The organism is Sulfitobacter sp. S223 (assembly GCF_025143825.1).
Lineage (GTDB): Bacteria > Pseudomonadota > Alphaproteobacteria > Rhodobacterales > Rhodobacteraceae > Sulfitobacter.
Genome location: NZ_CP083560.1, coordinates 1,423,076 through 1,479,091, shown reverse-complemented (window position 1 = coordinate 1,479,091; position 56,016 = coordinate 1,423,076). Strand labels below are relative to the sequence as shown.

The 56,016-nt window shown below is 56.8% G+C and carries 61 protein-coding genes (2 of these 61 only partly in view); 12 read left to right on the top strand and 49 right to left on the bottom strand.

What is annotated here, in order from left to right:
- The 3 genes in view from tatC to tatA are tightly spaced (at most 6 nt apart) and all read right to left on the bottom strand, a layout consistent with a single transcriptional unit that may run on beyond the window.
- Positions 1 to 694: the 5' portion of a twin-arginine translocase subunit TatC gene (tatC, locus tag K3757_RS07120; RefSeq protein ID WP_260000550.1), read on the bottom strand. The gene continues 239 nt to the left of window position 1, outside the view; the window shows 694 of its 933 coding nt (coding positions 1–694); the start codon lies at positions 692 to 694; its stop codon lies beyond the left edge, outside the window.
- Complete coding sequence (tatB, locus tag K3757_RS07115) at positions 691 to 1,158, bottom strand: Sec-independent protein translocase protein TatB (protein WP_260000547.1); 468 nt, start codon at positions 1,156 to 1,158, stop codon at positions 691 to 693. The genes tatC and tatB overlap by 4 nt, the downstream gene beginning before the upstream one ends.
- Positions 1,159 to 1,164: 6 nt before the next feature.
- A complete protein-coding gene (tatA, locus tag K3757_RS07110) occupies positions 1,165 to 1,386 on the bottom strand; it encodes a twin-arginine translocase TatA/TatE family subunit (protein ID WP_260000545.1) in 222 nt (73 codons plus the stop codon).
- A gap of 174 nt (positions 1,387 to 1,560) precedes the next feature.
- On the opposite strand from tatA, the gene K3757_RS07105 reads away from it, so the two are divergent.
- Entirely contained in the window at positions 1,561 to 2,226 is a 666-nt protein-coding gene (locus K3757_RS07105; protein ID WP_260000543.1) for a YafY family protein, read from the top strand.
- On the opposite strand, the gene K3757_RS07100 is transcribed toward K3757_RS07105, so the two are convergent.
- The 6 genes from K3757_RS07100 to K3757_RS07075 form a co-directional block, all read right to left on the bottom strand.
- Positions 2,223 to 2,579, bottom strand: a complete 357-nt coding sequence (locus K3757_RS07100; RefSeq protein ID WP_260000541.1) for a Lin0512 family protein — start codon at positions 2,577 to 2,579, stop codon at positions 2,223 to 2,225. The two genes, K3757_RS07105 and K3757_RS07100, sit on opposite strands and share 4 nt — an antisense overlap.
- The gene (locus K3757_RS07095; protein ID WP_260000539.1) at positions 2,576 to 2,923 is read right to left on the bottom strand and encodes a Lin0512 family protein; all 348 of its coding nucleotides are present in this window, start codon (positions 2,921 to 2,923) and stop codon (positions 2,576 to 2,578) included. Before K3757_RS07095 ends, K3757_RS07100 begins: the two co-directional genes overlap by 4 nt.
- Before the next feature lie 13 nt (positions 2,924 to 2,936).
- On the bottom strand, positions 2,937 to 4,022 hold the full coding sequence (locus K3757_RS07090) for an ABC transporter ATP-binding protein (RefSeq protein WP_260000537.1): 1,086 nt from the start codon (positions 4,020 to 4,022) through the stop codon (positions 2,937 to 2,939).
- A 38-nt stretch (positions 4,023 to 4,060) separates the two neighbouring features.
- Positions 4,061 to 5,416, bottom strand: a complete 1,356-nt coding sequence (locus K3757_RS07085; RefSeq protein ID WP_260000535.1) for a sodium:proline symporter — start codon at positions 5,414 to 5,416, stop codon at positions 4,061 to 4,063.
- A 99-nt stretch (positions 5,417 to 5,515) separates the two neighbouring features.
- Complete coding sequence (locus K3757_RS07080) at positions 5,516 to 6,619, bottom strand: hypothetical protein (RefSeq protein WP_311201752.1); 1,104 nt, start codon at positions 6,617 to 6,619, stop codon at positions 5,516 to 5,518.
- A gap of 17 nt (positions 6,620 to 6,636) precedes the next feature.
- A complete protein-coding gene (locus K3757_RS07075) occupies positions 6,637 to 7,416 on the bottom strand; it encodes an SDR family oxidoreductase (RefSeq protein ID WP_260000531.1) in 780 nt (259 codons plus the stop codon).
- Between the two features lie 138 nt (positions 7,417 to 7,554).
- On the opposite strand from K3757_RS07075, the gene K3757_RS07070 reads away from it, so the two are divergent.
- From K3757_RS07070 to K3757_RS07055, 4 genes are all read left to right on the top strand, one after another.
- Positions 7,555 to 8,565, top strand: coding sequence for a Hint domain-containing protein (locus K3757_RS07070; RefSeq protein WP_260000529.1), 1,011 nt, complete (start codon positions 7,555 to 7,557; stop codon positions 8,563 to 8,565).
- A gap of 101 nt (positions 8,566 to 8,666) precedes the next feature.
- Complete coding sequence (locus tag K3757_RS07065) at positions 8,667 to 10,286, top strand: peptide chain release factor 3 (protein ID WP_260000527.1); 1,620 nt, start codon at positions 8,667 to 8,669, stop codon at positions 10,284 to 10,286.
- Position 10,287: 1 nt separating this feature from the next.
- Entirely contained in the window at positions 10,288 to 11,238 is a 951-nt protein-coding gene (locus K3757_RS07060) for a glycosyltransferase family 2 protein (RefSeq protein ID WP_260000525.1), read from the top strand.
- A gap of 124 nt (positions 11,239 to 11,362) precedes the next feature.
- Entirely contained in the window at positions 11,363 to 12,904 is a 1,542-nt protein-coding gene (locus K3757_RS07055; protein WP_260000523.1) for a DEAD/DEAH box helicase, read from the top strand.
- Positions 12,905 to 12,983: 79 nt separating this feature from the next.
- Here K3757_RS07055 and K3757_RS07050 read toward each other — a convergent pair whose 3' ends face one another.
- From K3757_RS07050 to K3757_RS06870, 37 genes are all read right to left on the bottom strand, one after another.
- A complete protein-coding gene (locus tag K3757_RS07050) occupies positions 12,984 to 14,651 on the bottom strand; it encodes a ribonuclease J (RefSeq protein WP_260000521.1) in 1,668 nt (555 codons plus the stop codon).
- Positions 14,648 to 15,427: a type III pantothenate kinase gene (locus K3757_RS07045; protein ID WP_260000519.1), complete on the bottom strand. Its 780-nt coding sequence runs from the start codon at positions 15,425 to 15,427 to the stop codon at positions 14,648 to 14,650. Before K3757_RS07045 ends, K3757_RS07050 begins: the two co-directional genes overlap by 4 nt.
- Before the next feature lie 18 nt (positions 15,428 to 15,445).
- Positions 15,446 to 16,180, bottom strand: coding sequence for a biotin--[acetyl-CoA-carboxylase] ligase (locus K3757_RS07040; protein WP_260000517.1), 735 nt, complete (start codon positions 16,178 to 16,180; stop codon positions 15,446 to 15,448).
- A 15-nt stretch (positions 16,181 to 16,195) separates the two neighbouring features.
- Complete coding sequence (gene nuoN, locus K3757_RS07035) at positions 16,196 to 17,635, bottom strand: NADH-quinone oxidoreductase subunit NuoN (RefSeq protein WP_260000515.1); 1,440 nt, start codon at positions 17,633 to 17,635, stop codon at positions 16,196 to 16,198.
- Between the two features lie 10 nt (positions 17,636 to 17,645).
- Positions 17,646 to 19,208 carry an NADH-quinone oxidoreductase subunit M gene (locus K3757_RS07030; protein ID WP_260000512.1) on the bottom strand — a complete coding sequence of 521 codons (1,563 nt, stop codon included), beginning with the start codon at positions 19,206 to 19,208 and terminating at the stop codon, positions 17,646 to 17,648.
- Entirely contained in the window at positions 19,208 to 21,322 is a 2,115-nt protein-coding gene (gene nuoL / locus K3757_RS07025) for an NADH-quinone oxidoreductase subunit L (protein WP_260000510.1), read from the bottom strand. Before nuoL ends, K3757_RS07030 begins: the two co-directional genes overlap by 1 nt.
- A 4-nt stretch (positions 21,323 to 21,326) precedes the next feature.
- On the bottom strand, positions 21,327 to 21,632 hold the full coding sequence (gene nuoK, locus K3757_RS07020; RefSeq protein WP_187428658.1) for an NADH-quinone oxidoreductase subunit NuoK: 306 nt from the start codon (positions 21,630 to 21,632) through the stop codon (positions 21,327 to 21,329).
- 210 nt (positions 21,633 to 21,842) lie between these two features.
- Positions 21,843 to 22,445, bottom strand: a complete 603-nt coding sequence (locus K3757_RS07015) for an NADH-quinone oxidoreductase subunit J (protein ID WP_260000505.1) — start codon at positions 22,443 to 22,445, stop codon at positions 21,843 to 21,845.
- On the bottom strand, positions 22,442 to 22,864 hold the full coding sequence (locus K3757_RS07010) for a carboxymuconolactone decarboxylase family protein (RefSeq protein WP_260000503.1): 423 nt from the start codon (positions 22,862 to 22,864) through the stop codon (positions 22,442 to 22,444). The genes K3757_RS07015 and K3757_RS07010 overlap by 4 nt, the downstream gene beginning before the upstream one ends.
- Positions 22,861 to 23,349, bottom strand: coding sequence for an NADH-quinone oxidoreductase subunit NuoI (nuoI, locus tag K3757_RS07005; protein WP_260000501.1), 489 nt, complete (start codon positions 23,347 to 23,349; stop codon positions 22,861 to 22,863). Before nuoI ends, K3757_RS07010 begins: the two co-directional genes overlap by 4 nt.
- 1 nt (position 23,350) lies before the next feature.
- Positions 23,351 to 24,391 (bottom strand): NADH-quinone oxidoreductase subunit NuoH, encoded by a 1,041-nt coding sequence (gene nuoH, locus K3757_RS07000; RefSeq protein WP_260000499.1) that lies wholly within the window; start codon positions 24,389 to 24,391, stop codon positions 23,351 to 23,353.
- A gap of 6 nt (positions 24,392 to 24,397) precedes the next feature.
- Positions 24,398 to 24,772, bottom strand: coding sequence for a hypothetical protein (locus tag K3757_RS06995; protein WP_260000497.1), 375 nt, complete (start codon positions 24,770 to 24,772; stop codon positions 24,398 to 24,400).
- 5 nt (positions 24,773 to 24,777) lie between these two features.
- Positions 24,778 to 26,793 (bottom strand): NADH-quinone oxidoreductase subunit NuoG, encoded by a 2,016-nt coding sequence (nuoG, locus tag K3757_RS06990; RefSeq protein WP_260000495.1) that lies wholly within the window; start codon positions 26,791 to 26,793, stop codon positions 24,778 to 24,780.
- A gap of 4 nt (positions 26,794 to 26,797) precedes the next feature.
- Positions 26,798 to 27,199, bottom strand: a complete 402-nt coding sequence (locus K3757_RS06985; protein WP_260000493.1) for a DUF5333 domain-containing protein — start codon at positions 27,197 to 27,199, stop codon at positions 26,798 to 26,800.
- Between the two features lie 112 nt (positions 27,200 to 27,311).
- The gene (locus K3757_RS06980; protein ID WP_260000491.1) at positions 27,312 to 27,644 is read right to left on the bottom strand and encodes a hypothetical protein; all 333 of its coding nucleotides are present in this window, start codon (positions 27,642 to 27,644) and stop codon (positions 27,312 to 27,314) included.
- A 90-nt stretch (positions 27,645 to 27,734) separates the two neighbouring features.
- On the bottom strand, positions 27,735 to 27,974 hold the full coding sequence (locus tag K3757_RS06975) for a hypothetical protein (protein ID WP_260000489.1): 240 nt from the start codon (positions 27,972 to 27,974) through the stop codon (positions 27,735 to 27,737).
- Positions 27,975 to 27,984: 10 nt separating this feature from the next.
- Positions 27,985 to 28,443 (bottom strand): DUF3291 domain-containing protein, encoded by a 459-nt coding sequence (locus K3757_RS06970; RefSeq protein WP_260001206.1) that lies wholly within the window; start codon positions 28,441 to 28,443, stop codon positions 27,985 to 27,987.
- Between the two features lie 147 nt (positions 28,444 to 28,590).
- The gene (locus K3757_RS06965; RefSeq protein WP_260000487.1) at positions 28,591 to 28,998 is read right to left on the bottom strand and encodes an MAPEG family protein; all 408 of its coding nucleotides are present in this window, start codon (positions 28,996 to 28,998) and stop codon (positions 28,591 to 28,593) included.
- 4 nt (positions 28,999 to 29,002) lie between these two features.
- Positions 29,003 to 30,295 carry an NADH-quinone oxidoreductase subunit NuoF gene (nuoF, locus tag K3757_RS06960; protein WP_260000485.1) on the bottom strand — a complete coding sequence of 431 codons (1,293 nt, stop codon included), beginning with the start codon at positions 30,293 to 30,295 and terminating at the stop codon, positions 29,003 to 29,005.
- Positions 30,296 to 30,300: 5 nt separating this feature from the next.
- The gene (locus tag K3757_RS06955; protein WP_260000483.1) at positions 30,301 to 30,525 is read right to left on the bottom strand and encodes a DUF5337 domain-containing protein; all 225 of its coding nucleotides are present in this window, start codon (positions 30,523 to 30,525) and stop codon (positions 30,301 to 30,303) included.
- Between the two features lie 15 nt (positions 30,526 to 30,540).
- A complete protein-coding gene (locus K3757_RS06950) occupies positions 30,541 to 31,533 on the bottom strand; it encodes an endonuclease (RefSeq protein WP_260000481.1) in 993 nt (330 codons plus the stop codon).
- A 37-nt stretch (positions 31,534 to 31,570) separates the two neighbouring features.
- The gene (locus K3757_RS06945; protein ID WP_260000479.1) at positions 31,571 to 32,830 is read right to left on the bottom strand and encodes an NADH-quinone oxidoreductase subunit E; all 1,260 of its coding nucleotides are present in this window, start codon (positions 32,828 to 32,830) and stop codon (positions 31,571 to 31,573) included.
- Positions 32,830 to 33,138 carry a hypothetical protein gene (locus K3757_RS06940; protein ID WP_260000477.1) on the bottom strand — a complete coding sequence of 103 codons (309 nt, stop codon included), beginning with the start codon at positions 33,136 to 33,138 and terminating at the stop codon, positions 32,830 to 32,832. Before K3757_RS06940 ends, K3757_RS06945 begins: the two co-directional genes overlap by 1 nt.
- Positions 33,139 to 33,146: 8 nt before the next feature.
- Positions 33,147 to 34,373 carry an NADH-quinone oxidoreductase subunit D gene (locus tag K3757_RS06935; protein ID WP_260000475.1) on the bottom strand — a complete coding sequence of 409 codons (1,227 nt, stop codon included), beginning with the start codon at positions 34,371 to 34,373 and terminating at the stop codon, positions 33,147 to 33,149.
- The gene (locus K3757_RS06930; protein WP_260000474.1) at positions 34,370 to 34,975 is read right to left on the bottom strand and encodes an NADH-quinone oxidoreductase subunit C; all 606 of its coding nucleotides are present in this window, start codon (positions 34,973 to 34,975) and stop codon (positions 34,370 to 34,372) included. The genes K3757_RS06935 and K3757_RS06930 overlap by 4 nt, the downstream gene beginning before the upstream one ends.
- Positions 34,972 to 35,511, bottom strand: a complete 540-nt coding sequence (locus tag K3757_RS06925) for an NADH-quinone oxidoreductase subunit B family protein (protein ID WP_184564067.1) — start codon at positions 35,509 to 35,511, stop codon at positions 34,972 to 34,974. The genes K3757_RS06930 and K3757_RS06925 overlap by 4 nt, the downstream gene beginning before the upstream one ends.
- Positions 35,502 to 35,867, bottom strand: a complete 366-nt coding sequence (locus K3757_RS06920; RefSeq protein ID WP_260000469.1) for an NADH-quinone oxidoreductase subunit A — start codon at positions 35,865 to 35,867, stop codon at positions 35,502 to 35,504. The genes K3757_RS06925 and K3757_RS06920 overlap by 10 nt, the downstream gene beginning before the upstream one ends.
- 158 nt (positions 35,868 to 36,025) lie before the next feature.
- The gene (locus K3757_RS06915) at positions 36,026 to 37,096 is read right to left on the bottom strand and encodes a glycosyltransferase family 2 protein (RefSeq protein WP_260000467.1); all 1,071 of its coding nucleotides are present in this window, start codon (positions 37,094 to 37,096) and stop codon (positions 36,026 to 36,028) included.
- A 138-nt stretch (positions 37,097 to 37,234) separates the two neighbouring features.
- Complete coding sequence (locus K3757_RS06910; RefSeq protein WP_260000465.1) at positions 37,235 to 38,017, bottom strand: crotonase/enoyl-CoA hydratase family protein; 783 nt, start codon at positions 38,015 to 38,017, stop codon at positions 37,235 to 37,237.
- Positions 38,018 to 38,051: 34 nt separating this feature from the next.
- Positions 38,052 to 38,906: a hydroxymethylglutaryl-CoA lyase gene (locus K3757_RS06905; protein ID WP_260000463.1), complete on the bottom strand. Its 855-nt coding sequence runs from the start codon at positions 38,904 to 38,906 to the stop codon at positions 38,052 to 38,054.
- Between the two features lie 27 nt (positions 38,907 to 38,933).
- Complete coding sequence (locus K3757_RS06900; protein WP_260000461.1) at positions 38,934 to 39,593, bottom strand: glutathione S-transferase family protein; 660 nt, start codon at positions 39,591 to 39,593, stop codon at positions 38,934 to 38,936.
- Positions 39,590 to 41,533, bottom strand: coding sequence for an acetyl/propionyl/methylcrotonyl-CoA carboxylase subunit alpha (locus K3757_RS06895; protein WP_260000459.1), 1,944 nt, complete (start codon positions 41,531 to 41,533; stop codon positions 39,590 to 39,592). The genes K3757_RS06900 and K3757_RS06895 overlap by 4 nt, the downstream gene beginning before the upstream one ends.
- The gene (locus tag K3757_RS06890) at positions 41,533 to 41,949 is read right to left on the bottom strand and encodes an ASCH domain-containing protein (protein ID WP_260000457.1); all 417 of its coding nucleotides are present in this window, start codon (positions 41,947 to 41,949) and stop codon (positions 41,533 to 41,535) included. Before K3757_RS06890 ends, K3757_RS06895 begins: the two co-directional genes overlap by 1 nt.
- Before the next feature lie 11 nt (positions 41,950 to 41,960).
- Positions 41,961 to 43,565, bottom strand: coding sequence for a carboxyl transferase domain-containing protein (locus K3757_RS06885; protein ID WP_260000455.1), 1,605 nt, complete (start codon positions 43,563 to 43,565; stop codon positions 41,961 to 41,963).
- Positions 43,562 to 43,882, bottom strand: a complete 321-nt coding sequence (locus K3757_RS06880) for a hypothetical protein (RefSeq protein ID WP_260000453.1) — start codon at positions 43,880 to 43,882, stop codon at positions 43,562 to 43,564. Before K3757_RS06880 ends, K3757_RS06885 begins: the two co-directional genes overlap by 4 nt.
- 119 nt (positions 43,883 to 44,001) lie before the next feature.
- A complete protein-coding gene (locus K3757_RS06875; protein ID WP_260000451.1) occupies positions 44,002 to 45,522 on the bottom strand; it encodes an AMP-binding protein in 1,521 nt (506 codons plus the stop codon).
- Positions 45,519 to 46,682, bottom strand: coding sequence for an acyl-CoA dehydrogenase family protein (locus K3757_RS06870; protein ID WP_260000449.1), 1,164 nt, complete (start codon positions 46,680 to 46,682; stop codon positions 45,519 to 45,521). The genes K3757_RS06875 and K3757_RS06870 overlap by 4 nt, the downstream gene beginning before the upstream one ends.
- Before the next feature lie 142 nt (positions 46,683 to 46,824).
- Here K3757_RS06870 and K3757_RS06865 point away from each other — a divergent pair, with 142 nt between their 5' ends.
- On the top strand, positions 46,825 to 47,292 hold the full coding sequence (locus K3757_RS06865; protein WP_260000447.1) for a pyridoxamine 5'-phosphate oxidase family protein: 468 nt from the start codon (positions 46,825 to 46,827) through the stop codon (positions 47,290 to 47,292).
- An 81-nt stretch (positions 47,293 to 47,373) separates the two neighbouring features.
- On the opposite strand, the gene K3757_RS06860 is transcribed toward K3757_RS06865, so the two are convergent.
- Positions 47,374 to 48,570, bottom strand: a complete 1,197-nt coding sequence (locus K3757_RS06860; RefSeq protein WP_260000445.1) for a DegT/DnrJ/EryC1/StrS aminotransferase family protein — start codon at positions 48,568 to 48,570, stop codon at positions 47,374 to 47,376.
- Between the two features lie 3 nt (positions 48,571 to 48,573).
- Complete coding sequence (locus K3757_RS06855) at positions 48,574 to 49,245, bottom strand: HAD-IA family hydrolase (protein WP_260000443.1); 672 nt, start codon at positions 49,243 to 49,245, stop codon at positions 48,574 to 48,576.
- 144 nt (positions 49,246 to 49,389) lie between these two features.
- On the opposite strand from K3757_RS06855, the gene glmU reads away from it, so the two are divergent.
- The 4 genes from glmU to K3757_RS06835 are packed head-to-tail and all read left to right on the top strand — an operon-like array spanning position 49,390 to position 53,791.
- The gene (gene glmU, locus K3757_RS06850; protein ID WP_260000441.1) at positions 49,390 to 50,742 is read left to right on the top strand and encodes a bifunctional UDP-N-acetylglucosamine diphosphorylase/glucosamine-1-phosphate N-acetyltransferase GlmU; all 1,353 of its coding nucleotides are present in this window, start codon (positions 49,390 to 49,392) and stop codon (positions 50,740 to 50,742) included.
- Position 50,743: 1 nt separating this feature from the next.
- Positions 50,744 to 52,564 (top strand): glutamine--fructose-6-phosphate transaminase (isomerizing), encoded by a 1,821-nt coding sequence (gene glmS / locus K3757_RS06845; protein ID WP_260000439.1) that lies wholly within the window; start codon positions 50,744 to 50,746, stop codon positions 52,562 to 52,564.
- Complete coding sequence (locus K3757_RS06840; RefSeq protein ID WP_260000437.1) at positions 52,564 to 53,121, top strand: pyridoxamine 5'-phosphate oxidase family protein; 558 nt, start codon at positions 52,564 to 52,566, stop codon at positions 53,119 to 53,121. The genes glmS and K3757_RS06840 overlap by 1 nt, the downstream gene beginning before the upstream one ends.
- A complete protein-coding gene (locus K3757_RS06835; RefSeq protein ID WP_260000435.1) occupies positions 53,114 to 53,791 on the top strand; it encodes a DNA alkylation repair protein in 678 nt (225 codons plus the stop codon). Before K3757_RS06840 ends, K3757_RS06835 begins: the two co-directional genes overlap by 8 nt.
- A gap of 69 nt (positions 53,792 to 53,860) precedes the next feature.
- Here K3757_RS06835 and K3757_RS06830 read toward each other — a convergent pair whose 3' ends face one another.
- Positions 53,861 to 54,454 (bottom strand): hypothetical protein, encoded by a 594-nt coding sequence (locus K3757_RS06830; protein WP_260000433.1) that lies wholly within the window; start codon positions 54,452 to 54,454, stop codon positions 53,861 to 53,863.
- Between the two features lie 57 nt (positions 54,455 to 54,511).
- Here K3757_RS06830 and moaA point away from each other — a divergent pair, with 57 nt between their 5' ends.
- Both moaA and K3757_RS06820 read left to right on the top strand, forming a co-directional pair.
- Positions 54,512 to 55,519, top strand: coding sequence for a GTP 3',8-cyclase MoaA (moaA, locus tag K3757_RS06825; RefSeq protein WP_260000431.1), 1,008 nt, complete (start codon positions 54,512 to 54,514; stop codon positions 55,517 to 55,519).
- Positions 55,520 to 55,536: 17 nt separating this feature from the next.
- Positions 55,537 to 56,016: the 5' end (the start) of a 3-deoxy-D-manno-octulosonic acid transferase gene (locus K3757_RS06820; protein ID WP_311201751.1), read on the top strand. Its footprint extends 786 nt past the window's final position; only the first 480 of its 1,266 coding nucleotides appear in the window; it begins with the start codon at positions 55,537 to 55,539; its stop codon lies beyond the right edge, outside the window.

Here is a 56,016-nt window from a genome sequence, read left to right as displayed (position 1 = left end):
CCAGCAACAAGATGCCAACAACCGCGTATTTGCGCACGTTGCCCAGACCTTCGGCTGTCACCAATCCCGCTTTGCCCATCAAGGTCAGCAGCACAGGAAGCTGAAAGCACAACCCGAAGGCCACGATCATTTTCAACGTGATATCAAGGCTTTCGTTTACCTTGCCGTTAAAAACAATATCGATGCCAGAGGTGTTCACCTCCCCCGTCACGATCAGCGCAGAGATGTAGGAGGCTGCGTCCGAGAAGCCCAAGAAGAACTGCATCGCAAGCGGTACAACCACATAATGCGCAAAAGCAGCCCCGATCAGGAACAGTACCGGTGAGGCCACTAGAAATGGCAAAAATGCATTCTTCTCGTTTTTATACAATCCCGGCGCCACGAAGCGCCAAAGCTGGTTCGCAATCACCGGAAAGCTGATCGCAAGCCCGCCCACCATCGAGATGCGGATGAGCGTAAAGAAGTATTCCTGCGGCGCAGTGTACTGCATCACAGGATTGGGGTTGCCCAGATTGCGCATGGTTTTTTCGATCGGGACCAGCAGGAAATCAAGGATCATGCTGCCGAATGAAAAGCAGATGATCATTCCGACCACAAATGCCAGCACCGAGCGGATGAGCCGGGTACGCAGCTCGGCCAGATGCTCGATCAGCGGCGCGGCGCTGTCGTCAATATCATTGTCAGTGGCGCTCATGAGTCCGCTTTCTTTTCCGCAAGCTTGTCTTGCAACGATGCTTCCAGCTCGTCCGCTTTCGCCAACGCTTCCTTGGCTTCGCGTGCTTTGCGTTCGGCGGCCATGCGGGCGCTATTGGCCTGAATACGCGCCGCATTTTCCGCACGCTCAGCTGACAGCTTGCCCGTCTCGCTTTCCGGATCGATGTTGGTCAGAGAGCTGGCTGCATCCTTCACGCCATCCATCGCAGTGCCAATCGGGTTGGTCGCCGCTTTAAGCGATTTGTTAATCCCGCTGGTTACTTCGCGTACACCCGATTGGTCGGCAGCATCGTTCATGGCGCTGGTAAACTCACGCGCCATACCTTTGGCCTTGCCGACAAACTGGCCTACGCGGCGAAACATCACCGGCAGATCCTTGGGGCCTACGACGATCAACGCCACAACCCCCACCACCAGCATTTCGGTCATGCCAATATCGAACATGGGCGTTTACACCTTGTCCTTAGGCTCGACTTCGGGCTGTGGAATTTCGGCCACGTCGTCTGCATGCGCGTCCAGCTGTTCTTTCTCGCCCTCATTGATGCCTTTTTTGAAGCTCGTGATGCCTTTGCCCACTTCGCCCATCAAGGACGAGATTTTGCCCCGACCAAAAAGCACCAATACAACCACTGCGATCAGCAGCAGACCCGGCAATCCAATATTGTTCAGCATGTTTTTCTCCTATGAATGAATCATGCCCGCCCGCAGACGGGAAACTGTCCCCGCTGGAATAGCAAACTTGCCGCAGCGCAAAAACGGGAAACGGGCTTTGAATGGCACGCTGAGCGTATAATCAAAGGCTTTTTGTGCCTTGCTGATGCCTACTGACAGGTTTATGTCAGTTGCATGCCCCGTGCCGACCGTCTTTTCGATATCCTCACGCTTTTGCGTGATGGAGAGCTGCATACCGCCAAGGCTCTTGCTGAGCGTTTGGGCGTGTCCCAGCGCACCCTCTACCGTGATATGGAGAAACTTGTGGCCTCTGGTGTGCCGCTTAGCGGGACACGTGGCACCGGCTACCGCCTGAGCCCTGCAATCACCCTGCCCCCCCTGACATTAACACCGTCAGAGATGGAGGCACTGGACTTGGGCTTGGCAATTGCTGCCGAAGTCGCCGATCCTGAAATGAGGGCGGCCGCCAACAGTCTTGCGGACAAACTGGACGCCGTGCTGCCGCAAACGGCTGTGGCACAAGCAGATGCCTGGAAGTTCGCCGCATCCCCTTTCGCTGATGCCGCACGCGGGTTTGCCCAGATGCCGACCCTGCGCGCAGCGATCAAAGCGCGGCAAAAGCTGCGGATCACCTATACGTCAAAAGATGGCGATGTGACATCACGCATCATTCGTCCGCTACATCTGGAGTATTGGAACCGGATATGGACGCTGATTGCATGGTGCGAATTGCGCCACGCACATCGGGTTTTCCGCCTTGATCTCATCAATACTGCCGAAGCTCTGCCAGAGCTTTTCACAGACGAGGCGGGAAAGACGCTTGCGGATTATGTGCCCTAGTCTTTCAGAACCCAATCGCTTTGCACAGGCAAGAAGGCCTCCACGCTTGCTTGAGCCACCACAATCGTCTCGCCGTTTGCTGGCACATTCAGCCCGCCGTGCACGGCGCGTACGTCGGCTTTGCCACGGGGCAACGTCGCACGCAGCGCCTCTAGGTCGATCGCATCGGGGTCTTGGACCGCGACAGTCACCTGCACGCGCATTACGTCATGGGGCAGATCAAGCACGCCAAAAATCGGCAAGGATGAATGCCGGAACGCGTCTTCAATCGCGCGCTTGGCGGCTTTGGTATAGTCCATTCCGTGCAGATCGTTGCCCATGCCCATTTCGATGATCAACCGCTGTTCGGTCATGTGCGTTTCTCCATATCAAAGGCGACGGACAAGGCCACATTTGCCATAACGGTAGGGTTTCCGCTGCCCTCTGGTCGCGGCACGTCAAGACCACCTTTGGTGACATTGACCGTCACTTGCCCGTAAGGAAACACAGCGCGCAGCGCCTCTGCATCTACTTCGTCGGGCTTTTGCACACCCACATCCAGAGTGATGCGCATATCCGCTTTATCGAAACCGAAAAGCTCTGCCAAATTGATCGAATTATGCCACAACGCATCCTGCACCGCGCGTTTAGCAGCCTGAGTATAGTCGCCCCGCCGCAGCGACGTGCCCATTCCGAATTCCACCAAAAGCTTTTGCATCGCGCTGTCTCCTCTACTTCTCGGTTGGGAAGACGAAGCACTTATCGCGCCGTATCATCAACCACATCACAGTGCCGACACTTGGCATAAACACATTCGGTACGGTCGCCTTAAGCAAGCTGCCGTCGTGATCCATGCGGAATTCAACAAGGCTTTCATTGCCCATAAAGCGCGCCCGCTCAACCACCGCGCGGGCAGCCGTACCATCGGCGGCAGTAGGCAGTGGCCCCTTACCCGCACGATCGAAGTCAATGCGCACATGCTGTGGGCGAAACACGATATCTACCGCAGTTCCGTCAGGCACGCCGGGCGCCAGAAAGCGGCCGAAAGCCGTATGGGCCAGCGCGCCAGTCACATCGGCGTGCAGCACGTTGGCATCCGAAAAGAACGAGACCGCAGCGCGATCAACCGGACGGGTATAGACATTATAAGGCGCGCCCTGCTGCACGATCTTCCCATCGCGCATCAGCGCAATCTCATCGGCCATGCGCATGGCTTCGTCAGGTTCATGCGTGACCAGCAGAACGGCTGTGTCCTCTTCTTTGAGAATGCTTAGGGTTTCATCGCGGATGCCATCACGCAGCCGGTTATCAAGGCCCGAGAACGGCTCATCCATCAGCATGATGCGCGGACGCGGGGCCAGCGCACGTGCAAGTGCCACGCGTTGTTGCTCCCCCCCCGAGAGTTGATGCGGATAGCCGTCGATGAACCGCTTCAGATCCACACGTTCCAGCAGTTCCTCAACACGCGCCCGCTTTGACGCTTTGGAGCCGCGCAGACCGTAGCCCACATTGTCCGCCACGCTCAGGTGCGGGAACAGGGCAAAGTCCTGAAACATAAGCCCGATCTCACGCCGCTCTGGCGGGACACGAAAGACCGTGTCGCAGATCAGCTTGCCGTCGACGTGGATGGTGCCGCTATCTTGCATTTCAACGCCCGCGATCATCCGCAGGGTCGTCGATTTCCCGCAACCCGAAGGCCCCAGCAGGCACGTCACCTGGCCCGGCATGATCTGCAGGCTCACGTCGTCAACAACGGCGCGGCCTTCAAAGCTGCGGCGCAGGTTGCGAATTTCCAAACGCGGGGTTTTGGGCTGCATGACTGGCTAATCCGATCATTTCTGTCGGATAGCTGCTATCAGCGCCGACGCGCCCCTGCAAGCACCGCCGCAAAACCGGTCACAAGAACGACCACACAGATCAACAATAACTGCTCGTATTTGTGTCCCTCGAACAGCCAAGGTGTCACGGCATCCCAACTGCGCGCAAAATAGATGAACGCACCAACCATCGCCGCGCCAAAGGCCACCAGATAGGCCCACAGCGCAATGGGCCGCCCCATCACCAACCCGACAACCAGCACCGGCGTTAAAAACATGGAGGCAGTGCCGCTGACCGCCACTGCATCAAAAAGCGTCGCGTTACCCCAAAGCGTCAACAGCGTACCGGCCAGCATGAACACGACCATTACCAACCGCCCCGCCAGCAAGGTACGTGGCAGACCGCCTTCTTCGACAACCAGCCGCGCAGCAGAGCTGAGCGCGGAATCAAGCGTGCTCAGCGCCGAGACAAGAAGCGAAATCATCAGCAGTATAAATACCCATGACGGAAACATCGCTGCCCATGTGCCAATCAGCTCTCCTTCATAGGAAGCGCCTGACAGCGCGGCCTGAATGCCGAAAAAGCCAAACCCGATGATACACAGCGTGCTGATCCAGAAGGCATGCAAAAATGAGGCCCGTGTCGTAGCGCGGTCTGCGATGAAACCACGGTCCATCATAACGGGATCATGCGCGGGATAGCTGAACACCTGAAGTGCGGCCACCGCCAAAAGAATCCATCCGTTGTAATTTCCCGCCGTCCCCTCGGCGGTGACAACAGCAGCCAGATCAAAAGCGGGCGCAGTGACAAGCGCGACAAATGCGATCCCGAACACGGCCAAGAACACCAGCATTTGCACCACGTCGGTACGCAAAGCAGCGCTCAGCCCACCCCACGCAGAATAGGCCAACCCCAGCATCGCCACGATCCAGATCGCGGTGGTCCCACTACCTGCAAGTACCGCGTTGAAGATCAGACCGACAACTACGAGGTTGGCAAACACCTCTGACAACAAGCGCAGCGCGATTACGAAGTTGTAACACCCGTTACCTGCCCCTCCAAACCGCGCGCCAAGCCAATCCTGCACCGACACAGCGCCGCTTTCGCGCAGGCGGTCCACAATGAAGCCGCCCGTCAGGAAGGACGCATAATAGGCCGCATATGCCAACGTTCCGGCGATGCCATTATAATAACCGAGGATCGCGGCATTCATCAGACTGCGCGCGAAAATCCACGTCGTCACCTGACTGAGGACCAGCACCCAAAGCCCCGGCGCATTGCCTCGCGCGCTTTGCCCGCCAAAGAAACCCTCAACGCTCGCGCGGCGCGGCGCGGCTAGTAGCGAGGCGGCAATGATGAAACCGAATACGACGATCAGAACAGCGGGATGCATGGCGGTACTCTCTTAAACACAACATGCGATATGGTTACGACAGCCGCTGTCAGCCAGCTATCCCAAATCAGCCGAGTTGTCATATATGTGAAGGGCATTTCAGTCCATTAAATGAAATGCGGCAGTCGCAACATCACGGCCATTGACTTGTACAGTGATGCTGTGGGCGCCCGCGTACAGGGTAAAGGTTGTCGCCGCCGCTTTGAAAACATGCCTTTTGACCAGCCTCAAAGGTTTGTCCGCCGCCATCTTTGCCGTCTTGAGTTTGAACACTTTCTCAGAAGTTTTGCCAGAAGTGCGAGCAAAGCCAATCCGGTAATCGACAAGCACGGGAATGTCTGCCTCGCTCATCAGCTCGACCTCGAATTCGAGTGCTTCGCCTATAGCAACGCAGTTCTGTCCGAGTATGATCCGGCCGGTCACCGGCACATCGGCATGATATCCTAGTGCCGCCATCGCACCGCCATGGCCCTGCTTGATCAAACTGCGCAGTGCATGTCGCCTCATCCAGTCCAGTTCTTTCACGGTTTGCCTGCCTTCGTCACGCCAAATGGCAAGGCGGTTCAACACCTGATCCGGAACTATCTTGCTTAGGTCATTGAGATGATTTGCAACCGAACGGGTCACAAAACGCGCATGGTCTGCGCAAAGCACATCAAGCAAAGACAAAGTCTGCTCTGGCGCTAATCCGATGCCTTGGGCCCAGGGCAGACGCGGGCGCGTTCCCTCACTAACCAGCCGACGCACGTGATAATTGTCGTCGTGCGCCCAGACGGCCAAATCGGCAAGCGTCTCTTCGGGCCATCGGTTTAGAAACGGCCGGATGTAGAACTCCATCGAAAATCGCTGCGTTGCCTCATAAAGCAGCGCCATTGCGCGCGGGCGATGATCCTCAAGCCCGTGGCGCACAGCCAGAATACCCGGAAGCGCGTGGATGAAACGACCAAAGTCGTCATCGGTTTGTGAAGGGTCAAGCCGCGGTGGCAGGGCCGCTTGCAGTTGCGCAGCCATGGTCGGAAAGTCTGCTGCCAATTGGCCTTCGAGACAATCCGCCATCCAGGCCATGCGCGCCATCAACTCACGCTCCGCAAATCCGGACAACGCCTCTGTCACGAAGCGATCCGCGTCGAAATCAGGTAGCGCAGCGGCGTATTCTGCTGCCAGCTGCCCAACGCTTTCGGCGTTGAACAGCTGGTCTTTCAACAGGGTTTTTCCCACCATTACATGGTTAGGTTCGTCGCACCACCGTCGAGCAGGATCGACTGCCCCACGATAAAGCCGGCATGTTGCGAACACAAAAAGGCGCAGGCAGCGCCGAATTCATCCGCCGTGCCATACCGGCCCGCTGGAATACCCGCCGCGCGTTCGGCGCGCGCATCCTCAAGCGAGATATTGCGCGCGGCAACAACTGCACCGTCCAAAGCATCAGCGCGGTCGGTCGCATGGATGCCGGGCAACAGATTGTTGATTGTCACACCCTTGCCCGCCACCTGACGGCTGGTTCCCGCCACGTATCCTGTCAGGCCCGTGCGCGCAGAGTTGCTCAGCCCCAGCACACCGATAGGCGCACGCACCGATTGCGACGTGATGTTGACCACACGTCCCCAGCCCTTTTCCATCATCGCAGGCACCAGCGCTTTGATCAGCGCGATGGGCGCCAGCATGTTGGCATCCAGCGCTTTAATAAAATCTTCGCGGTCCCAATCCGTCCACATACCGGGAGGTGGTCCACCAGCGTTATTAACCAGAATATCAACGCCTTGCGCGGCTTCAATTACAGCCGCCTGCCCCTCTTGTGTAGCCACATCGGCGACGACCGTCGTGATATTCACCCCGTACTTTTTACGCAGCCGCTCTGCAGCAGCCTCAAGCGCCTCTGCGCCGCGCGCATTCATAATGAGGTCAACGCCTGCTGCTGCCAGATTCTCGGCACAGCCCAGCCCCAATCCTTTCGACGATGCACAAACCAGTGCTTTTTTGCCCTTGATCCCAAGATCCATATGCTCTCTCCCTGAATGTCTGTGTCTGTGCTATCGCAGCCCGCAAAGGTGTGCCAGCAAAACACCGCCAGATTGACCGCACGCTGCCACAATTCTAATGTACCGAAACATAAAACCAGAGGTCAAAAAGGCTCTCATATGTCCACAGGCTCCCTTTCATCCCAAAGCGTTCCAGTATTTGTCGCTGATCAGTTCCGCGCGACGGATGGCGCCAACATGGGTGATCTGCTGTCTTTCGCAAGCGAGCTTATTCTTGACGATGTATATGAGCTGGAATTTGGCGCAGAGCCTGCGCGCCTGTCGCTGATTGCGCGCGACGATGCCAGCTTTTCCATTGGGTTAGATACAAAAATCGGCACCCCCGGTGCGGTGGTCCACCTCGATAGTGCGCTGACATTTATGTCGCCCGACAGCAGCATCAATGATGCCTTGTTGCTGGTCGAGGTAGATGAGCTTGGGGATGTGGCGCAGGTCTACCTGCTACCTTTTACTGCGCTTGTATCCAATGTCGAATATCGCCTTGTCGGGATAGACCACGAGACAGCCCATACGAAATTCGCGCAGGTCGCTTGTGTTAGTTTTACCCGTGGCACCCACATCACGCTGGCATCCGGCGCACAGTGCCCCGTCGAAGACCTCAAAATCGGGGATCGTATCCTCACGCGTGATGACGGTGTGCAAACATTGCGCTGGATTGGCAGCTCAACCACCCGTGCAGTAGGGGAATTTGCGCCCATCCGCATCGCTGCAGGTACGTTAAACAACAGCGAAGACCTGCTGGTCAGCCCCGATCACCGGCTCTTTATCTATCAACGCACCGATGAATTGGGCGCCGGCCGCGCAGAGCTTTTGGTGAAAGCACGACATTTGGTGAATGGCACAACTGTCAAAGTCTCAGAGGGCGGGTTCGTCGACTATTTTCAACTTTTGTTCGACAGCCACCAGATCATATATGCCGAAGGTATTGCAGCGGAATCCATGCTGATCGACAGCAGGACCCGCCCCGTTCTTCCGCACGATCTTTCGGAAAGACTTGGGCGGCACGTACCCGGTCACTCCGACCTGCCGCACGCGGGACTGGATGTTAACGAAGGATTGCTAAAGCGTCCGGACGCGGCCGATCTTCTCAAAAAAGCTTCCGGGCGCTGAGGCTTGCCTTGACGCGTATCTAGGGTATGTGTAGCGCCCAAACGCCGAGCGCGGCTTGTCATTAAGCCGCCCCCGAAATCACATCAGGAACACGCCGTAACATGCTGGACAATCAAAATAATCGCCCTGAACTTCCTGCAGAAATCGCGCGGCGGCGTACCTTTGCGATCATCAGCCACCCTGACGCCGGCAAGACCACACTGACGGAAAAGTTCCTGTTGTTCGGTGGTGCGATCCAGATGGCGGGCCAAGTTCGCGCAAAAGGTGAGGCACGGCGCACCCGCTCTGACTTTATGGCGATGGAGAAAGACCGCGGCATTTCCGTCTCGGCCTCGGCCATGTCGTTTGATTATCAGGGCCACGACAAGAATTACCGGTTCAATCTGGTGGACACACCCGGCCACTCCGATTTCTCGGAAGACACCTACCGTACGCTGACGGCGGTGGATGCTGCCGTGATGGTGATCGACGGTGCGAAAGGTGTGGAAAGCCAGACCCAAAAGCTGTTCGAGGTCTGCCGGATGCGCGACCTGCCGATCCTGACCTTTTGTAACAAGATGGATCGCGAAAGCCGCGACGTCTTTGAGATTATCGACGAAATCCAGCAAAACCTTGCGATTGATGTGACCCCTGCCAGTTGGCCCATCGGTGTGGGCCGCGATTTCGTCGGCTGCTATGACATCCTGCGCGACCGGTTGGAGCTGATGGACCGGGCAGACCGCAACAAGGTTTCGGAAAGCATCAAGATCGAAGGTCTGGATGATCCGAAACTGGCAGAACATGTTCCAGCCGACCTATTGGAGAAGCTCAAGGAAGACCTTGAGATGGTGCGTGAGCTTATGCCACCGCTTGATCCCGAACTGATGGCCGAAGGATCACTTACCCCGATTTGGTTCGGCTCTGCCATCAACAGCTTTGGCGTCAAGGAACTGATGGACGGCATCGCCATGTTCGGCCCGGAACCGCAAATCCAAAAAGCCGAGCCACGCCAGATCCTGCCAGAGGAAAAGAACGTGACAGGCTTTGTATTCAAGGTACAGGCCAACATGGACCCCAAGCACCGCGACCGCGTTGCCTTCGTCCGGCTTGCCTCAGGGCATTTTGAGCGGGGTATGAAACTCACCCATGTGCGGACCAAGAAGGTGATGACCATCGCCAGCCCGGTGATGTTTCTGGCCGCCGACCGCGAACTTGCAGAGGAAGCATGGGCAGGCGACATCATCGGTATCCCGAACCACGGCCAACTGCGCATTGGTGATACGCTGACAGAAGGCGAAGCGCTGCGCGTCACTGGCATCCCCTCTTTTGCGCCCGAATTGCTGCAAGGTGTGCGCGCGGGTGATCCGCTCAAATCCAAACACTTGGAAAAGGCGCTCATGCAGTTTGCCGAAGAAGGCGCTGCAAAGGTGTTCAAACCCTCTATCGGCTCCGGCTTTGTTGTTGGCGTTGTGGGGCAACTGCAATTCGAAGTGCTCGCCAGCCGGATTGAGCTGGAATACGGGCTTCCCGTGCGCTTTGAACAATCACAGTTCACCTCTGCACGGTGGGTAAACGGACCGAAAGCGGCAGTGGACAAGTTCATGGAAGCGAACAAACAACATATCGCCCATGACCATGACGGCGATGTGGTTTACCTGACGCGCCTTCAGTGGGACATTGACCGCGTCGATCGCGACTATCCGGACGTCAAACTGACAGCCACCAAAGAGATGATGGTCTAGCATGGCCACTTGGGGCATAGTCGCCACGATCAAGGCCGACACGGCCACGATCCTGCGCTTTGCTTCCTACCATCTCCAATTGGGTGCGCACCGTATCTACATTTATCTGGATGTCGCAAATCCGGAGGCGCAGGAGGCATTGCGGAACCACCCAAAATGCCGCGTCGTTCGCTGCGATGAAGGATACTGGAAGCGCCACAACGGGTCCCGGCCCGATATGCACCAGCCGCGCCAGACCTTTAATGCCACCCGCGCTTACCGTAAGGCGCAGGAGGTTGACTGGCTTATCCATATTGATGTGGACGAGTTTCTTGTCAGCGCCGGACAGATCTCGGCCCACCTTTCGGCCCTGCCCGACACCGTCCAATGTGCGCGCGCGCGGCCGATGGAGCTATTGGCGGGCGGTGACCCTCAAAAGGATGCCGCCTTTAAAACCTTCATTCCTGCCGGTCGCCACCGCGAGGCGACGGTCGCGTCCCTGTACCCGACCTTTGGTGAGCACCTCAAAGGCGGATTTCTGAGCCATATTGCAGGCAAGATTTTCGTCCGCACCGGCATTGAAGGGATCAAGTTTCGCATCCACAACGCCTTTCTGAACGGCGAAACCAACCCCGACCACGTCGAAATGCCCGATATCCAGCTTGCCCATTTTCACGCGACCGATTGGGATAGCTGGTCCAGCCATTTCGCCTACCGCTTCCGCGAAGGGTCATATCGTGCGGATTTGGGCCCCGCGCGAAGCCGCGAAAGGGGTGGCATCACCACGCACGAACTGTTCACTCTTATTCAGGAAGAAGACGGCGAGGCAGGCTTACGTCATTTTTTCGATGAAGTTTGCGCCGACACACCGTCCCTGCGCGAACGCCTGGATAGCCACGGATACCTGCACCGCATGACGTTCCAATTCGACACAGATTTGGCCAAACATTTCCCAGACTTCGCAAATATTTGACGCTTCGCTCACAAGTTGGTATGCGCTTCTCAGATATGTCGCGGCGAATGCCGCCCTTTGGGCCATGCCGGCTGACGTAGACGCTGCCGCGGGCCAAGTGAGTGTCCGCAATTAACGGATACACATGACAAAATTTACTGATCTGAACCTGAACACCAAGGTGCTCAAAGCCATCGAAGAAGCGGGCTATGACAGCCCGACACCGATTCAGGCCGGCGCCATCCCCCCTGCTCTTTTGGGGCGTGACGTATTGGGCATCGCACAAACGGGGACCGGCAAAACCGCCAGCTTCGTTCTGCCGATGATTACCCTGCTCGCCCGTGGCCGCGCCCGTGCGCGTATGCCGCGCAGCCTTGTGCTGTGCCCAACCCGCGAACTAGCTGCACAGGTTGCCGAAAACTTCGACACCTACGCCAAACACCTCAAGCTGACAAAAGCGTTGCTGATCGGTGGCGTTTCGTTCAAGGAGCAGGACAAGCTGATCGACAAAGGCGTGGACGTTCTGATCGCCACTCCCGGTCGTTTGCTTGACCACCACGAGCGTGGCAAACTGATCCTGACAGACGTGAAGGTCATGGTCGTCGACGAAGCCGACCGGATGCTCGACATGGGCTTCATCCCCGATATCGAACGCATCTTCGGCCTGACTCCCTTTACCCGCCAAACGCTGTTCTTCTCGGCGACCATGGCGCCAGAGATCGAACGGATCACCAACACCTTCCTCAGCAACCCTGAGCGGATCGAAATGGCCCGTCAGGCCACGACATCCGAAAACATCACGCAGGGCGTGGTGATGTTCAAAGCCTCCCGCAAAGACCGCGAAGCAACCGAAAAGCGGGCACTGCTGCGTGCGCTGATCGAAGCCGAGGGCGATAAATGCACAAACGCCATCATTTTCTGTAACCGGAAGATGGACGTGGACGCTGTTGCCAAGTCTTTGAAGAAATACGGCCTTGATGCTGCGCCGATCCACGGCGATCTGGACCAGAGCCAGCGCACGCGCACACTTGACGGGTTCCGCGCAGGCGATCTGCGCTTCCTTGTCGCCTCTGACGTGGCCGCACGCGGTTTGGATGTGCCTTCGGTAAGCCACGTATTCAACTTTGATGTGCCAAGCCATGCCGAAGACTATGTGCACCGCATTGGTCGTACGGGCCGCGCAGGACGCGATGGCAAAGCCATCATGATCTGCGTGCCGCGCGACGAAAAGAACCTGGAAGACGTTGAACGCCTCGTCCAGAAGGAAATACCGCGTCTGGAAAATCCGCTTGGCGTCAAAGCATCGCCAGAGAAAACCGAGAAGCCAAGCGAAGAGCCCAAAGAGGCCGCTACGAAGGAAAAGCCAAAGCGCACCCGCTCGCGCAGCCGCAAAACCAGCGAAACGCCTAAACCGGTAGAATCAAAAGCTGCGCCAGAAAAAGCGGATGAACCTGTTGCGGCGAAGAAAGCTGATACACCACCAGCCCCCGAAAAGAAGGCCGAAGCGCCCAAAGAAGAGCAAAAGCCAGAAAGCTCGGAACGCCGCAGTTCGCGGTCACGTGGCGGAAACACACGCAACAACGATCGCCGTGATGACAACCGTGGTGGCGGCAACAAGGTTGTCGGGCTTGGGGATCACACCCCGACGTTCATCGAGCTAAGCTTTGCGGACCGTCCCAAAGACTAAGCCCAACCAAATGTAGAAATAGAAAAAGCCCCGCAGAAACTGCGGGGCTTTTTTGTATCTAGCAGAGGCTAGTTGAGGATCAGCTCAGACGGCTGACCACCACAGTTACCTCAGGCTTCTTGCCAATCTCGTTTTGTGCAGACTGGCGCGCAACTTTGCGCAGACCTTCATCAAGTGCCTTATCATCACGCAAGGTTTTGGCCCCTGCCCGACCCAGCCACTGGCTGAGGTCCTGTTCAACCACATCGATCAACGGTGCGTCGCTGATCCCTGTATCTGGCAGACCCATCGTATCGACCCACGGATCACCCAAAGGTTCGTCCTGCTCATCCATAAGAACGGTGACGGTCATATGCCCATTGAGCGCCATACGAATGCGGTCACGTACCACGCCGTCAAGCGCGCCAATCTGGACAGAACCATCGATATAAGTGCGGCCAGTCTCAATATACTCTGCTACTCTCGGCTCGTTGCCAGACAGATCAATCATCATGCCGTTTACAGCCAGAACGCCCTTATAGCCTTTACCCTCGGACACCTTGACGTGCTCACGCAGGTGGCGGTGTTCGCCGTGCATCGGGATCACGACCTGCGGCTTAAGCACGTCATGGAGCGTTTCGATGTCAGGACGGTTTGCGTGGCCGGACACGTGATACTTACCCGAGCTGTCGTCAACCACATCCACACCCATTTCAGAGAACTGGTTGATGATGCGGATCACGCCACGCTCGTTTCCAGGAATGGTCTTGGAGGAAAAGAGGAACATGTCCCCTTCTTTCATCTGCAAGCCCATGTATTTACCGCGCGCCAACTGCGCAGAGGCTGCGCGCCGTTCACCCTGACTGCCGGTAACAAGCAGCAGCAGGTTTTCACGCGGTACATCGCGGGCCTGTTCGGGGCTGATGGTCGGCGGGAAGTCCGTCAACACACCGGTTTCAACAGATGCCTCGATCATCCGCTTCATGGCACGGCCCAATAGCACAACCGAACGGCCGGCCTTCTGCCCCGCAACGGCAAGCGTTTTCACTCGCGCCACGTTTGAGGCGAATGTTGTGGCCACAACCATGCCGGATGCGCCTTGCACCAGTTCGGTGATCGCTTCGGGCAACGTCGCTTCGGAGCGGCCAGGGCTTTGGCTGAACACATTTGTGCTGTCACAGATCAGCGCCTTGATGCCATCCTTCGCAATCGCTTCGAACGCGGCGGGATCAAACGGCTCTCCGACACCTGGTGTCAGATCCACTTTGAAATCGCCCGAATGCACGATGCGGCCCACGGGTGTATCTATCACCAAGGCCGAACTTTCGGGAATCGAATGTGAGATCGGTTGAAAGCCAACCTTGAAAGGCCCTGCATCAACCTGATGCGGGAAGGTTCCGACGATCCGTACCGCGTCATCGGGATGGTTGTATTCGGACATCTTGCGTTTTGTGATATTGGCCGTGAACTTGCGCGCATAGATCGGCGCTTGCAAACGGTCATAGGTATGGGCGATACCGCCCACGTGGTCTTCGTGCGCATGGGTGACAAAGACCGCTTCGATGCGATCCTTGCGCTGCACGAGCCAGTCGATGTCCGCGATAATCAGGTCCACACCCGGGCTTGTGTCCATGTCCGGGAACGCAACACCGATATCTACGACAATCAGCCGTTCTTTATCGGGTTTTCCGTAGCCGTAAACATAGGCGTTCATGCCAATTTCACCCGCCCCGCCAAGGGGAAGGTAGATCAATCTTTCGCTGCTCATTGAGTCGCTAATTCCTTATTGTATTTATGTATCACGGTCAGGCCGTGCATTGTCAGTTCATCTTGATATTCGTCAAAGAGGGCCTCGGCCTGCTGAAACAGCGGCGCGAGCCCGCCGGTGGAGATGACGCGCATGTCGCGCCCGCGCTCCGCCTTTATCCGCGCACATATCTCACGCACGAGGCCGATATAACCCCAAAAAACCCCCGATTGCATACAGGTCACAGTATTGGTGCCAACAACCTGGGCTGGCTGGCTAATGTCGATATGCGGCAAAGCAGCGGCTGCGTTGTGCAACGCCTCAAGGCTCAGGTTCACGCCGGGGGCAATAACCCCACCAACGTAAGCGCCGTCAGCAGCCACCACATCGAACGTCGTTGCCGTGCCAAAATCCACAACGATCAGGTCACCACCATATAGATCGTATCCCGCAACCGTATTTACAAGGCGGTCCGGCCCGACAGCCGTTCCTGCATCCACACGCACATCCACAGGCAAAGCGCATTCAGGCTTTCCCACAACATAGGGACGGGTGTTGAAATACCGGTCTGCAAGGACGCGCAGATTGAACACAACCCGAGGCACCGTTGAAGACACAATCACATCCGTGATGTCAGCCTCAATCCCCTGAAGTTTCATCAGCGTGCTGAGCCAGACATAGTACTGATCCGCCGTGCGCTTCCAATCCGTCGCTGTGCGCCATGTGGCAATAAACTCGGACCCGTCCCAAATGGAAAACACGGTGTTTGTATTGCCGCAATCAATCGCCAAGAGCATGGGATACCCTCCTGAGGGTTAAAAATAGACATCCGCAGCCGTGATAGACACAGCACCTTTCGGGGTCCGCAAAATCAGATTACCTGATGCATCGACATCTTCAAAGACGCCAACTGTTTCATCCCGCATGGTACGCGCCGTTACAACTTCGCCGATGCGCGCCGCATGAGATAGCCATGCCGTGCGGATCGGCGAAAAGCCATAGATGACAAATTGCGCCTCCAGCCGCGCAAAGGCGGCTGCCACGGCATCAAGGAAGGCTTCAGGCGCAACGCTAACCCCTGTTTCCTCAATAACGCTGACAGGCGTCACAGCGCCCTGTTCGACTTGCTCGGGCGTAGGTGCATGGGCCAGATTGACGCCGATCCCGATCACCAGATTAGCCCCGAGAGTTTCAAGCAGGATACCTGCCACCTTACCGCCATTGAGAAGCACATCATTGGGCCATTTGAGCGCGAAAGCATCAGCTTTCCCTGTGACTTCTACGAAGGCCTCATACAGCGCTAGACTGGCGACAAAACTGTGCAAGGCAGCGTCGGCGGGGCTGCCATTCATCCGCATGATCAGTGTTCCGGCGAAGTTACCCCTTGGCGTGGACCATGCCCGCCCGCGACGCCCACGTGCGGCGGTCTGCTCTTGGGCGAGTATCCATGCAGGGCCTTGGAGGCCGGGCGCGATACGCGCGGCCTCCGAAAGAGTGGAATCCAGCGTGTCAAAGACATGCCGTGTATATCCGTGAGGCCAATCGGCCATCAGTCAGCGCAGCGCTTATTGAACAAGCGTCGCCGCCGCCAATGCTGCTGCACCCTCGACGCCGAACATGTTGATGATACCAACAACCATGATGACGGCAGAGGCGATCAGGAAGCCCCCCAAAAGCCCGCCACGATTCTGGTCAAGCGCGTCGGATTTATCTTCACCGAAGTACATGAAAAACACGATCCGCAGATAGTAAAACGCACCGATCACCGAGGCGATAACACCCGCAATCGCCAGCCAAGCCAGACCACCCTCATATGCCGCGCGCAGCACATAAAGCTTACCGAAGAAGCCCAGGAACGGCGGAACACCTGCCAGGCTGAACAGCAACACCAGCAACGCAAAGGCGCGGCCAGGGTGGTTTTTTGAGTACATGTTCAGGGAGGATATATCGACGACAGGTGCGCCATCTTTTTCCATCAACAGAATGAAGGCAAAGACGCCGATGTTCATTGTGACGTAGATCGCCATATAGACCAACATTGCCTGCACACCAAAGGCAGTCCCCGCAGCAACACCCATGAGGGCGTAGCCCATGTGCGCAATCGAAGAAAATGCCATCAGACGTTTGATGTTGGTCTGACCAATGGCAGCCACGGCACCAAGGAACATGGACAAAACTGACAACAGCGCCACGATCTGGCTCCAGTCGCTGACTGCGTTACCAAAGGCATCATGCAAGACACGCGCAAACAGGGCCATCGCAGCCACTTTTGGCGCTGTCGCAAAGAATGCTGTGACAGGCGTCGGCGAGCCTTCGTAGACGTCAGGTGTCCACATGTGGAAAGGAACCGCAGATACCTTGAACGCCATACCAGAGATCAGGAACACGATACCAAACAGCAGACCAACAGAAGTCTCACCGGACTGTGCTGTGGTGATAATACCAGAGAACAGCGTGGTGCCAGCATATCCGTAAACCAAGGATGCCCCGTAAAGAAGCAGACCCGAAGACAGCGCGCCGAGTACGAAATATTTCAGGCCGGCTTCTGTCGATTTCACACTGTCCCGGCGCAAGGAGGCGACGACGTACAGCGCAAGCGACTGAAGCTCCAATCCCATGTACAGCGCCATCAGATCACCTGCGGACACCATTACCATCATACCAACCGCGCTCAGCGCTACCAGAATAGGATACTCGAACCGCAGCAAACCGCGTGTTTTCATATACCCTTCGGACATCACCAGCACACAGGCAGCCGAAATCAGGATCACAATCTTGGCGAAACGGGCAAAGCCATCATTGATGAACATGCCGTTGAACGATTCCACCGTGGTGGACGAACTGGCCGAAACCATCAGCGCCAAAACCACCATCACTGCGGCGATGGCCCAAAGCAGCGGACGCGCAATCGCGTCCTTACCGCCATAAGCGCCTGCCATAAGACCAGCTATGGCTGTACCAGCAAGGATGGTTTCGGGCAGGATCTGGAGGATATCATTCGTCATGTCTATCGCCTCAATTGTGGGCTTGGGCTGCTTCGGTCACGGTTTGCACCGCGGCCACAGCCGTATCGTATTGTTCAACCAACGCCGTAACCGACGGCCCGATCGTATCAAGGATCAGCGCAGGGTAGACACCAAGCAACAGTGTCATCACAACCAGCGGCGCAAAAATCCATTTCTCGCGAGAGGTCATATCCGTGATGCCTTTGAGGCTTTCCTTGATCAGGTCCCCCATGACGACCCGGCGGTAAAGCCAAAGCGCATAAGCCGCCGAGAAAATCACACCAGTCGTTGCAACAGCCGCGACCCAAGTGTTCACCTGGAAAACCGCCATCAACGTCAGGAATTCTCCGACGAAACCCGATGTGCCCGGAAGGCCAACGTTTGCCATCGTAAACAGCATAAACAGCAGCGCATATACAGGCATCCGGTTCACAAGACCGCCGTAGGCGTCGATCTCTCGGGTGTGCATACGGTCATAGATGACGCCAACGCTCAGGAACAAGGCACCAGAGATAAATCCGTGGCTGATCATCTGGAAAATAGCGCCGTCCAGACCTTGTTGGTTGGTCGCAAAGATGCCCATCGTCACAAAGCCCATGTGTGCAACCGATGAATAAGCAATCAGCTTTTTCATATCTTCCTGCACCAGCGCCACCAGCGAGGTGTACACAATCGCAATCGCGGACATCCACAAGATCAGCGGGCCGACAACTTCGGACCCGACCGGGAACATCGGCAGAGAGAACCGCAGGAAACCGTAGCCACCCATTTTCAGCAGGATCGCAGCCAGAACAACGGAACCCGCTGTTGGCGCCTGAACGTGTGCGTCAGGCAACCAAGTGTGCACTGGCCACATCGGCATTTTCACCGCGAAGCTTGCGAAGAACGCAAGGAACATCAGAGTCTGCATGCCGCCAACAATCTGGAAGCCCATAATGCTGAACGTCTCGGAGCCGAACTCATGTGTGAGCAGGCTCACGGTGCAGCCACCGATACAGGTTGTACCGGCATCCGCAAACATTGCCACCATCGCAACCAGCATCAATACGGAGCCAAAGAAGGTATAGAGGAAGAACTTAAAGCTTGCATAAATGCGGTTTGCCCCCCCCCAAATGCCGATGATCAGGAACATCGGGATCAGGCTCGCCTCAAAGAATACGTAGAAGAGGACCAAATCAAGCGAGACAAAGACACCGATCATCAAGGTTTCAAGAACCAAGAAAGCGATCATGTATTCTTTGACGCGGGTAGACACATCCCAAGATGCGGCAATCACCAGCGGCATCATGAAGGTGGTCAGCATCACGAACAGGATCGAGATGCCATCGACGCCAAGACGGTAGTTCAGGCCAAGCAGCCACTCCGCCTCATCCACCATCTGGAAACCCGTGTTGGAGGGATCGAACTCAAGATACACGAAGATCGATACGATAAAGGTCACGGTTGTCGTAATCAGGGCAAGCCACTTAGCGTTGCGCTGCGCCGCAGGGTCCTCACCGCGCAGGAATACCGCGAGGATCAGGGCCGCAAAGGCTGGCATAAACGTGACGATGGACAAAAGGTTATTTTCCATCAGTTCGCTCCTCCGGTCATCGTCATCCAGGTAATAAGGATCGCGATCCCGATCACCATGGCGAAGGCATAGGTAAAGATATATCCGGACTGCGCCTTACCGGCGAGGCGGGTGAAGAAGGGAATGATCCCCATAGCCAGCCCGTTCAGGCCGCCATCGATCACGTTTCCATCGCCGCGCTTCCACAGGAAGCGGCCAATCGCTTTGGCAGGCTGAACAAAGATGAAATCGTAAAGCTCGTCAAAGTACCATTTGTTCTTGAGGAACAAATACAGGTGCTTCTGGTTCTCGGCCAGTCGGCCCGGCAGTGACGGGTTTTTGATGTAGAACAGGTAAGCAAAGGCGAAACCGATCAACATCGCAATGAAGGGAGATGTTTTCACCCAGTAAGGAACCTTATGCGCATCATCGAGCAGCGTGTTGTCCGGCGCGATATAAAGCGCACCCTCACCCGGCTGGCCTGCGAAGGCATAGTGATGCTCGGCCGTGCCATGATCACCCTCGGCCTCGCCGTGAGATGTCTCTGCACCGTCAACTTTGGGCTCACCAGCCGCGCCCTCTTCGGCATAGGGAATACCATAGAATTTCGCGACCTGATCGGTGTGACCGAAGAAAGAGCTATACCAAACCATACCAGCCAGCATCGCACCCATGGCCAGAACACCTAGTGGTATCAACATGACCATCGGGCTTTCATGCGCGTGCTCGTGCGTGTGCTTGTCGCCACGGGGTTTGCCATAGAACGTCAGGAACATCAGGCGCCAGCTGTAGAAACTGGTGAACAGAGCCGCAATGACCAGCATCCAGAAACCGTACATGGAACCGGCTGCATAGGCGCTTTCAACGATGGCATCCTTGGACTGGAAGCCCGCGAAACCGATTGGGATTTCACCCAGCGTGACGATCCACACAGGGATGCCCAAACCGGTGATCGCCAACGTGCCGATCATCATGGCCCAGAAAGTATAGGGGATCTTTTTGCGCAGACCGCCGTAGTTCATCATGTCCTGTTCATGGTGCATCGCGTGAATGACCGAACCGGCGCCGAGAAAAAGCATCGCCTTGAAGAACGCGTGCGTGAACAAGTGGAACATCGCGGCGGAGTACATGCCAACACCAGCGGCAACGAACATGTAACCCAGCTGTGACATCGTTGAATAGGCGATCACGCGTTTGATGTCCGTCTGGACCAAACCGATTGTCGCCGCAACGAACGCTGTGGTTGCGCCCAGGAAGGTCACGAACATCATTGTTTCAGGTGCAAATTCCATCAACGGTGACATCCGGCATACAAGGAATACGCCCGCAGTAACCATCGTCGCAGCGTGGATCAGCGCGGACACGGGCGTAGGTCCTTCCATCGCGTCCGGCAACCATGTGTGCAGGAACAATTGCGCGGATTTACCCATCGCACCGATGAACAGCAAAAACGCCAGCAGGTTCGCCGCATTCCAGTCAGCCCACAGGAAGTGAACTGTTGTTTCCGCCAGCTGCGGCGCGGCAGCAAAGATGTCATCAAACTTGATGCTATCCGTCAAAAGGAACAAACCAAAAATACCAAGGGCAAAGCCAAAGTCACCAACACGGTTAACCACAAAAGCTTTGATGGCGGCCGCATTGGCCGACGGTTTTTTGTAGTAGAAACCGATCAGCAGGTATGAGGCAACGCCCACCCCTTCCCAACCAAAGAACATCTGCACAAGGTTGTCAGAGGTGACCAGCATCAGCATCGCGAAGGTGAAGAAAGACAGGTAGGCAAAAAAGCGCGGCTTATAGCTCACACCTTCGCCAAAGTTCTCATCATGCGCCATGTACCCCATCGAATAGAGGTGCACGAGGCTGGAAACCGTCGTGATCACGATCAGCATAATAGCGGTCAAACGGTCCAGACGAATGGCCCAGTCAGTGCTAAGCGATCCGCTTTCGATAAAGCGAAGGATCTGGATGGTCTCGGTCGTACCGTCAAAGCTGAGGAAAACGATCCAGCTAAGCAGCGCGGACAGGAACAAGCCGCCTGTCGCAATCCAGCAGGCCGCAGATTCGCCAATAATCTTCCAGCCGAAACCGCAGAGCAAAGAGCAGATCAGCGGAGCAAATAGGAGTGTAATTTCCATGACCTCAGCCCTTCATCACGTTGACGTCTTCCACGGCGATGGTGCCGCGGTTCCGGAAGAAACAGACCAGAATGGCCAGACCGATCGCAGCTTCCGCAGCCGCAACCGTGAGGACAAACAGGGTGAAAACCTGCCCCACCAAATCACCAAGAAAGCTTGAGAAAGCGACCAGATTGATATTCACCGCCAGCAGCATCAATTCGATGCTCATCAGCAAGATGATGATGTTCTTACGGTTCAGAAAGAGGCCAAAGATGCCAATGACAAACAGCGTAGCTGCCACTGTCAGGTAATGTTCCAGTCCGATCATGTCGTCCCTCAGTTTCTCCCCGAACGGGGATAGTCAATTAGCGCCAATGGCTTGCTGGCGCCGCATATTTCACAAGAAGCTATAGCCGCCAAGCACAATGATCAGGACCACAATTGCAACGACCAGTGTATTGCGTGACATCAGCATTCTTCCTTCTTTTTTCTCTGACCGTCCGGTTCCTCTCAGAGGAACCGGACGGACAACAATTAATTAGAGGCCCTGCCCCGGCTTCACATCGCGCAGTTCCATCGCCTTGGCCGGATCACGCATCATTTGCGCAACAACGTCCTGACGTTTGACGTCCCCGCGGTGGCGCAGTGTCAGCACAATCGCACCGATCATTGCGACCAGCAGGATCAGACCAGACAGCTGGAACAGCAGGAAGTAGTCATCATACAGGATCATACCCAAAGCATCGGTGTTCATGACGTTGCCATCCGTAACGTGCAACCGCAGTCCTTCAGCCGCCGCATTCGCATCCCACGCGCCAAAGGCCATTACGAATTGCATCAGGATCACGAGGCCAATCAGCAAGGCCAGCGGCATGTATTTTGCCATCTCTGCCTTCAGCTCGGCAAAATCGACGTCCAGCATCATGACCACGAACAAGAACAGCACTGCGACTGCGCCGACGTACACAATAATCAGCAGCATCGCGACAAATTCAGCACCAAGCAGAACGAAAAGCCCCGCCGCTGACAGGAACGACAGGATCAGCCACAAAACAGAGTGAACAGGGTTGCGGCTGATCACTGTGAACAGCCCGCCCGCAATCACACTGACCGCAAAAAGATAGAATGCAAAAACGCTCATGCGTCACCTTCCTTGTTCTTGTCCGCCTGCTCCGACATCTCGTCCAGCACAGGTTGGGCCAGATCCATGGCACGCTGCATTGCGGGTAATCCCGCAAAGAGGGCCATCTGACCAATCGTCTCGATAATTTGTTGGCGATGCGCACCAGCCTCTGCGGCATGGCGCACTGTCTGACGAATGGCCACATCATTTTGCGCGCCCTGCATCGTCAGCCCTGCTAATGTCAGCAGAAGCCGTGTCTTTGCATCCAGCCCGTCCGGGTTAAGCTTGTTACCAAAGAACGTTTCCATCAGGTCCTTTGGCATCAACCCCATCATGGCCTCGAACCCTTTAGGCGTGAACGCATCCATTGCAGGAAAGGTCTTAGCCATATCCTGCATCTGCCGCATCATATCTTCCCAAGGGTTCTTATCGGTCATCGGTAAGGTGCATCCATTTCAAGGTTGCGGGCAATCTCGGCTTCCCAACGGTCGCCGTTTTCCAGCAGCTTTGCCTTGTCATAGTACAGCTCTTCGCGTGTCTCAGTCGAGAACTCGAAGTTTGGCCCTTCAACAATCGCATCCACAGGGCAAGCTTCCTGACAGAAACCGCAATAGATACATTTTGTCATGTCGATGTCATAGCGCGTGGTGCGGCGGCTGCCGTCCTCACGTGGCTCAGCATCAATCGTGATTGCCTGAGCGGGGCAAACCGCCTCACAGAGCTTGCAGGCGATGCAACGTTCTTCGCCGTTGGCATACCGACGCAGCGCATGTTCACCACGAAAGCGCGGAGACAGAGGCCCCTTCTCGTGCGGATAGTTGATCGTCGCCTTCGGCTTGAACATATATTTGATGCCCAGCTTCATGCCTTGATAAAAATCCTGCAACAGGAAGTATTTGGCGTGACGTGTATAGTCGGTCATATCAGCCCCCTACGGTCCAGCGGGCGTAAATGCCCCAGAACCATCCAAATTTCGCGGCAAATGCCACAAACACGACCCAGAACAGCGAGAACGGAAGGAACACTTTCCAACCCAGACGCATCAACTGGTCATAACGGTAGCGCGGTGTGATCGCCTTGATCAGCGAGAAGAAGAAGAACACGATGCCCATCTTGGCGATCATCCAGAAGATGCCATCGGGCAGGCCCGGAATTGGAGACAGCCAGCCGCCAAAGAACATCAACGAGATCAATGCGCACATCAGAACGACAGCGACCAGTTCACCGATCATGAACAGCAGGAATGGCGTGGATGAGTATTCAACCTGATAACCGGCAACCAGTTCTGATTCTGCTTCGGGAAGGTCAAACGGCGGGCGGTTTGTCTCGGCCAAGGCCGAGATGAAGAAAAGGATCAGCATCGGGAAGTGCGGCAACCAGTACCAGTTCAGCAAGCCGTAAGATCCCTCTTGCGCAGCCACGATACCGCTAAAGTTCATGGAACCGGTCGAGATAATCACACCGATGATGATCAGGCCGATCGAGACTTCGTAAGAGATCATCTGCGCGGCAGAACGAAGCGATCCAAGGAACGGATACTTGGAGTTCGACGCCCAGCCACCCATGATCACGCCGTAAACCTCCAATGAGGACACAGCGAATACAAACAGGATTGCGACGTTGATGTCAGACAGGACCCAGCCGTCATTGAATGGAATCACCGCCCAGGCGACCAGCGCCATCACAAGGCTTACCATCGGAGCAAGGAAGAACACGGGGCGGTCAGCGCCCGCAGGAACAACGATTTCCTTGACGATATATTTGCCGAAATCCGCAAACGATTGCAGCAGGCCGTAAACCCCTACCACGTTCGGTCCGCGACGCAGCTGGACAGAAGCCCAGATCTTGCGATCAAGATACATCAGAAAGGCCAGAGCCAGTAGCAATGGAATCACCACAAGGAAAATCTGTCCGACGATCAGCAGGATTGCTCCCAGCGTGGTGTTAAAAAAGAAGTCAGCCATAGGTCCTCACACCGTAGGAATGCCTTGTTCGCGGCAGTTTTGCGTGACCACCTCGGCATCAATAGTCTTCAAGCCTTTAGGCAGGCTCGGCGAGATTGTGTAAACAGCATCGGCACGCCAAATGCCACCCTCAATTGCCACATTTGTCCTTACATGACGTGCAAAACCATACCCGCGAATTAACGTATACTGCGCTGCAGCACATTCTGCGTAGGCCGCGACATTTTCTGACGCCAAAGCCTTCGTCATAGCAACATTAAACTGCACCAGATCGCCATCCAGCAAAACAGTCTCTACCCCTTTGTATTCAGGGATAAAGTCTTCGGCTGTGGGAATCGCTGGCGTGCAAGCGGCAGCCGCCAGCAAAGCGATCAGGCCCATGCTTCTCACTCTGCCGCCATAGCCTTCGTACGACGTGCTTTGGCGTTGGACGAAAGTTCGGCCATCAGGCTGGACGCCCGTGCAATCGGGTTTGAGAGATAGAAATCGGCAATCGCATAAGAGAACGGCGCGGAATCAATCTTGCCCTTGGGCTCAACCGACCACGTGTTTTCCGCCAGCTGATCGACCTGCCCCAGATGTGGATGCGCTTTGACAAGCGCCTGACGCAGTGCGGCAATCGAATCAAATGGCAATACCGCATCCAGCTCGGCGCTAAGGGCGCGCAGGATGGCCCAGTTTTCTTTCGCCTGACCGGGTGCAAAGCTGGCGCGTTGGGCCAGCTGCGGACGGCCTTCTGTGTTTACGAACAATGCTGATTCTTCGGTATAGGCGGCGGCTGGCAGGATGATGTCTGCGCGGTGCGCACCACGATCACCATGACTGCCCTGATAGATAACGAACGGACCGGCTGGAATATCGCCTTCATCTGCACCAAGGTTATAGATCACGTCAGCTTCAAGCACATCCGTGATGCCGTTCGGAGCCACAGCGCCAACATCCATTGCGCCGACACGGGACGCGGCAGTGTGCAACACCATGAAACCGGACTTTGTGCTTTCAACAAGAGCCATCGCAGCCGCCAGAACCGCGGCGCCATCTTCCCGCGCCAAGGCGCCCATGCCGACGATGATCATCGAAGATTTTTCAGCCACGTCGGAATGATCACGCTTCAGCAGATCATCCATGACCTGTGGTGCGTCGCCAATGTGGTTGTATTCATAGGTCAGATCGACTTTCGGACCAACCAGCCCTACGTCGCAGCCTTTGCTCCACGCTTTGCGGATGCGGGCGTTCAGAACAGGCGCTTCAACAGCAGGATTGGTGCCGATCAACATGATCGCTTCGCAGGTATCGATATCTTCTATAGTGGCAGTGCCGACATAACCGGACCGGTTACCGGCGGGCAGTTTTGCCCCGTCGGTGCGGGATTCGACAACGCCGCCCTGCCCCTCGATCAATTGCTTCAGCGCAAAGGCTGCCTCAACAGGAGCCAGATCACCGACCAGACCGCCAAGCTTTTTACCCTTCATCGCAGCAGCAGCAGCTGCCAACGCTTCGGGCCAGTCGGCTTTACGCAGCTTGCCGTTCTCACGGATGTAAGGAGTATCAAGGCGCTGTTTGCGCAGACCGTCCCAGACAAAGCGCGTCTTGTCGGAAATCCATTCTTCGTTCACGCCGTCATTGTTACGCGGCAGGAAGCGCATGACTTCACGGCCCTTCGTATCTACGCGGATGTTGGAACCAAGGGCATCCATCACGTCGATCGATTCTGTTTTGCTCAGTTCCCAAGGACGCGCGGTGAATGCGTAAGGCTTGGAGACCAACGCACCAACAGGGCACAGATCAATAATGTTACCCTGCAGGTTGCTATCAAGTGTTTCGCCCAGATAGGCGGTAATTTCTGCATCCTCGCCGCGGCCGGTTTGCCCCATCTGCGTGATGCCTGCCACTTCGGTGGTAAAGCGCACACAGCGGGTGCAAGAGATGCAGCGTGTCATATGCGTTTCGACCAGCGGGCCAAGATCCAGATCATCTGTCGCGCGCTTCGGCTCACGGTAGCGGGAGAAATCCACACCGTAGGCCATCGCCTGATCCTGAAGATCGCATTCGCCACCCTGATCGCAGATCGGGCAATCCAGCGGATGGTTGATGAGCAGAAATTCCATCACGCCCTCGCGGGCTTTCTTCACCATGGGTGAATTGGTTTTCACAACGGGCGGCTGGCCTTCGGGGCCCGGGCGCAGATCACGCACCTGCATCGCGCAGGATGCCGCAGGCTTTGGCGGGCCGCCAACCACTTCAACAAGACACATCCGGCAGTTACCGGCGATCGACAGACGTTCGTGGTAGCAAAAACGCGGAACTTCCACGCCTGCCTGCTCACACGCCTGAATGAGCGTCATAGCGCCCTCGGCTTCGATTTCCTTACCGTCGATGATGATCTTGCGAATATCGCTCATGATGTCACTTTTCTCTCAGCAACGAGCCGATGCGGCTCGATTTTTGAATCTCTTTGCGCCCTAGCGCGCAATAGCTTTGCGGGTCAGATGCTACAACCCCGTTGGCGCGGAAATATGCATCGCCCTTGGCCCGCAACCGCGCCTTTTCCTTGTCCGAGTCGCCATACTCTTCGATCTGCGCGTCGGTAAAACCCAAGGATCGCGCCTCTGCGCGCACCTGACGATACAACGTCAGCGCCTTTATAATGCGGGCAGAAATCTCCGGACATTCTTTCCGGATTTTGTCTGCAACCGCAACGTCGAATACTGCGTTATCGATCGACTTTACATCACGCAGGTTGCCTTGGGCCGCTGCAATCCCGGCCGACAGTGAAATAAGACTAATTGTTAAGATCAGGTTACGCATTACTCAGTCCTCATATGCTTTCATGGGCTTTTGCCCTTGCTTGCATGTGCAGGTTAGTCCCCTTGTTATTCAATATCAGCACCGCCTTTTGTCAGGCGTCACCGGTTTTTGTCTATCGTGAGCTAGGGCAACGGCCCTGCAATGTCAGCACATCATTCACGACGCTGAGCTGTTCAGTCGGCGTGTCCGGCCCGACTGTCCATTCGATATCGGATGATCCGAAGTAGTTTACGCAATGGATGATCGCCTCATACTGGCCAGCGGCCAAAGCCCCTTCCACAGATTTTGACACTGGTTTGACGGTGACTGTGAAGACATCAAGCTGCCGGTCCACTTTGCGCAATTTTGCGTTGAAGTACTGCCCGTCAAACAGGATGCGGTCTTCGGATGATGTGCAGCCTGCTGTCAGTCCGGCACATACCACAAGCGCAGTCCAAATCTTCATCACTGTCTCCTCCACACGCTTTGGTGCGGTTATTTACAAACTTGCGCCCGTTATCGCCGAAATTGTCGGACAGGGCCAGTGCTTCTTCGCCTATCCCCTTTTTCGCTCCCGCAAAGGAGAAATTCCGTCCAACGCCTTGCGCAAGAACGCAATAGCCAAGTTAAGCCCGACATAGAGCATCCCCACCAACAGCACATAGATCCAAGGTGTCACCAAGCCACCGGAAACCGCCAGATAAGTGGCCCAGGAAGGCCCGGCAAACACGCCAAGCGTCAGCAGAAATGCCCCGAAGCTTAGCAGACCGTCCAAGATATTACGGACAAAACCCATGTACGATCTCCTATTCTTTACAGACCTGCGTCGTCGCATAGTCCCAGCCGAAAGCTATGTCACTGTCGCCATGTTCCTCAAGGTGCCTGAACCGCGTGATCGCCTCATGCATATCAGGGCGGTGGTTAACCGGAACCCACCACATCGCAAATCGCAGACTTTCGACCGCGTCATACCATTCCGCGCGGCGGTCATAAAAACGTTTGTGCACGGTGTTCCAGACGAAATGTTCAAGGCTGGCGACATCTTCCCAGACTGACAGCGTGCTTGCGGTGCGCGGATTACCTCCCAATGGACCATCGGGATCATTCTGCGCGGCATCCATCGCCTCGCCGTCCATCATCCAGACAAATCCCCGAGAACGCTTCGCAACGCGATTGACCAGATCAAGCCCATCCACAAAGCCCCGCACACGCGGATCGTCCCAGTCATGTTTGAGAACACCGAGGTTCAACTCGGCTAGATGCATCTGCGCCACCCGGCTACTCCATCAAAAGGCATGACCGTGATAAACCAGAAACCCGAAGCATACAAAGCCGCTGCTGGCGTGGTAGCTGTGGCCAGACAACAGGCCACAGCAGATCATAAAAGGAATTTCAGATTCCGCGCGGGTTTCTTAGAAAACCGCGAACAAGACAATCACCGCCAGCGCAATGATGCAGACCAAGCCCACCACAAAGCAGAGTGAACGGGCTGGCTGGTTTTCTGTCTTGATGTGGACCACGGCCATCGCCACACGCGCCACCACATAAAGCGATGCAAAGAGGTTTACCCAGAAAACCGATCCTCCGGCCAGAATGGCCGCAATGGTCACCGCGATGAACGGACCGCCGCCTTCAACCGCATTCATGAACGCGCGTTCTCGGCGGTAGACAGGGTCGCTATAGTCCCGCTTGGGCTTCCCGCAATCGCAGCGGTTCTCTGCCGTACGTCCAATTGTGGACAGCATCGAAAGCACACAAACCAGCAGCGCCCAAAGGGCCAGTGCTGCAATCGCGTGGGCGTAGGGTGCGAAAATTTCCATGCTGCTATTCCGCCGCTACAGGAGAAACCGTGCCACGCTTGTGCGCAATCCGGTCTTCAATTTCGTCGCGGAAGTGACGGATAAGCCCCTGAATAGGCCAAGCAGCCGCATCGCCGAGCGCACAAATGGTATGGCCTTCGACTTGCTTGGTAACGTCAAGCAACATGTCGATCTCTTCGGGATCGGCGTCACCTTTAACAAGACGATCCATCACACGCATCATCCAACCTGTGCCTTCGCGGCAGGGTGTACACTGACCACAGCTTTCGTGCTTGTAGAATTTCGCCAGACGCCAGATCGCTTTGATCACATCAGTTGACTGGTCCATTACGATGACCGCAGCCGTTCCAAGGCCCGATCGCTGCTCACGCAGATAGTCGAAATCCATGATCGCGTTGCGCATTTCCTTTCCGGGAATCATCGGAACAGACGATCCACCCGGGATAACAGCCTTCAGGTTGTCCCATCCGCCACGAATACCGCCGCAGTGCTTTTCAATCAGTTCTTCGAACGAAATGCTCATCGCTTCTTCAACCACGCACGGGTTGTTCACATGCCCCGAGATCGCGAACAGCTTTGTGCCTGCGTTGTTCGGGCGGCCAAATCCAGCAAACCAACCACCACCACGGCGTAGGATGGTCGGGACGACCGCGATGCTTTCTACGTTGTTCACAGTTGTCGGGCAACCATAAAGGCCCGCACCTGCAGGGAACGGTGGTTTCATCCGCGGCATGCCCTTTTTGCCCTCGAGGCTTTCAAGCAAAGCAGTCTCTTCACCGCAGATGTATGCCCCTGCCCCGTGGTGCAGGTAGATGTCGAAATCCCAACCGGATTTTGCGGCGTTCTTGCCCACCAGACCGGCCTCATAGGCTTCGTCGATGGCGTTTTGCAGCGCCTCTTTTTCGCGGATGTATTCGCCGCGAATGTAGATGTAGCAAGCATTCGCATTCATCGCGAAGCTTGCAATCAGGCAGCCCTCGATCAGCGTGTGCGGATCGTGGCGCATGATCTCACGGTCTTTACATGTGCCGGGTTCGGATTCGTCGGCGTTAACCACCAGATAGCTGGGGCGGCCGTCGCTTTCTTTCGGCATGAAGGACCATTTCAGACCAGTCGGAAAACCCGCACCACCACGGCCACGCAAACCGGAAGCTTTCATCTCGTCGATGATCCAGTCGCGGCCTTTCTTGATGATTGCCGCCGTACCATCCCAATGGCCACGCGCCTGCGCACCCTTGAGGGTACGGTCATGCATGCCGTAGATATTCGTGAAAATCCGGTCTTTGTCCTGCAACATGATGCTTATCCGTCTTTCTCAGACTGGCGCTGACGCCACATTCTGAATGCTTGTATAAAGACCCACAAGAACATGGCCGCAATGCCAAGCTCCAGAAGGCCCATTGTCTGATTTGACCACCCGTAAGTGGCCCCAGCGAACTCAATCCCCATAAAGGCGAAAGCGCCCACAACGCTCACCAAAGCAAGGCGCCGCCCGTTACGTGACAGTGTGTCGTCGTTGTTAGCCACGGACGGCTCCTAAACTCAGGTTTTCTTTTTGCGCGCCGAGAATTCGGTCTCGCCGCCTTTTGCCAGAATCTTGGCTTGTGACATCCAGTCGTCGCGCTCGATCCGTCCCTTGAAGCGCAGATTCTCATCGACCCACGCGATGTCTTTCTTCTTCCATTTTGCGACCTGATCGAAATGGTAGACACCCAGATCGTTCAATGTCTGCTCCAGTTTGGGACCAACACCGCTGATCAGCTTGAGGTTATCTTTACCCTCAGCGCGCGGCGCGCTCAGCATCTCTGGCTTCTTGCTGGCAGGGGCTGCGGCCTTAGCTTTGTTCGCTGCAGCTGCCGCCTTTGCTTTGGGTGCCGCAGGTGCAGCTTTTGCTTTCGGTGCGGCAGCAGCTGCTTTTGGCTTCGCTGTTGCTGCTTTGGCTTTGGCCGCTGGTTTCGCTTTTGGCGCAGCTTTGGCTTTGCTTGCGTCAGATGCAGAGGATTTAGCGGTAGTTTTCGCAGCCTTTGCCTCCGCGTCCGAAACGTCAGAAGGTTCGGCGACTGGCATGCTCAAAGCGGCGGACGGCGTGGTATTGACCTGCGCCATTGTGCCCGATGGGGCTGAGGTGTCTGATGCAGCGGTAGAAATATCAACAGGGCTGGCTGTGTCTTCCTTCGCGGCAGAAACATCGGCCGACGCAGCAGCAGCGGCAGCGCCTGCACTTGTTGTCTGTGCGGTTGTTGTCGACGCTTGCGTGGCAGAGCTCGCGACGGTTTTGCTGTCCGCTGAAGTTAAGCCTACGGTTGTACCAGATTTAACCGAAGACGACTCCGCCCCTGTCGATGCTTGCGATCTACACATTGTCAGCATCAACACGACGCCCAGAATGAAGCCAAGAAGCGCACCGGTGAAGATCGCCTTAAACGCGCCGAAATCGGCCAACGCATACAGCAACACCATCGCAAGCAATCCCGCCAGTGCAGCAACCAACCAACAGGTTTTCTGGCACTCCGTATTTTTTTCTTTAAAAGCCATGTCTTTACTTTATCCCCCAGATGGACTGTGTCAGCCGCTATTCATAGCGGCCGTCTTTTCCAGCCCTTGCAGAGAATTCAGTTTCTTCCCCCCGCGCAAGCCGGCCCGCCTGATCAACCCAATTGTCGCGCGACGCGCGGCCTTTGAACCCCTCAAGGTTCTGGTCAACCCATGCGAGCTCATCTTGCCCCCATTTTGCGATTTGGTCAAAATGGAAAAAGCCCATTGTATTCAACATGGTCTCAAGCTTGGGACCAACGCCCTTGATCATCTTGAGGTCATCGGCACCCGACTTACGCGGTGCTTTCATGGTGCGTGGCTTCTTACCGGCACCTGTGGATGCCTTGCCGGATTCCGCTTTGGTGTCTGTTTTCGGTGCAGGCGCAACCTTGCCACGGGCGGGTTTGGCCTTGGCTTTCGCCTCGGGTGCCTCGCCTGCCGCTTCTGAAACTTGATCAGACGCAGCGCCAACGGAACGCGTGGCAGATTTCTCTGCTTTGGTCCGACCGCCCTGCGCGCCATCCGGACCGGACGGCGGCATCATGTCATCACGCTTTGCCTTTGCGGGCGCTTTGCCTTTATTGGCAGCTTTGCCCTGCCATGGCGCTAGCAGTGGTACTTCGGTGCCGTCGATCCGTTTAACCGTATCGCCGATATCAGACGCCAGCTGTACGGAGGCATTATACTGCGTCTTGCCGCTGTCGTATTCGGTCAGAGAGGTCAGCCCGCCAAGTGGCTCCGACGCATAACGCCCGTTTTGGGGTCCGGGTGTCGGCACCTTACCTTCAGCAAGCTCATCCAACATCTGTGTAAAACGCTCGGCAGTCAGATCTTCGTAATAGTCTTTGCCGATCTGCGCCATTGGTGCGTTCGAGCAAGCGCCCAGACATTCGACCTCTTCCCAAGAGAACTTACCATCCGCTGAAAGCTGGTGTGCTTTCGGGGCGATCTTTTCTTTGCAGATACCGATCAGGTCCTCTGCCCCGCAAATCATACAGGACGTCGTGCCGCAAACCTGAATATGCGCAACGGAACCAACAGGTTGAAGCTGGAACATAAAGTAGAAAGTCGCGACTTCTAGTCCGCGAATATATGCCAGACCCAACATTTCAGATACATGTTCGATCGCGGGGCGTGACAACCAGCCCTCTTGCTCCTGAGCGCGCCACAACAACGGAATGATCGCCGATGCCTGACGGCCCTCGGGGTATTTCGTTATCTGCGCTTCTGCCCATGCTTGGTTAGCTGGGGTAAAGGCAAATGCTTCGGGTTGTTCGGGGTGTAATCTACGTAGCATCAGTTGCCACCTATAGTAAGTTTTTCTAATTCTTGGACACTTAAACATGTCCAGCGAGGTAGATAGCCCGGTGATATTGCCACGCCTTGCTCGACCTGAGCAAAAATGCCTTTTTGAATATCAAATCGGCACAGATATCCGCCATCAGCAGATGCAGAGAGAAGCATATCGGGAGCAATCATTGAAGTGCTCGTAGACTTGGCAAGCACTTCAGATATACCATAAATCGAAAGCGACGTCTCCGCGAGCGCCGCTTGCGAAGACAATTGGGAGAAAACCAGAGCCAGCGCGGCGAGCAGTTTAGGCATCTGTGCCGTCACCGGTCTACCTCACCAAATACGATATCCATCGTACCAATGATCGCAGCCACATCAGCCAGCTGGTGTCCCTTGGCGATATAGTCCATCGCTTGCAGGTGTAAATAGCCCGGCGCGCGCAGCTTGGCGCGGTACGGTTTATTGGAGCCATCGGCAACAAGATACACGCCGAACTCGCCCTTGGGTGCTTCAACGGCCGCATAAACTTCACCGGCAGGTACGTGGAAGCCTTCGGTGTAAAGCTTGAAGTGGTGGATCAGGCTTTCCATCGAGGTTTTCATATCCGTGCGGTTGGGCGGCGTGATCTTGCCACGGGCAAGGATATCGCCCTTCCCTTCCGGTGCGCGCAGCTTTTCAATCGCCTGCAACATGATACTGGCGGACTGGCGCATTTCTTCCATGCGTACCAGATAGCGGTCATAGCAGTCGCCATTCACGCCAACAGGTATCTGGAAGTCAAATTCGTCGTAGCATTCGTACGGCTGTGAGCGGCGCAGATCCCATGCAAGGCCGGAGCCGCGCACCATCACGCCGGAGAACCCCCAATCAGAGATGTCTTGTTCAGTCACAACACCGATATCGACGTTGCGCTGTTTGAAGATGCGGTTTTCTGTCAGCAACGTGTCGATATCGATCATGAAGCCGCTCAGGAATTTATGCGTCCAAGTCTCGATATCGTCGATCAGCGCATCAGGCAGATCCTGATGCACACCACCGGGGCGGAAGTACGCCGCGTGCAGACGCGCGCCACATGCACGTTCATAAAAGATCATCAGATCTTCGCGCTCTTCAAAGCCCCACAGCGGTGGGGTCAGCGCGCCAACGTCCATCGCCTGCGTGGTGACGTTCAGAAGGTGTGACAGAATACGGCCGATCTCGGAGTAAAGCACACGGATCAGGCTTGCGCGGCGGGGTACTTCTACGCCCGTCAGACGCTCGATCGCCAAGCACCAGGCATGCTCTTGGTTCATCGGCGCCACGTAATCCAACCGGTCGAAATACGGCAGGTTTTGCAGGTACGTGCGGCTTTCCATCAGCTTTTCAGTGCCACGGTGCAGCAGGCCGATGTGCGGATCGCAGCGCTCTACAATCTCGCCGTCCAGCTCAAGCACCAGACGCAAAACGCCGTGTGCCGCAGGGTGCTGCGGGCCGAAGTTGATGTTGAAGTTGCGGATTTTCTGTTCGCCTGTCAGGGCGTCTTCGAAACCTTTGGTGCCGTCCATCATTTGGAGGCCTCCTTCTCATCACCGGGCAGGATGTATTCGGCACCCTCCCATGGGGACATGAAATCAAACTGGCGGTATTCCTGAACAAGCGAAACAGGTTCATAGACAACCCGCTTTTCCGCCTCGTCATAACGTACTTCAGTGTAACCCGTTGTCGGGAAATCCTTGCGCAGCGGGTGCCCACGGAAACCATAGTCCGTCAACAGACGGCGCAGATCGGGGTGACCAGAAAACAGAATCCCGAACATGTCAAAGACTTCACGCTCGAACCAGTTGGCAGAGGGGTGAATATCGACGATTGACGGAACCATGGCTTCTTCGCGTGCGGCAACACGCAAACGAATCCGCTGGTTCTGGTACATCGACAGGAAGTGGTAGACGACATCAAACCGCTTCGCACGGCCCGTGTAGTCAACAGCCGTGATATCCACCAAAGACGTGAAGCGGCAGGTTGCGTCACTTTTCAGGAACTCGACCAGACCAGTGATGTTGGCCATCGTGACGTCAAGGTTCAGCTCTCCGTGGGATACATCCCAGCCCAGCACACAATCCGGGCGTTTGGCTTCGATATAGCCGCCAAGTTCTGTCAGTGCATCGCTCATCGTACAATCGTCCCTGTCCGGCGCATTTTGCGTTGCAGCTGCATGATGCCGTATAGCAGCGCCTCCGCCGTGGGAGGGCAGCCGGGCACGTAGATGTCGACAGGAACGATCCGGTCACACCCGCGCACAACGCTATAGCTATAGTGATAGTAGCCGCCACCATTCGCACAGGACCCCATCGAGATCACATACCGGGGTTCTGGCATCTGGTCATAAACCTTGCGCAGGGCGGGTGCCATTTTGTTGGTCAGCGTGCCGGCCACAATCATCAGATCGGATTGACGCGGGCTGGCGCGTGGCGCTGTGCCAAAACGCTCAAGGTCATAGCGCGGCATGGACGTGTGCATCATCTCAACCGCGCAACAGGCCAGACCAAAGGTCATCCAGTGCAGCGAGCCGGTGCGCGCCCAATTGATCAGATCCTCTGTCGAGGTCAGCAAAAAGCCCTTGTCTTGCAGCGACGCGTTCAGCTGTTGCGTCGCAACATCGCGGTCCATGCCGGCTGTCGCGGGCATGTTTGTCTGGGTTACTGCCATTCGAGCGCCCCTTTCTTCCATTCGTATGCAAAGCCTGCGGTCAGTACCGCAAGAAAGACCATCATAGACCAGAATGCCGCCATCGAAATGTCGCCAAACGCCACAGCCCAAGGGAACAGAAAGGCAATCTCGAGGTCAAAAATGATGAACAGGATCGAGACGAGGTAGAATCGCACGTCGAACTTCATGCGGGCATCGTCGAAGGCATTGAACCCGCACTCATAAGCCGAGACCTTTTCAGGGTCCGGATTCCGCACCGCAATCACGGCGGCAGCAAGGATAAGTGCAAGTCCCAAGCCAATGGCGACAAAAAGAAAAATCAGGATCGGCAGGTATTCCCTAAGCATATCGTCCAAGGGTGGCTCCTTTCTCGGATGGCAGCGGCAAACCTACCGCGCAACGCTTTATAGGGGTTTAGCCCTGCAAGGTCATGGGGTCAACGGGATGCGGCGGGGAAAGGTGGTCTATGGCGCGGGCAAATTTGCGTATTTTTCGCCGACTGCTCGCAAAGGGATCATTTACTCTCCGCCTTTGTCGCAGCAACTGCCGCCTGCTCACGCGTCAGAAATTCCTCAAATACCGGCGACTGGACCAAAAAATTCTGGTCATATAGCGCCTCGACCCCTTCCCACTGCAAGGCATCCTGAGAATAGAACGAGATGTCCGGCGTATTGGCGATCACGTCCAGCCGCAGCTTGTTCTCACCGTGGGTCAGGATGCCGTCGCGCAATGTTTGCAGGTCACGCCCAAAGGGATCGTCGGTGAATTTATAGTGTCTGATAACTGCGCTGAAATCCGCAACGCGCACATGTGCGGCCACATGGGGATGCGGATTTGGCCAAGTATCATCATCAACAAAGACCAGCGGATGCTTGGTCAGGCAACACATCTCTCCAAATATCTTTTGGCGCACCCCGCCGAACATAAACTTCAATGTGTCGTTTGAGGTGATATTCGTGCCCATGAAATATGAGAACTCAATGGCCTTATCTTTGTAGTCATAGCGGGTGATCCGGCTCAGATCGTAATACTGGTAATCAGCCACAGCATCCGCAAACCGCGTTTTTGCATAAGACTGGATGCTGCCGACCGGAAACATCTCAAGCATTTGAGCCATCAGCGCGGTGTACCCCTGCCCCGTCAAGTAACGCACCAAACCGGACAAACCCAAATCTTTGCTGCCCTCGAAATCAAATAGCTCGTCCACATCAGCATATAAAACCCAGTGATTATGCGCAAAGCTCTGTGCACCGTGGCGGCGAAAGCCGCTTTCATAGGCCTTCATGGGCAGCGTCGAGCGCAAGATCACCGTCCCCGCCTGCGCCTTTATCTGCGCAACCGTGCTGTCGCTTGAGCCGTTATCAATGAAAACAAAATGCTTGGCACCCAGGGCGCGGTAATGCTTGAAAAACGCTTCAAGATAGAACGCACCATCTTTGACCATCACCACAACCACCACATCGTCCGGCGCAAGATCAAATTGCTTCGGCCCATGAATCTGTTTGATGGATTGCTTCAGCCGCGCGGTTTTGACCAGCTTTTCGATCTTATTCGAAAGCCGCGAAAACAGGGCTGGACGGGCCATATGGCGATACTCCCTAGATCCTGCTGAAAGCCACCTGCAGGTACTTGCACCCAGAACCACGCGGTTCTGTGCCGCCAATCCTAGGGTATCGCACCGGTATTGGAAATATGCGCAGACAGCACTGTCTCAGATTGGCCGCTATACGATCCAAGCCGCTTTGCGCTTTTCAAAGAACGCACCGATGCCTTCTGCGGCTTCTTCGGTTTCCCAGCGCGCGGCCAGCGCAGTAATCGACATTGCCACGGCTTCCTCCGTCGCAGCGCCGCCCAAATCCTGCGCCAGCTTCTTGGCGGCTGCCACAGCACCGGGCGCACAGGCCAAATAGGGGACCACTTCACGCTCAACTGCTGCGTCCAGCTCTGCCTCCGGCACAGCGCGGGATAGCAGACCCAATTCCACCGCCTCGGGCGCACCGAATACACGGCCTGACATGAACACACGGCGCGCGCGGCCCTCGCCCATGCGCGCAATCACGTATGGCCCGATGGTCGCAGGAATGATGCCAAGCTTTGTTTCAGTCAGAGCCATTTTCAGCGTATCAACACCGACCGCCACATCACAGACCGCAGCCATGCCAACACCCCCGCCAAAGGCATTGCCGTGCAAACGACCGATCAGCGGCTTTGGCAGACGGTTGAGCGCCCCTAGCATGGTGGCCAGCTTGCCCGCTTCAGCTGCGCGCGTGGCCGCATCCATGCCCATCTGCTCTTGCATCCAAGCCAGATCACCGCCCGCGCAAAACGTCTTGCCCGCAGCGGCAAGCACAACAACGCGCACCGCTTCATCCGACGCAAGGTCCGCCGCCGCCTGCGTCAGCTCCGCCAGCATCAGCGCGCTCAGCGCATTGTGCTTCTCTGCACGGGCCAGCGTTAGCGTCGCAACCCCGCGGTCATCGGTCTCAATCTTTATCGTTTCAAACATCAGCGTCTCGTTTTGGAAATCTGGAAAATTCTGTTTATCCGCGCATTGCACGTGCCATGTCAGCAGCCTGATTGATCACATCCAGATCAAGACCCGTCTCATAGCCCAGCGCCGTCAGATGCGCTGCAACTGCCTCGGTTGCGACATTGCCGGAAGCACCCGGCGCGTAGGGGCAACCGCCCAAACCGCCCACCGCCGCATCAAAGACGCGTAGGCCAAGCGACAGGCTGGCATCGATGTTGTCAATCGCCCGCCCGCCGGTGTCATGGTAATGTCCCGCAAGGCGGCCAGCGGGCACCACATCGCGCACAGCCAAAAGCATCCGCGCAATGCTGTCTGGCGTGCCTGCACCAATCGTATCGCCCAACGAAATCTCATAACACCCCATCGCAAACAGTTTGTCTGCAATATCGGCCACCGCAGACGGCGCCACCGGCCCGTCATAGGGGCACGCCACAACGCAAGAAATATAGCCTCGCACTGGCAGATCAATGTGCCGTGCCTCTTCCAGAATGGGCGCAAAGCGTTCAATGCTTTCGGCAATCGACGCATTGATGTTCTTTTGCGAAAACCCTTCGGACGCGCTGGCGAAGACGGCGATTTCATCCGCCCCTGCCGCAAGCGCATCGGTGTAGCCATGCATATTGGGTGTCAGTGCAGCGTACCGCACACCATCCTTGCGCGTGATCCCCGCCAGCACCTCACCCGACCCCGCCATCTGCGGAACCCACTTGGGCGATACAAAGCTTGCGCATTCGATACGCGCAAATCCAGCCTCGCTTAGCTTGTTCACCAACGCGATTTTTTCGGCTACCGGAATCTCGCGGGCCTCGTTTTGCAGGCCATCACGCGGGCCGACCTCGAATATCTCACACCGTCCTAAAGTCATCGCATCCTCCCTGTTTTCTCCAGCCTATCACGCAGATAGCTCCCATGGCGGAAAAAATGTCTCTGGAAACAGCTTCTCGTTTTCCGCAGGAAGAGCGGCCTTGAAAGCTGCACGTTCAGTGATCCGCGCGTACCATGCTGTGACCGCCTCAAACCCGTCCAGATGCGCAAAGTAGCGCGCCAGATAGACCGCCTGCCCGACCGAAACATCAGCGGCAGAAAAACCGCCATCCAGCAGGTAATCGCGCCCTGCCAGACGCGCCTCTAACGCGGCATAGCACTTGATCAGCCGCGCGGCTTCCAGCTTCATCACGATAGGACTGCGCATGTGATCTTCACGCAGGGCTACATGCTGTTGGGTCAAGGCTGCGGCATGCTGGCTGATGGTTTCCGCGAAGTGCACCCAGATAAGCCATTGCGCGCGTTCTGGATGCCCCGCGGGGCGGCCCAACACCTCAGGCGAGAACCGCTCACACAGGATTTCGGTGATCGCCCCAGTCTCGAATATCGCGTCCCCGTCTATTTCAAGCGCCGGCACCCGCCCTGCCGGACTTTTTGCAAGATATTCAGGCGCACGCAGGCTTTTGTCGAAAGGATAGGTTTTCACCTCGAAATCGATCCCCAGCTCATTCAACAGCCACAGACTGCGCATAGAACGGCTTTGCGGAACGTGGTGCAGCGTGATCATGCAGCGTCTTCCTCGGGTTCAAGCCGGACAAGTGCCGCACCGGCCTCAACCTGATCACCAGCCTGTGCAAGCACCTCTGCCACCACACCATCACGGGCGGCAAGCAGACTGTGCTCCATTTTCATGGCTTCCAGAATTGCCAGACGGTCCCCAAGAGTGACCCGTTGACCGACCTTGGCAAAGACATCGCGCACCAGACCCGGCATCGGCGCCTCGATAAGGTTGCCGTCCCCTTGCGCGCCTGCTGCCTGAACCAATGGGTCAATCTTTTTAAACGCCAAGCCATAGCCGTCAAAAACGGTAATGGTATCCTCCGCTACGGTCACTGGTGCGGCGGGCAGTCCGCCGATCTGCCAACGGCCGCCAATGCGCTGCGCTTCGACCACTTCTTCGCCGATGTGCCAACGCTGGCTATCCAGACCCAAGATTTCAGATTTGATCGTGTGCTGTTCGCCCGCCCATTCCAAAACGATCTGCTGCATCAATGGCTCCCAAAGGGTGAAGCCCTGCTGCGGCGTAGCATCTATCACGCCCATCGCCGCCATACCGGCCAAGGCCACATGCCGCGGCGCGATTTGCGGGGGCGTGGTCAGCGCATCAATGTCGCGCGCGATCAGGCCGGTATCGACCTCGCCACGCCGGAAGCCCTGATGCCCCGCCAATGCGCCCAGAAACGCAAGGTTTGTCACGGTGCCTGCAACCTCGCACTGCGCCAGCGCCTGACGCAACCGCGCCAAGGCCACATCGCGTGTGGGTCCATGCACAATAACTTTCGCGATCATCGGATCATAGAACGGGCTGATGGTATCACCCGCGCGCACGCCGCTGTCGGCGCGGCAGGCAGGATCAAACGCCAGATGCGTCAGCGTGCCCGTTGCAGGCAAGAAGCCCTTTGGCACGTCTTCGGCATATAGCCGTGCCTCGAATGCGTGACCGCTGATCTCAAGCTCTTCCTGAGCTTTTGGCAGATCTTCACCTGCAGCGACCCGCAGCTGCCATTCAACCAGATCCACGCCGGTGATCGCCTCTGTCACAGGATGCTCTACCTGCAACCGCGTGTTCATCTCCATAAAGAAGAAACCATCGGCCTTCAGCCCGTCAGACCCATCAACGATGAATTCAACCGTACCGGCGCCCTTGTAACCAATCGCTTCGGCTGCGCGCACAGCCGCCTGCCCCATCGCTTCGCGCATCTGGGCGGTCATACCGGGCGCTGGCGCCTCTTCGATCACCTTCTGGTGGCGGCGCTGGAGAGAGCAGTCCCGTTCAAACAGATGCACTGCACTGTTACCATCCCCGAAAACCTGCACCTCGATATGGCGCGGCTGACTGACGAATTTCTCTACCAGAACATCGGCATTGCCAAAGGCTGTTTTCGCCTCGGACCGTGCACTGGCCAAAGCCTCGGCAAAACCGGAGGCTTGCTCAACCAGACGCATGCCCTTGCCGCCGCCGCCTGCCACCGCCTTGATCAGAACGGGATACCCGATCTTGTCAGCCTCGCTTGCCAGAAGATCATCGGATTGATCTTTGCCGTGATAGCCCGGAACGACCGGCACACCGGCCTCAACCATCAGGGCCTTCGCCGCGTCTTTAAGGCCCATCGCGCGGATCGCATCGGCGGAGGGGCCGATAAACACCAGACCGGCAGCTTCTACAGCATCTACAAAATCAGGGTTCTCGCTGAGGAAACCATAGCCCGGATGGATGGCCTGCGCCCCTGTATCAAGGGCCGCCTGAATGATCACATCGCCGCGCAAATAGCTGTCTGCCGGAGCAGAGCCGCCGATATGCACCCCGACGTCTGCCATTGCCACATGTTTCGCCGCCGCATCCGCGTCAGAGTAGACCGCCACGCAGCGGACACCCATTGCTTGCGCTGTTTCCATTACGCGGCAAGCAATCTCACCACGGTTCGCAATCAGGATCGTGTCGAACATTATGCGTAATCCTCTATCAGGGTGAACCGTTCACACATCAGTTTCATATCTGGGGCGAACCCGCCATTACGTCGAAAATAGGCTTCATAACCTGCGCGCCAGTGATCCAGGTCGCGGAACTCACCCTGCGCAGCAACGAATTCATCGTCCATGTCTTCAAACCGGCGGGTCGTTACCTCGACCGTTTCAATCATGACGGCAGGCGTTCCGTCCCAGTTAAGCGCAACATCGCGACGGCCAACTTCGGGCCATGCATCGCCGCCCGCCCCATAGGCAGAAGCCGCTTCGCAGGTTGCGGTTTTTGTGCCGCTGCGCACCAGAGCGATAATGTCTGCGCAGAGCTCTGGCGTGTCACCGAAACGAAAAGTCTCTGCTTCGGGATTTTCGTCGATAATCTGTTGTAAGGTCTTGGCCATATCTTCCCTCCTCACATCCGGAACACGCCGAACTTCGTCGGCTCGATGGGGGCATTCAGGCTTGCGGACAGGCTGAGGAACAGCGTGTCGCGGGTTTTACGTGGATCAATGATCCCGTCATCCCAAAGCCGCGCGGAGGCATAAAGCGGATGAGACTGTTCTTCGAACATGTCCACCGTAGGCTGCTTGAAGGCTGCCTCTTCCTCGGCAGACCATGTGCCGCCCTGCCGCTCGATTGCGTCACGTTTGACCGTGGCCAGAACGCCCGCCGCTTGCGCGCCCCCCATCACAGAAATGCGCGAGTTTGGCCAAGACCACAAGAAACGCGGGCTATAGGCGCGCCCTGCCATGCCGTAATTGCCCGCCCCGAAAGAGCCGCCAACCAACATCGTGATCTTGGGTACGTTCGTACAAGCCACTGCTGTCACCATCTTGGCGCCATGGCGCGCGATGCCTTCGTTCTCGTATTTGCGGCCGACCATAAATCCGGTGATATTCTGCAAGAACACCAGCGGGATACCGCGTTGCGAGCAAAGTTCGACGAAATGTGCGCCCTTCTGGGCTGCCTCCGAAAACAGGACGCCGTTGTTGGCAACAATTCCGATAGGACACCCTTTAAGGTGGGCAAAACCGGTGACCAGAGTTTCGCCAAAGCGCGGTTTGAATTCGTCAAATCGGCTGCCGTCAACAGTCCGTGCAATCACTTCGCGGATATCATAGGGCGTGCGCAGATCGCCGGGCACAACGCCGAGAATCTCATCCGGGTCATAGGCCGGCTCTTCGATGCTTTCCCACTGCACGGTGCTGGGTTTGGCACGGTTCAGATATCCCACAGCACGCCGTGCGAGGCTTAGCGCATGAGCATCATCCTCTGCCAGATAGTCAGCAACACCAGACAGGCGTGTATGGACATCACCGCCACCCAAGTCTTCTGCCGTGACAACCTCGCCCGTTGCGGCCTTTACCAAAGGAGGACCAGCAAGGAAGATCGTCCCCTGCTCTTTCACGATGATCGTCACATCCGACATCGCAGGCACATAGGCCCCGCCCGCCGTACACGATCCCATAACCACGGCGATCTGCGGAATGCCCTTTGCGCTCATCCGTGCCTGATTATAGAAAATCCGACCAAAGTGGTCACGGTCGGGAAAGACTTCATCCTGATTGGGCAGGTTCGCACCACCGCTGTCGACCAGATAGATGCACGGTAGATTGTTCTCTTCGGCAATCTCTTGTGCGCGCAGGTGTTTCTTGACCGTCATCGGGTAATAGGTGCCGCCCTTCACGGTTGCATCGTTGCACACCACCATGACTTCGTGGCCCTGCACGGTGCCAATCCCCGCGATCACACCCGCACAAGGGGCAGCACCGCCGTAAAGCCCGTGCGCCGCAACGGCGCCGACCTCCAGAAACGGGCTGCCGGGATCAAGCAGGTTCGCCACGCGCTCTCGCGGCAGCATCTTGCCGCGGCTCAGGTGCCGGTCGCGCGATTTCTCGCCACCACCAAAGGCAGCCGCCTGTGCCGCTTCACGGACCTGTGCCAGCGCCTCAAGATGGGCGGCAGTGTTACTTTTGAACGCCTCTGAGGACGGGAGAGCTTGAGAAGAGAGTTTCATTGATCCACTTTCTTTAGGGGAAGACGTCGGAAGAAAAATGCGCCTGCTGCGTAAAAGACAAAGCCCACAACAGGAAACGCACGAAACAAGAGCGCATCATTCGGGCCGACAGGTTCGGGGTTTTGAAAAAATGGCATCTGCTCCAAAACCCACGCCGTTAGGCCCACTGCGACTAAAATGATTGGAACGCCGACAAAGAAAAACTTGCTCAGAAGCATGACGGTGCCGTCGCGTGCCACCCACTGCGCGCCGCAGGCAGGGCATGCAGCCGGTTCTCCGGAATAGAAGCTAATCCGAAACAATTTCGCACTGCTCATTGCGCTGCGGCAATCCGGACACCGCCCTCGAAACAAGTTTGCAACCCAGCGGACGGCGGGCGCCAGCTTTACAACCCTTGCAACGAACCGGTCACTGCCGCTTTGGCGCGTAGCCACCATCAACCTGCGCCCTCCACCATTGCGCGGGCCTTCAGCTCGCGCCGGATCACCTTTCCGGTGACCGTCATTGGTAAGGCATCCAGGAATTCTATTTCTCTTGGATAAGAATAACTTGCCAGACGCTCCTTAACCCATGCCTGAAGCTCCGGGGCAGCCACTTGCGCCCCCTTTTTCACAACGACATACGCCTTCACTACTTCGGTCCGCAGCGCGTCAGGCTTTCCCACAACCCCCACCGTCGCCACGGCAGGATGGGTCAGTAAGCAATCCTCGATCTCCGCAGGCCCAATACGGTAGCCGCTGGAGGTGATCACATCATCTTCGCGGCCCACAAAACGCAGGAAATCGCCTTCCCAGATGCCGCGATCGCCCGTCAGCATCCAGTCACCGCGGTACTTGGCCGCCGTCTCCTCGGGCCGGTTCCAATAGCGCAACATCATCGAAGCCGCCCCGCGCTTCACCGCTACATCGCCCTCACTCTGCGTAGGCGTGTCGCCATCCAGCACCGCAATCTCGAACCCCGGAACCGGCTTGCCAATACAGCCCGCCCGAGCGTCGAACGCCGCGCCGCAGCTGCTGGCGACCATATTGCATTCGGTCTGGCCGTAGAATTCATTTATTTGCACACCCAGCGCGTCGCGACCCCATGCCAGCATCTGCGCGCCCAACGGCTCTCCTCCGCTTGCGACCGACCGGAGCCCGTCAATTGTCGCACCCTGCGCCTTGAGCATCCGCAACGCAGTGGGCGGGAAAAACACGTTGCGCACATCGCCGGCAGCGATGATCCGCGCGCATTCATTCACATCAAATTTCGCCATTCGTGCCGCAACCACAGGCACGCCCAGCGCCAGCGCAGGCATAGCCACATCGAACAACCCGCCAATCCATGCCCAGTCAGCGGGCGTCCAAAGACAATCGCCATCTTGGCCCAGATAATCATGGCTTATCGCGACACCGGGCAAATGGCCGGTTAATATACGGTGGCCATGCAATGCGCCCTTAGGTGTGCCCGTTGTGCCTGATGTATAGATCAAGACAGCCGGATCCTCCGGGCAGGTATCCGCGAACGGCACTTGGGGGCCTGCTATGCCGATGTCTTCGGCCAGCCAAGGCTCTGCCAGATCACCCAACAAAGACGCCCCTTCGACATCGGTGAGAACGATTTCGACGCCGCTATCTCCAACCCTTGAAGCCAGCGCATCGTGTTTAAAAAGTTTGAACAAAGGCACTGAAATCGCGCCGATTTTCCAGATTGCCAGATGAGAGGCGACACACCACGGGCTCTGGCTCAACAACACACCGACGCGGTCACCCGCCTTTACGCGCGCCATCAGCGCGCGGGCAATGCCGTCCACCATGTCGTCCAGCGCAGCAACACTCACATCGCGGCGCATGGGTCCTGTCAAATCAATCACCGCCAGCGCATCAGGATCGCCAGCCAAACATTGCCGCGCCATGTTAAGGCGCGCTGGTATGTCCCAACGCCCCTCTCCATTCAAACCCGGCAACGCCTGTATCATGACATGGATGCCATCATCTCGCGACCCACGAGCATGCGCCGGATTTCCGATGTTCCAGCGCCGATTTCCATCAGCTTGGCATCTCGGAAGATGCGGGCAACTGGGTTGTCAGACAAATACCCTGCCCCGCCCATCGCCTGCACCGCTTGGTGCGCCTGCACCATCGCCTGCTCGGACGCATAAAGACAGCACGCGGCTGCATCTGCACGGGTCACCTCGCCGCGATCACAAGATTTGGCAACTTCGTATACATAAGCGCGGGCCGAGTTCATGGCCGTGTACATATCCGCCATTTTACCCTGCATCAGCTGGAAGCTACCGACTGGCTGTCCGAACTGTTTTCGTTCGGCCATATAGGGCATAATTTCATCAAGGCAAGCCGCCATAAGCCCCAAACCGATCCCAGCCAACACGACGCGTTCGTAGTCGAGGCCAGACATCAAGACGCGCACGCCCCTGCCTTCTTCGCCCAACACATTCTCGAACGGGACTTCGCAGTCGTCAAAGATCAGCTCGGCAGTGTTCGAACCACGCATACCGAGCTTGTCGAAATGCTGACTGGTGGTGAAACCCTTCATGCTCTTCTCGATCAAGAATGCGGTAATCCCCTTGGAGCCTGCATCTTTGTCCGTTTTGGCATAGACAACCAGCGTTTCTGCATCACAGCCATTGGTGATCCAGTATTTGTTGCCGCTCAGACGGTAGTGGTCATTGCGCTTTTCAGCGCTCAATTTCATCGAAACAACGTCGGAACCGGCGCTGGTCTCTGACATCGCCAGCGCGCCGACATGCTCACCCGAGCACAGCTTGGGCAGGAATTTCGCGCGCTGCTCATCCGTGCCGTTCAGGCTGATCTGGTTCACACACAGGTTGGAATGCGCGCCGTAAGACAGCGAGACAGATGCGCTTGCCCGCGCGACCTCTTCTACCGCGACAGTATGCGCGAGATAGCCCATTCCGGTACCACCCCACTTTTCGTCAACGGTCATACCTAACAAGCCAAGGCTGCCCATCTCCTGCCACAAGTCGGCAGGGAACATATTTTCAGAGTCTATGCTTTGAGCCATAGGGCGCACCCGCTCTTGCGCCCAACGGTGTACCGTCTCTCGCAAAGCATTGACGTCTTCGCCTAGATCAAACTGCATGGTGGCGTTGAACATGGAACTTCTCCCTCGATCCGGATTTATTGAACGCTTGTTCATTACTGACAGAACACACCCCCTGCGTCAAGCTTTGGAACTCGTCCGCCTTCAGGCGGGTTGAGAAAGCGATACAAGCAACGCGTTTAAAAAGGAGCCTCCCATGGCAGACCTCAATCAAACCTTCTGGGACCGTCTCAGCGATTCCCGTACTGGCATGCTAAGCGCGCAAAACGCGCCTGCCGCCCCGATGACGCATTACGTTGACGCAGAACACCGCGCCTTGTGGTTCATCACTGCCAAGGGCACCGATCTGGGAAAAGCCGCGGCTGGTGGCTCAACCGCTCAGTACATCGTTTCAGACAATGACGCCCACATTTATGCGCGCATCGACGGCAAAGTGCACAGTGTGAACGATCCGGCCAAGCTTGAAGAATTATGGTCGATTATCGCCGCTGCATGGTTTGAAGACGGCAAGCAGGATGACGATTTGGAGCTTATCCGAATGGACCTGAGCGAAGCCGAAGTCTGGAGCACAGGCGGAGCATTGTCATTCTTCTACGAGATCGCAAAGGCAAACCTTGGCGGTAGCAAACCCGATATGGGCGAACATGGCACCCTACGTTTCTAAGCCCCCTCACCCACATTGCTGACTGCAACATGGCCGCGCGCGCGACATAAAACATGTCGTGCGCGCCAGCGCTCCGGCGGGTCAGGTTGCGGGGGTGCTGATCCTTTCCGCCTCTTCGCGAATTATGCGTGCGATCATCGCGCAATCGTCAAGGCTGAAGGTTAGCGGGACGCGCATGTCTATAATACCTGCAAGCACGCGATCGCTTTGTGGCATTGCAGGCGCGTCAACATACCGCCAACTGTCATAGCGGCTGGTAAATCCGACCGGCTCAGCATTCCCGAACCACTTCAATTCAACGCCGCGTGCAGCGCAACGCCCGACAAGCATTTGCACATCTGCCGCCTGCCAGTCCTCCAACAAAAACTGGATAGAAGAGCCAACGAACGTTTCCTGCTCCTGCCGCTCAATCACCGTCAACCCGGCCGCCCCGCGCAAGCCAGTTTCAAGCGTCAGATACCTCTCGTTCCAACGCGTACATTGAGTGGCCAAATCTTCGAGTTGCGGTCGCAGGATCGCTGCGCGCAGGTTGTCCATACGCCCCGAGATATTCGGCGTTTCAAAACGAATTGTCTCGAATGTCTCCTTTGGCGGCCCGGCCAGATGGCGTTCATACAGCATATAGCTACCCGAATACATGATTGCGCGTGCGGCTACTTCCGCGTCATCTGTGACAAACAGCCCGCCCTCGCCGGAATTCATGTGCTTGTAGGTCTGACACGAATAGCAGCCGACCTTCCCCCATGTTCCCGAAGGCTTGCCCTTCCAGGCGGCCCCCATGGTGTGGGCGCAGTCTTCGATGACAGTGATACCCGCGGCGTCGCAAATCTCCATCAACCGCTCCATGTCGCACAAATGCCCACGCATGTGGCTCAGCAACAGAACGCTTCCTTGATCCGCCTTCGCCGCAAGATCCTCAAGGTCAAGCACAAGCGATCGGGTCACGCCCACAAACACCGGCACTGCCCCAACAGCCGCAATCGCGCCCGGCACAGGCGCGAGGGTGAAGGCATTGGTTAAGACACGGTCAGATGGCTTGACCCCCACTGCGCGCAATGCGGTCGCCATGGCGTAGCCACCCGATGCCACCGCCAAGCAATATTTCGCGCCGACATAGGCCGCAAACTCCTGCTCCAGCAGCACAGTTTCGGCAATCTCGTCTCCGACCGTGTTATACCGGTGCAGGCGTCCGTGCCGCATCACCGCCACTGCCGCCGCAATCCCGGCCTCGGGGATCGGCTCCTGCTGTGTGAAACTTCCGCCGAAAACCTCGTCCAACGCTTAGACCTTTCCCAGCATCTGCTCGACCAAATCGGGCAAATCGCCGTAGCTATGCAACAAAGCCTCTGGCGCCAATGCCGCCATATCATCACCGGACGGACCAAAAGTCACGAGGATCGATGGCACACCAGCTGCGCGCGATGTGTTGCGGTCTGTGTCACTATCACCCACCAGCACACAAAGCGCTGGATCGCCGCCTGCGCGACGTGCGGTCTCGTACAGGTGCTCGGGATCGGGTTTGCGCACGGACAGGGTATCAGCGCCTAATAACGCAGCGAAGCTGTCCAGCACGCCCAGACGGGTAAGCAATTCGCGCGCAAGTCCCTCGGGTTTGTTGGTACAGATAGCGACGATATAGCCCCGCGTTTTCAGCTCTGCCACCGCTGCCATCGCACCATCATACAGCCGCGTATGCGTGTCGATGTCACGGGCATAATGGCTCAACAGATCAGAGTAATAGGTGTCAATCAGTGGATCATCCTCGGCGCGGCCCATACGGATCATGCCCAGACGCAACATCGCGCGTCCACCGCGCAGCGCAGTCCCTGCATCCGTCGCCGGATCAAGCAGATCACCTGCACCCATATCGCGAAAACACGCATTTGCCGCAGCGATCAAATCACCGCTCGTATCGGCAAGCGTGCCGTCCAGATCGAATACCACCGTCTTCATCGAAATCCCCCGCATCATGCAACATTCCGCCTACCGCGCACCCCTGCTTGTTGCAAGCCGCAACCCGAAGTGATCCGGACCTACCTTGCGCTGGACAGCAGTTGAGGTAAACAAGTCTTAAATATAGAGCAGAACGGAAAACAGATGAATACCAGCCTGATTATTCTTGCTGCTGGCAAGGGCACGCGCATGAATTCGGAGCTGCCGAAAGTGTTACACCCCATCGCCGGCGACCCAATGCTGGTTCACGCGATTGCGGCAGGTGCCACATTGGACCCTGCCCACACAGTTGTCGTTGCGGGTCACGGGGCCGAAGCGGTGACCAAGGCCGCCCATGCGTTTGACGAAACCGCGATCGTTGTGGTCCAGCACGAACAGCTTGGCACCGCGCATGCGGTCAATCAGGCGAAAGACGCGCTTGCTGATTTCGACGGGACAGCGATCGTGCTGTACGGTGATACGCCCTTTGTTTCACCCGAAACGCTTGAACGGATGGTGCAGGCAGCACAAGAAGTGGATGTGGTCGTGCTTGGCTTTGAGGCCGCCGATCCGGGACGCTACGGCCGCCTGATCCTCGAAGGTAAATCCCTTGAGCGGATCATAGAATTCAAAGACGCGAACGAGGCAGAGCGCGCGATCACTCTGTGCAACAGCGGTGTCATTGCGTGCGACAGTGCGCTTCTGTTCGACCTGATCTCAGAAGTCGACAACAACAACGCTTCCGGCGAATACTACCTTACGGACATCATTGGTCTGGCCCGTGCGCGCGGGCTGCGCGCCACCGCCGTCACCTGCGACGAAGCTGAAACACTGGGAGTCAACTCTCGTGCGCAACTGGCCGAGGCGGAAGCCGCATTTCAGGCCCGCGCCCGCGCCATCCTGCTGGAAGACGGCGTGACCCTGCAGGCCCCGGAAACCGTATACCTTGCCCGCGACACTGTCATCGGACGCGATACTCTGATTGAGCCGAACGTGGTCTTTGGCCCCGGCGTCACGGTCGAAAGCGGAGTGCACATTCGTGCGTTCAGCCATCTGGAGGGCTGCCACGTGTCGCGCGGGTCCGTTGTTGGACCTTATGCGCGCCTGCGCCCCGGTGCCGAACTGGAAGAAAATACACGCGTAGGCAACTTTGTCGAAATCAAGAACGCTGTTGTGGCCGAAGGTGCCAAGGTCAACCATCTTAGCTATATCGGCGACGCCTTTGTCGGCGCACGCGCCAACATCGGCGCAGGTACCATCACCTGCAATTACGATGGCGTGATGAAGCATCACACTCATATCGGCGCAAACGCCTTTATCGGATCGAACACCATGCTGGTCGCACCTGTGCATATCGGCAACGGAGCAATGACCGCTTCAGGTTCGGTGATTACGTCGGACGTTGAACCCGACGCATTGGCGCTGTCGCGCGCACCGCAGGTCGAGAAACCGGGAATGGCGCGCAAACTCATGGACATTTTGAAGGCCAAAAAGGCCAAACAGCAGCGGGGCAGCTGATATGTGTGGAATTGTAGGGGTACTGGGGAAGCACGAAGCAGCGCCCATTCTGGTAGAAGCGCTTAAGCGGCTCGAATATCGCGGCTATGACAGTGCAGGTATCGCCACTGTAAACAATGGCGTTCTGGAACGCCGCCGCGCCGTCGGCAAACTGGTTAATCTTGGCGATCTGCTGGTACATGAACCGCTGGCGGGCAAGTCGGGGATCGGCCACACCCGCTGGGCCACCCATGGTGAACCCAATATCGGAAATGCCCACCCTCACCGCTCGGGTCCCGTCGCTGTCGTGCATAACGGGATCATCGAAAACTTCCGTGAATTGCGCGTTGAGCTAGCTACCTACGGTATCACACCGGTCACCGATACCGATACTGAAACCGTGGCAATGCTGGCCCAGCACTTCATGTCCGAAGGGCTCGGCGCACGTGAGGCTGCGGTAAAGACACTGGGCAAACTGCAAGGCGCCTTTGCGCTGGCCTTTTTGTTCGATGGTGAAGACGACCTGATCGTTGCCGCGCGCAAAGGCTCGCCGCTGGCGATCGGCTATGGCGACGGCGAGATGTTTGTCGGGTCGGACGCGATTGCCCTATCGCCCATGACCGACCGCATCAGCTATCTTGAGGAAGGCGACTATGCCTTTGTCACCCGTGCGGGTGCAGAGATTTTCAATGCTGCGGGCGAACCTGCGAACCGCGAAGTGCGCACAATCCAGATCAGCGCCACCCGGATCGACAAAGCCGGCCACAAACACTTTATGGCGAAAGAAATCGCCGAACAGCCCACAGTTATTGCCGAAGCCTTGGGCCACTATCTAAGCAAGTCAGGTGAAATCCGCCTGCCCGACCCCCAGATCGATTTTGCAAACGTGGACCGCATCACAATGGTTGCCTGCGGCACTGCGTATTTGGCCTGCGTGACCGCCAAATACTGGTTTGAACAAATTGCGCGCCTGCCGGTAGAGGTCGATGTTGCCTCTGAGTTCCGCTATCGTGAACCACCGATCCCTGCCCGCTCTGTTGCGTTATTTGTCAGCCAGTCTGGTGAAACAGCGGACACGCTGGCTGCGCTACGATACTGCGAAGGCAAAGCCGACAAGATCATGTCGGTGGTTAACGTTCCCGAAAGCTCGATCGCACGTGAAAGCGATCTGGCGATGCCGATTTATGCAGGCGTCGAAATCGGCGTTGCCTCGACCAAAGCATTCACCTGCCAGCTTATCGTTCTGTTCTTGCTGGCGCTCAAAGCCGCCAAGGATCGCGGCGCAATCACCGAGGAAGAGCGTCAGGACCATTTGGCGCAACTGCGGCGCTTGCCGGCCCTGATGGCCGAAGCACTGGATCAAAGCGACTCTATTCGTGAGACAGCGCGCAAGCTGGCAAATGCCCGTGATGTATTGTTCCTGGGCCGGGGGCCGCTTTACCCCCTTGCCCATGAAGGGGCGCTTAAACTAAAAGAAATCAGCTACATACACGCCGAGGCTTATGCTTCAGGTGAATTGAAGCACGGCCCCATCGCCCTGATTGATGAAAACATGCCTGTGGTGGTTCTGGCCCCGCGTGACGCGCTTTTCGACAAAACAGTCAGCAACATGCAGGAAGTCATGGCGCGCAAGGGAAAGGTGATCCTTGTCTCGGACCGAGAAGGCCTGAACGAGGCAAACCAAGGGGTCTGGGACACCATCGAGATGCCTGATGTTTCCGATGCTGTTGCGCCGATCCTCTACGCAATTCCAGCCCAGTTGCTTGCCTATCATACGGCTGTTGCCAAAGGGACGGATGTGGATCAGCCCCGCAACCTCGCGAAATCGGTCACGGTCGAGTAATGGCCAAGCAATTCAAACGAATAGAAGACGATCACCTCAAGTTCATCGAAGCGCAGCACATGTTCTTTTGCGGCTCTGCCGCCGCAGAAGGCCGCGTCAATATCTCACCCAAAGGCATGGATAGCCTGCGGGTGCTGGGTTCGAACCGGATCATCTGGCGCAATCTGACCGGATCAGGCAATGAAACCGCAGGCCATCTGGCGCAGGTAAACCGGATGACCCTGATGTGGTGCGGGTTTGAGGCACGGCCAATGATCATGAGGGCCTATGGAAGTGCGCGCACGTTGCACCCGCGCGATGCCGACTTTGCGAAGCTCGATGCGCTGTTCGATGCCTCGCCCGGCGCACGGCAAATCTATGACATGACCGTGGACATGTTGCAGACCAGCTGTGGTTATGCGGTCCCCTTCTTTGATTATGCGGGCGAAAGGGACGTGCTGGCCAAATGGGCGCAGGACAAGGGGCCTGACGGGATCGAGACCTATTGGGACACGCGCAACCGCACAACCATCGACAGTCTTCCCACCCATATCATTTCCGAGACTGACAATGCATGAACCTTATCTTGCCACGCTTCATGCGCTGGCCGATCCCGAACGCGCCACAGGCATGCGCGCCTATCACAAGACCGACCGTGTTTATTTGGGGCTGACCAATACGCAACTGAATGAGCTGACAAAAGAATGGCGCGGCGAGCTGGATGTACCGGACCGCGTTGCGCTGGCCGATGCACTGTGGCGCACGGATATCTTTGAGGCGCGGCTTGCCGCAGCGAAACTTCTGACGCAGGCCCGCTTGCGCCCAGATGATCAGGCCGCGTGGCAGCTTATCGCGTCATGGTGTCCGGACTTTGACAGCTGGGCCATTGCAGATCATGCCTGCATGGCAGGCCAAAAGCGGCTTGTGGCGGACCCTACCCGCCTCGACGAGGTTGAGCGTTGGACGACATCAGATCACATGTGGACACGCAGAGCGGCCTTGGTAATCACTCTGCCGTGGACCAAGCAAAACAACCCGAAACCAGCCGAGCTTGAAGCCCGTGACCGCATTCTGGGTTGGGCAGCCGACTATGTCACCGATCATCAATGGTTCATCCAAAAGGCCGTCGCATGGTGGCTGCGCGACCTCAGTAAGCATGACCCTGACCGCGTTCACGACTTTATCAACCAGCATGGCGACCAGATGAAGCCCTTTGCCCGCAAAGAGGCGCTTCGCCTGCTGAAATGACGGCGTGCAGCCGTTCTTTGCACAAAGCAGGCGACCCACGCTGATCCGGCCTGCGCTTATTAGCTTTATCTAGCCGCCAAGCGTGACTTCAAGCTCCGTCAATTCGGTCAGAGATGCCTCAATCAAGCGCATGGCAGGAAGAGACAGCCGACTACCTCCAGTTGCAGGCCCGTCGATCGGAATAAGCGTCACAGACGAGGATTTACCATTCGCTTTGTTGGTCACGCGGCCGCTTGTCTCGGTTTTGACCAGCGGTGTCTTCAGCCAGAACCCCGGCTCGGTCGGACTGCCCAGACTGGCAACGGTGGTGCCAAGCAGTTTGGCGCTGGCATCGGCCGCAACCGGAGCCGCAGCCTGCTTACGCTGCGCAGCTGTGGTCGTATCAAGCGTTGCTTGCGTGTTCGCTGCCTTCGGCGGGGGCGGTGCGGAGGTTAGCACAGGATCGGCAGGCACCGCAGCGATGTCTGCGGCCGTTGCCTCCGGCAGATCGGACGCGGCGATTTCCGCCGCAGTTGCTGCTGGGGTGCTGGCAGGAGGTACCGTGTCTTCCGGCTGACCCAGACCCAACTGGGCACAGGCTCCGAGAGCTAAAAGAGCGGCAAGGGCGACGGGGGGCGTGTGAACTGATTTCATGGGTCTAACGTAATCCAGCTTTGCAGTCACTCCAAGCCCCTGAAATCAAGCTTGCCCCGCCGTCTTGAGGCCTATACCAATAGCTCCATGACAGCCCCACTTATAGATCCCTTCGCCCGCGCCATTACGTATTTGCGTGTCTCGGTCACTGACCGCTGCGATTTCCGCTGCGTTTATTGCATGTCAGAGAACATGACCTTCCTGCCCAAACGTGAATTGCTCACGCTTGAGGAACTGGATCGCATGTGTTCGACCTTCATTGGATTGGGCGTAGAGAAGCTGCGTATCACTGGCGGAGAGCCGCTGGTCCGTCGGGGAATCATGACATTTTTTGATGGCATGAAACGCCATCTGGATGCCGGCACGCTGAAAGAGCTGACACTGACCACCAACGGCAGCCAGCTAGAGAAATACGCCAAGGACCTTTTTGCAGCGGGTGTGCGGCGGGTGAATGTGTCGCTTGATACGCTGGATGAGGGCAAGTTTGCCGAGGTGACCCGTTGGGGCCGCCTGCCCCAGGTTTTGCGCGGTATTGATGCAGCACAGGCTGCGGGCCTTCGGGTCAAGATCAACGCCGTCGCCCTCAAAGGTTTTAACGAACCTGAACTGGCGCAGATCACCGAATGGTGTGCCGAGCGAGACATGGACCTCACCTGGATTGAGGTGATGCCCATGGGCGACATCGGCAACGAGGACCGGCTCGACCAGTATTGGTCGCTCAAGGATGTGCGCGCGGCCTATGCCGAACATTACACCGTGACTGATCTGGCAGAGAACTCTGGCGGGCCTGCGCGCTATGTCCGCCTTGAAGAAACAGGGCAGAAGATCGGGTTCATCACACCGCTAAGCCACAATTTCTGTGAAAGCTGCAACCGCGTACGGATCACTTGCACCGGCGAAATCTATCTTTGTCTGGGGCAAGAAGACAGCGCCGATCTACGGGCCCCCTTGCGCGCCCATCCAACGGACAATGGGCCGCTGGAAGATGCGATCCGCGCCGCGATCAATCTCAAGCCCAAGGGCCATGATTTCGACTACTCTCGCCAAACGGCAAGTGGTCAGATGCCGCGCCACATGAGCCATACGGGCGGCTGAGGCCCATGCGCACGCCCATGCTCTACAGGGTATATGTAGCGCTGAGCATGGCTCTTGTGCCATTTGCAGCCCATTTGGCGATCAAGAAACTGCGCGCAGCAGGTTTGCCCGCACACCGTGCCCATGAGCGTCTGGGTCATGCAACCCAGAACCGCGCGGATGGTACGCTGATCTGGTTTCACGCGGCTTCTGTCGGTGAAAGCCTGGCTGTGCTGGCGCTTATCACACGCATGTCGGTCGCGCTGCCTGATGCGCATTTTCTAATCACATCCGGCACACCGACTTCAGCTGCGCTAATCGCCCAGCGAATGCCACCGAACTGCGTGCACCAGTTTGCGCCGCTCGACGCGCCTGGCCCGCTCAAACGGTTCTTGCGTCACTGGCGCCCGGATGCCGCAGTTTTTGTCGAAAGCGAGCTTTGGCCTCAGATGCTACGCCGCACGCACGACAGCGGGGCAGCGATGGCGCTGGTAAACGCGCGGCTGTCCGAAAAGTCG

Coding starts and splice junctions, on each gene's coding strand:
- K3757_RS07095 (WP_260000539.1), bottom strand. CDS start 2,923: ATGCAAAAGCTTTTGGTGGAATTCGGAATGGGCACGTCGCTGCGGCGG.
- K3757_RS07045 (WP_260000519.1), bottom strand. CDS start 15,427: ATGCTCTTGGCGATTGATTGCGGCAATACAAACACCGTGTTTTCCATT.
- nuoF (WP_260000485.1), bottom strand. CDS start 30,295: ATGTTGCAGGACAAAGACCGGATTTTCACGAATATCTACGGCATGCAT.
- moaA (WP_260000431.1), top strand. CDS start 54,512: ATGACAGCCCCACTTATAGATCCCTTCGCCCGCGCCATTACGTATTTG.
- K3757_RS06925 (WP_184564067.1), bottom strand. CDS start 35,511: ATGGCAGTAACCCAGACAAACATGCCCGCGACAGCCGGCATGGACCGC.
- K3757_RS07040 (WP_260000517.1), bottom strand. CDS start 16,180: ATGGCCGATTGGCCTCACGGATATACACGGCATGTCTTTGACACGCTG.
- K3757_RS07065 (WP_260000527.1), top strand. CDS start 8,667: ATGCTGGACAATCAAAATAATCGCCCTGAACTTCCTGCAGAAATCGCG.
- K3757_RS06870 (WP_260000449.1), bottom strand. CDS start 46,682: ATGTTCAACGCCACCATGCAGTTTGATCTAGGCGAAGACGTCAATGCT.
- K3757_RS06840 (WP_260000437.1), top strand. CDS start 52,564: ATGGCCAAGCAATTCAAACGAATAGAAGACGATCACCTCAAGTTCATC.
- K3757_RS06900 (WP_260000461.1), bottom strand. CDS start 39,593: ATGATCACGCTGCACCACGTTCCGCAAAGCCGTTCTATGCGCAGTCTG.
- K3757_RS06905 (WP_260000463.1), bottom strand. CDS start 38,906: ATGACTTTAGGACGGTGTGAGATATTCGAGGTCGGCCCGCGTGATGGC.
- K3757_RS07070 (WP_260000529.1), top strand. CDS start 7,555: ATGTCCACAGGCTCCCTTTCATCCCAAAGCGTTCCAGTATTTGTCGCT.
- K3757_RS06885 (WP_260000455.1), bottom strand. CDS start 43,565: ATGAAACTCTCTTCTCAAGCTCTCCCGTCCTCAGAGGCGTTCAAAAGT.
- K3757_RS06980 (WP_260000491.1), bottom strand. CDS start 27,644: ATGAAGATTTGGACTGCGCTTGTGGTATGTGCCGGACTGACAGCAGGC.
- K3757_RS06910 (WP_260000465.1), bottom strand. CDS start 38,017: ATGTTTGAAACGATAAAGATTGAGACCGATGACCGCGGGGTTGCGACG.
- K3757_RS06915 (WP_260000467.1), bottom strand. CDS start 37,096: ATGGCCCGTCCAGCCCTGTTTTCGCGGCTTTCGAATAAGATCGAAAAG.
- tatB (WP_260000547.1), bottom strand. CDS start 1,158: ATGTTCGATATTGGCATGACCGAAATGCTGGTGGTGGGGGTTGTGGCG.
- nuoN (WP_260000515.1), bottom strand. CDS start 17,635: ATGACGAATGATATCCTCCAGATCCTGCCCGAAACCATCCTTGCTGGT.
- nuoI (WP_260000501.1), bottom strand. CDS start 23,349: ATGACCGACTATACACGTCACGCCAAATACTTCCTGTTGCAGGATTTT.
- K3757_RS06865 (WP_260000447.1), top strand. CDS start 46,825: ATGGCAGACCTCAATCAAACCTTCTGGGACCGTCTCAGCGATTCCCGT.
- nuoL (WP_260000510.1), bottom strand. CDS start 21,322: ATGGAAATTACACTCCTATTTGCTCCGCTGATCTGCTCTTTGCTCTGC.
- tatA (WP_260000545.1), bottom strand. CDS start 1,386: ATGCTGAACAATATTGGATTGCCGGGTCTGCTGCTGATCGCAGTGGTT.
- K3757_RS06930 (WP_260000474.1), bottom strand. CDS start 34,975: ATGAGCGATGCACTGACAGAACTTGGCGGCTATATCGAAGCCAAACGC.
- K3757_RS06875 (WP_260000451.1), bottom strand. CDS start 45,522: ATGATACAGGCGTTGCCGGGTTTGAATGGAGAGGGGCGTTGGGACATA.
- nuoH (WP_260000499.1), bottom strand. CDS start 24,391: ATGGCTGACTTCTTTTTTAACACCACGCTGGGAGCAATCCTGCTGATC.
- K3757_RS06985 (WP_260000493.1), bottom strand. CDS start 27,199: ATGCGTAACCTGATCTTAACAATTAGTCTTATTTCACTGTCGGCCGGG.
- K3757_RS06945 (WP_260000479.1), bottom strand. CDS start 32,830: ATGCTACGTAGATTACACCCCGAACAACCCGAAGCATTTGCCTTTACC.
- K3757_RS07055 (WP_260000523.1), top strand. CDS start 11,363: ATGACAAAATTTACTGATCTGAACCTGAACACCAAGGTGCTCAAAGCC.
- K3757_RS07015 (WP_260000505.1), bottom strand. CDS start 22,445: ATGAGCGTTTTTGCATTCTATCTTTTTGCGGTCAGTGTGATTGCGGGC.
- K3757_RS07010 (WP_260000503.1), bottom strand. CDS start 22,864: ATGACCGATAAGAACCCTTGGGAAGATATGATGCGGCAGATGCAGGAT.
- K3757_RS06935 (WP_260000475.1), bottom strand. CDS start 34,373: ATGATGGACGGCACCAAAGGTTTCGAAGACGCCCTGACAGGCGAACAG.
- nuoG (WP_260000495.1), bottom strand. CDS start 26,793: ATGAGCGATATTCGCAAGATCATCATCGACGGTAAGGAAATCGAAGCC.
- glmU (WP_260000441.1), top strand. CDS start 49,390: ATGAATACCAGCCTGATTATTCTTGCTGCTGGCAAGGGCACGCGCATG.
- K3757_RS06975 (WP_260000489.1), bottom strand. CDS start 27,974: ATGGGTTTTGTCCGTAATATCTTGGACGGTCTGCTAAGCTTCGGGGCA.
- K3757_RS07085 (WP_260000535.1), bottom strand. CDS start 5,416: ATGCATCCCGCTGTTCTGATCGTCGTATTCGGTTTCATCATTGCCGCC.
- K3757_RS06895 (WP_260000459.1), bottom strand. CDS start 41,533: ATGTTCGACACGATCCTGATTGCGAACCGTGGTGAGATTGCTTGCCGC.
- K3757_RS06950 (WP_260000481.1), bottom strand. CDS start 31,533: ATGGCTTTTAAAGAAAAAAATACGGAGTGCCAGAAAACCTGTTGGTTG.
- K3757_RS06855 (WP_260000443.1), bottom strand. CDS start 49,245: ATGAAGACGGTGGTATTCGATCTGGACGGCACGCTTGCCGATACGAGC.
- K3757_RS06940 (WP_260000477.1), bottom strand. CDS start 33,138: ATGCCTAAACTGCTCGCCGCGCTGGCTCTGGTTTTCTCCCAATTGTCT.
- K3757_RS07050 (WP_260000521.1), bottom strand. CDS start 14,651: ATGAGCAGCGAAAGATTGATCTACCTTCCCCTTGGCGGGGCGGGTGAA.
- K3757_RS07030 (WP_260000512.1), bottom strand. CDS start 19,208: ATGGAAAATAACCTTTTGTCCATCGTCACGTTTATGCCAGCCTTTGCG.
- glmS (WP_260000439.1), top strand. CDS start 50,744: ATGTGTGGAATTGTAGGGGTACTGGGGAAGCACGAAGCAGCGCCCATT.
- K3757_RS06995 (WP_260000497.1), bottom strand. CDS start 24,772: ATGGGCCTGATCGCTTTGCTGGCGGCTGCCGCTTGCACGCCAGCGATT.
- K3757_RS07090 (WP_260000537.1), bottom strand. CDS start 4,022: ATGCAGCCCAAAACCCCGCGTTTGGAAATTCGCAACCTGCGCCGCAGC.
- K3757_RS07105 (WP_260000543.1), top strand. CDS start 1,561: ATGCCCCGTGCCGACCGTCTTTTCGATATCCTCACGCTTTTGCGTGAT.
- K3757_RS06970 (WP_260001206.1), bottom strand. CDS start 28,443: ATGCATCTAGCCGAGTTGAACCTCGGTGTTCTCAAACATGACTGGGAC.
- K3757_RS07060 (WP_260000525.1), top strand. CDS start 10,288: ATGGCCACTTGGGGCATAGTCGCCACGATCAAGGCCGACACGGCCACG.
- nuoK (WP_187428658.1), bottom strand. CDS start 21,632: ATGATCGGACTGGAACATTACCTGACAGTGGCAGCTACGCTGTTTGTC.
- K3757_RS07075 (WP_260000531.1), bottom strand. CDS start 7,416: ATGGATCTTGGGATCAAGGGCAAAAAAGCACTGGTTTGTGCATCGTCG.
- K3757_RS07100 (WP_260000541.1), bottom strand. CDS start 2,579: ATGACCGAACAGCGGTTGATCATCGAAATGGGCATGGGCAACGATCTG.
- K3757_RS06835 (WP_260000435.1), top strand. CDS start 53,114: ATGCATGAACCTTATCTTGCCACGCTTCATGCGCTGGCCGATCCCGAA.
- K3757_RS06965 (WP_260000487.1), bottom strand. CDS start 28,998: ATGGAAATTTTCGCACCCTACGCCCACGCGATTGCAGCACTGGCCCTT.
- K3757_RS06890 (WP_260000457.1), bottom strand. CDS start 41,949: ATGGCCAAGACCTTACAACAGATTATCGACGAAAATCCCGAAGCAGAG.
- K3757_RS06880 (WP_260000453.1), bottom strand. CDS start 43,882: ATGAGCAGTGCGAAATTGTTTCGGATTAGCTTCTATTCCGGAGAACCG.